We start from the raw sequence: 52,634 nt of genomic DNA on the forward strand, positions 1-52,634 counted from the left end.
AATCTAAGGTCCACAAACTACCTTGAATTAAAATATCACGAATTTGAGATAATTAGGCAAAAAAATCAATCTTATTTACCTTCATTAGAATTTAATATTTCTTGCGTATACGACCCCTCATATATTAAGCCGTGTTCCTTAACAAATGCTAATTTTTAAATTAGGGATTTTCTCTCCTTACCCCCCTTAATTTATATGTAGTAATTGTTTAGGAACCACCCTAACTATTCTCCTCCTCTCAATAAAAATTTTCTCGAATAATATATTTTTAACAAAAGAATCTTGAAATAAAATAATTCAACTTCGAGATTATTTTATTATAAATCATTTAAATGACTTGTCAACCATTTAATTAAAAAACTATTAATTTATTGGTTACTTTTTTTATACAAATTTTAATCCAAAATTAATCTCAATTCTTTATTTATTAGTGTATATAGGATATAATTATTTATATCGGAAAAAACATTGTTACTTTTAGTATCCCATCTTTATAAATAGGAGGTGTTTATCTTGAGTGAAAAGGAAACACAGGATAAGGTATGTTCAAAGGTCGAAGAATCGTACAATATTATCGGAAAAAAATGGATGGGTTTAATTATCCACACTCTGATGGAAGAACCAAAACGGTTTAGTGAAATCCATGCTTATATTCCGGATTTGAGTAAGAGAATGCTTAACGAACGAATAAAGGAACTTGAGGATTGTGGAATCGTCCTAAGAAATGTAATTACAGACCGCCCGGTTCGAACAGAGTATTCACTCACAAAAAAAGGGACGGAATTAGGAAGAGCCCTAAAGACAGTAGAGGATTGGGCTGATAAATGGCTATAAAGTAAAACTTCAATTAGTGTGAAAATTTCCTGATTTATAATATATTTATTATGACAACCTTTCCATTTTTATGGAAAGGTTGTTTCATGCTTAACCAGAAATGGGACAAATAAACATAAGCCTGCCAAGCCCCTTCTTAAACGAGGTGGCTTGGCAGGCTTATTAACTTAATGGTTGTACCTCTATATCCTATTCTACAGTTCTATCTAAATCGAAAATTTCTTTAATGCCAACACTGCATTATGTCCTCCAAAACCAAAACCATTAGAAATAGCATAGTTTATTTTCATGTTAACTGCATGGTTTGGAACATAATCTAAATCACACTCTTCATCTGGTACATCATAATTAATAGTTGGAGGAGCTATATCTTCCATGATACTTTTGAGGGTTATAACAGCCTCAATCCCACCTGCTGCTCCAAAAAGGTGCCCAGTCATTGATTTAGTGGAACTTACCTTTAAGTTATAAGCATGAGCACCGAAAACACTTTTAATTGCTTGGGTCTCTGATTTATCTCCTTCAGGGGTACTTGTACCATGTGCATTTATATAATCCACATCAGTCAATCAAATATTTCCCATTTCTAAAGCCAATTTCATGGCATTTGCGCCCCATTGTAATCAGGGGAAGTAATATGATATGCATCTGTTGTGGAACCATAACATACGATTTCTCCTAAAAAATGAAGGCACTGTCCTTTCCATCCATCGCGATAATTGCAAGGTTAATTGGGGCGGAGCTCGTATATGTTGAAGAAGGAAAAGCAGTTTTTGAATTACAATGAATACAGAAAAACATGCAAATCCTATGGGGACGATCCACGGTGGGATTCTATGTGATATTGCCAATATGGCGATGGGTGTAGCCTTTGCGAGTACATTAGAAACTAATGAAACCTTACAACCGTTGAACTTAAAATGAACTATTTAAAACCCGTCTGGAACGAAAAAATTATAGCAAAAGGAGAGGTTATGAAAAGAGGAAACACTATAGGGTTGATTAAGTGTGATGTTTTTGATGAAGGAGGTTCCTTAGTGGCCCATGCTTTAAGCACATGTATGATTCTTCGAGGAGATAAATCAACAGGAAGATAGGGCACCATTTTAGCTTATAAATTAATGGCGAAAAGTCTGCTTTAAAAAAAGCTACCGTCGACTGAAAATAGAACAGATTTGTACTAGCTGTTCCGATGTCTACACCCATCATATATTTTGAACTCACTATTTCTTCCTCCTGACTAAGGATTTTTTTCTGCTTCCTAATCAAGGAGAGAAGCTCAAAATAAGCTTCTCTCCTTCACGTAAAATATATATAGATGTGGCACTTAAACTTCCTATATTGTTTATAATAGAAGTATTGTTTTTAAACAAACAAATTTAGCAATAATACACCGCCAAAAGCAACAAATGAAAGTATTGTCTCCAACACTGTCCAAGTTTTAAAGGTTTCTTTCACTGATAATCCAAGATATTCTTTTACCATCCAGAATCCAGCATCGTTTACATGTGAAAACATCAATGATCCTGCACCTGTCGCGATAACAAGCAATTCCAGATTTACACCTGACATGTGTTGGACAACTGGTGAAACGATACCGGCTGCTGTTGTTAAGGCAACCGTCGCTGAACCTGTTGCAATACGAATTAATCCAGCAATCAAAAATGCCAAAACAAGTGGAGATAGTGATAAATGTTCGGACATTTGAGCAATGGTTGTACCTACACCACTGTCGATAAGAATTTGCTTAAATCCGCCGCCGGCCCCTATGATTGCTAGGATTGAACCAACTGGCAGCAGGCTTTCTTCTGTAAATTTTTTAATAGCTTTTTTATCCATGCCTTGACGAAATCCGAGAAAGAAAAATGCCGTAAAATTAGCAATCAAAAGCGCAATGACAGGACTCCCTATTAATGTTAAGAATTTCATCAGACCGCCAGGTAATGACATATACGGTGCTATTGCTGATAAGATCATTAATAATACTGGTAATAAAATAACAAAGAATGAAATTCCTGTTCCAGGTAATTTTTTCGCCGCTGTATTAATACGAATCAACTCTGGTTCTCCTTCAGGAATCACATGTTTATGAACCCACTTTGCAAATAATGGACCTGCGATGATGGCTGCAGGCAACGCAATGATTAGTGCGTAGAGTAGCACTTTTCCAAGATTAGCCTTATAGATCCCTATTGCCGCCATTGCCCCTGGGTGCGGCGGTACAAGACCATGTACGATAGATAGTCCAGTAATAGCTGGTAAAGCGATTAATAATATATTTTGTTTCGTTGTTTTATGAATGGAGATGACTAAAGGTAATAAAATTAAAATACCAACTTCAAAGAACACCGGGATTCCGATAATAAAACCAGAAAGTAGCATAGCCCATGGTAATTTCTTGACACCAAAGGAACGAACGAAGAAATTCGCTACTTGCATTCCGGCCCCTGATTCTGCCATCATCTTTCCTAAAATCGTACCTAACGCCAAAATTCCTACTAAGTGACCTAGAACATTCCCAACCCCGGTTTCATAGGCACTTACGATTTTATCCATTGATAAACCAGCCATAATTGCTAAGAACAAACTTGCAACGGTTAAACTTATAAACGCATGCCATTTCCACCAAGATACTCCTAAAACGACGATTACAATTGCCGCAAATGTAACCAGCAATAAATACGTATTCATTCTTAATTCCACCTTTTAAAATTACTTAGATTTTCTACTTCATAATGATATTGTGTTTGAGTAATTAAAAAGAAATACAGGATAAACTCTTATTTCTTTTCCACTGCATGTCCACCAAATTCATTGCGCAGTGCTGCCACGACTTTCCCTGTAAATGTATCGTTCTCTAGTGAACGATAGCGCATCAATAAGGACATTGCGATAACAGGAGTAGCGGCTTGAAGGTCCAAAGCTGTTTCAACTGTCCATTTGCCTTCACCGGAAGAATGCATAACCCCTTTTATCTCATCTAAATTCGCATCTTTAGAAAATGCTTTTTCTGTTAATTCCATGAGCCATGAACGAATAACGGAACCATGATTCCACACTCTTGCTACTTTTTCATAATCATAGTCAAACTCGCTTTTATCTAATATCTCAAACCCTTCACCGATGGCAGCCATCATTCCATACTCAATTCCGTTATGAACCATTTTCAAGAAGTGACCACTACCGGCTTTCCCTGCATGCAAATAGCCATTCTCCACAGCGGTGTCACGGAAAATTGGTTCGACAATTTCCCATGCTTCCTGGTCTCCTCCAACCATGTAACTAGCTCCATTTCGGGCACCCTCCATCCCGCCAGATGTTCCCGCATCCATAAAGTGCACTCCTATTTTTCTCAACTGGTTGTAACGAAGAACCGACTCTTTATAATGGGAGTTACCAGCTTCTATTACTATGTCACCTTTTGTTAAAAAGGGAGTAATCTCATTAATTACCGAATCAACTACGGAATGTGGAACCATAATCCAAATAACTCTTGGTGTTTCCAAGGATTGAACAAGTTCCGTTAAGTTTGATGTGCCTTTAGCTCCGTATTTACTCATTTCTACGACTGAGTCAGCATTTAAATCAAATGCTAAAACTTCGTAGTTATGATCCAATAGATTTTGTCCTAAATTTAACCCCATTTTCCCTAATCCGATTAATCCAACTTGCATACTAATTTCCTCCTCAAAATTATTTTCATAAAAAAGAATGATTCTTCCCTAACCATGTCCAAATCGACATCATTTTTTTAAACTATGTTGACCTTCTATAAACCGAACCGTGCCTGTTTTAGAACGCATGACCACCGAATGAGTTGTTGCGAAACCCCCATTATATTGAACCCCTTTAAGAAGCTCACCGTCGGTTACACCTGTTGCTACAAAAAAGGCATCCTCACCTTTCACAATGTCTTCCAACATTAAAACGCGGTTAACATCTCGAATGCCCATTTTTCCTAAACGAATCCATTCTTCTTCCGTTTGTGGTAATAGCTTTCCTTGAAAATCTCCACCCAAGCTTTTTAATGCAGTAGCAGCCAACACACCTTCAGGAGCTCCTCCCGAACCAAGTAATATATCGACTCCTGTTTTTTCAAATGCTGTATTAATGGCTGCTGCAACATCACCATCTTGAATCAGCTTCACTCTTGCTCCAGCATCACGAATCTCCTGAATCATTTTTTCATGTCTTTCTCGGTTCAAAATAGCGACTACAAGGTCTTCAATATTCTTGTGTTTTGCTTTTGCAACAGCTGATAGATTTTCAATTACAGGGGCATTGATGTCAATTTTCCCTGCTGCTTCCGGACCTACTGCAATCTTTTCCATATACATATCTGGTGCATGCAAAAGATTGCCACGCTCTGCTATTGCTATGGTAGCTAGTGCGTTCCATGTACCTGCAGCAACAATATTGGTTCCCTCTAATGGATCAACTGCTATATCTACTTCAGGGCCATCCCCTGTTCCTAATTGCTCGCCGATATACAACATCGGCGCCTCATCCATTTCGCCTTCTCCAATTACAACCGTTCCCTTCATATGGATGGTGTTAAACATATCCCGCATACCTTGAGTGGCTGCCTCATCTACTTCATCTTTCTTCCCTCTTCCCAACCATCTTGCAGCAGCTAATGCTGCTGCTTCTGTGACTCTGACAAGCTCAAGTGAAAAATTTCTGTCCATCACAGACACCTCCAGTTCTCCAGTTTTCAAAAAAACCTCGTATATTATTAAATGAATCAATTAGTGTGCAGAAAACGAATGGAATAGTAGAATTGTGCGTTTTTTATTTCGCCCATTGTTTTCTAACTTGTTCTTCAGCCAAACGTAAGATCTCTTGTTCTGAAACCTCTTTATAGGCAATAACATTTGTTAAATAATTTTTCCCTTGAAATCTGACTGTAACAGTTATTTCCATCATAATGATCACTCCTTTCTACCATGAAAATAAAGGGATGTTCCCCTAACCTAATATCGATTTCCGATTGTCAAATAACCATAAATGACAAATAGAATTTATCGAAAGGAATATTCCATTTTGTAAAAAAGTTATATCAGCAGTTTACCGATAATGGACTACAAGAATCATAGTTAGAGTCAGTTCTGCAAAATTTGTATTCCTTAAGTTTTGAAACAGACTCAGGAAGATACACTAACATTAAATGATCACCTGCTATTTTGGTGACTTTTTTAATATAAGGTTATCTTTAGTAACCATAATAACTCCAGAAATATATATTGTCAATTTAAATTTTTTAAAGTTGTTAAGCTCAATCAAAACCTTATAAAACCTATATTATTATAGTTACGATCAACTTTACATATTAATGTTTTATAAATTTTTTAAAGGATTTAAATTATCGTTACTAAAAATTTATTGGTTATTTTTAATGCATTTAATTATTAGTGAAAGCATTTTAATATTGTTCGGTGGTATGTGAACGATTTGAAGAATAAAGGATTCTCTCAGATTCAAAGATGAGTGTCCATGGTAATTAGGAGTGGCTCCTTATGCCTGTCTGGGCAAAAATATCATTGACTTTTGCATTAAAAAAATTCTAGAAAGGAAATATTTAAGCTATTAATATAATGAATAAACATTCTAAGTCGTCAATTGGCTCGGTATTGACTCAGTTCAATGTCATATGAATAGGCGATTAAAAGTTTGGGATCGTCTGGGTGATGATCTTAAACCAAGAACGTTAAATGAAGACGTAGCAAAGGAAATCTCATTAAAAGAACTTCCTGGAGTATTAAAGGATATTTTAAAAGGAAAAATACATGGAAGAACGATTGTTAAACTATAACATGCATAGTTTAAATCAAAATAGATATACATCAGTTATTATGATTTGAGCATTAATGTTTAAAACGCCTCAGAAATTTTTTCTGAGGCGTTTTAATATGATTCATAAAGACTTAATTAGTCTATACTGGTTTCTTAGATCTTTCATGCTTAGAAATAATTTAGTTCCAACCACTAAACAGATTTATTCAACAACCTGGAGAGTGACGTCAATATTCCCTCTAGTTGCTTTTGAGTATGGACAGAATTCGTGAGCCTTATGTACTAGTTGTTCTAATTTCTCCTTTTCCACACCAGTCCCTTTTACTTGCAACGTTACTGCAATTTTGAAGCCTTGATCGGCCTCATCCCTTAAGAAATCTACATTTGCCGTTACTTGTGATTCGAATTTGACATGTTCCTGCCTTGCGATGTGCTGTAAAGCCCCATCGAAACAAGCTGAGTAGCCACAAGCGAACAACTGTTCAGGGTTTGTAGCGTTTGGTAATTCTTTCGCTCTTGGGGAGCCTGGCATTGCTAAATCCACTTTTATTTTGCCATCAGATGATTCAACTCTGCCTTGTCTTCCTCCAGTAGCTGTTGCAGATGATGTGAATAATGGTTGTTTCGTCATTGATTTTTCTCCTTTTTAACAGATGTTAGCACCTTAAAATTCACAAAGAGGGAGTTAGGCCACTTTATTCAAAACCTATAATTATGGAAAAGCTAATCGGAAATTTCCGACTAGCTTTTCTTATTGATCAAAATGTTATTGATTCGATTTTTTTACCCACTCCGCAACTGTAACGGTACGTTTAGCTTGATGTTTAACAGCTGCCTGTACGTCTTCGATCATTTTCCCATCTTGTCCAACAGTAACACTTGTTCCATAAGGGTTACCACCTGCTCCGAAGGTGACTGGATCTGTATAACCAGGAGCCGCTACAATTGCACCCCAATGATACATGGTTGTATAAAGCGATAAAATCGTTGCCTCTTGACCGCCATGAGGATTTTGTGCAGAAGCCATGGCGCTAACTACTTTGTTTACAAGCTTTCCGTTAAACCATAAACCTCCGGTTGTATCCAAAAATTGCTTCATTTGTGCAGGCATGTTACCAAATCGCGTAGGTACACTGAAAATAATGGCATCTGCCCATTCTAAATCGTTTAATGTTACTTCAGGTACTGCCTTCGTTGCTTCAACATGAGCTTTCCAACCTGGATTTCCTTCAATAACTGATTGTGGTGCAAGCTCAGGGACTTTTAATACTTTTACTTCAGCACCCGCTTCTTTCGCTCCTTCTTCAGCCCATTTTGCTAATTGATAGTTTGTTCCACCCATGCTGTAATAAATTACGGCTAATTTTACATTTGTCATTGTTTCGTTCTCCTTTTCTGATGAATCTCCAAATAGTTTAGATAAAAAACCCATTTAATACACCACCTATTTTCTCAATCATTTTCAATTAATATTCAAATAAAGACGTTCTTTTTTTGTTTCTTTTCAAAAACAGTTGATTTACATTATTTAATTATAGTTTGCGATACCAATGAGCCGCGGCTTCTACCTCTTCGACGGTTAACTGATGGCCTCTATTCTCCCAATGAAGTTCAACCCTTGCGTTTGCATCCTCAAGTAACGATTGAAGTTCAGCCGATTCCAATGGTGAGCAGATTGGGTCATTTGTTCCAGCAGCAATAAATACTGACTTCCCTGACAAATCTGGAAGATCAATTCCTTTTCTCGGCACCATTGGATGATGAAGAATGGCACCTTTCAATGCATTTTGATAGTGGAATAATAAACTTGCAGCAATATTTGCACCATTAGAATACCCGATAGCCAAAATATTATTTCGGTCAAAATCATATTTTTGTGATGCTTCATCGAGAAACTCATTTAATTCTTTTGTTCGGAATATTAAATCTTCTTCATCAAATACTCCTTCAGCTAATCTTCGGAAAAATCGCGGCATTCCATTTTCCAATATATTTCCCCGAACACTTAATACTGAAGCCTCCTCATCAATTCTTCCCGCAAGTGGCAGCAGGTCTAATTCATTTCCACCTGTACCGTGTAGCAACAGTAAAGTTGGTTTTGATGGATCAGTCCCCTTATTAAATATATGTTTCATCATTTATCTCCTTCCTATACTCGAACCTTCGCAAAAGGTAGGTTTCTTCTAATTCTTCACGCTTTGACTCTAACCATGAAGGTAACATAAGTTTTTTTCCAAGTTCAGCGACAGGTTCATCAACCGAAAAGCCTGGCGGGTCGGTCGCTATTTCGAAGATGATTCCCCCTTCTTCATGAAAATAAAGAGCTTTAAAGTAGTTCCGATCAAGTATTTCTGTCGGATCGTCCAGAGGCTTATCATATCGAAACAATTATTCCTTTTCGTGAATTAATCTAATTCTCTTACTTCAATCGGAATCAATACTTGCTCAATTTCTCCTCTATGCGGTTCGTATTGTGATGGCAACATCAATTTTTCTCCCATCGTCGCCAATGATTCATCATGAGCGAATCCAGGTGGATCTGTTGCAATTTCAAATAGAATTTCTCCATGTTCTCTAAAGTAAATCGCATTAAAGTAGTTTCGATCCTGTACGGGTGTAACACCATACCCGTTCGTCTCAACATACCTCTTCCAATCCAATTGATCCTGGTCATCTTTAGCCCGCCATGCAATATGGTGTACTGTTCCTACACCCATTTGACCGCGTCCAATAGGAGTTAATTTTAGGTCGATAATATTTCCGATATCTGCAGAAGAACGATAACGAGCGAAATCTTCTTCTTTTCCGATTAATTCAAGTCCCATTACATTTTCTAACAATTCCCCGGTTTTGTTAGGTTGTGCAGATAAAAGAGTTGCGCCGCCAAACCCTTTGATAGCAACTTCAGGAGTTACCCCACCGAAAGTGAATGTATTGACTTCCCCTTCTTCTCTTTCCACAATTTCCAAGTGAAGTCCATGTGGATCATCGAATTCTAAATATTGCTCTCCAAAGCGTTCCATTTTAGTGAATGAAACGTTGAATTTTTCCAATCTATTTTCCCAAAATTCCATAGCGCCCTTCGGAACAACATAAGAAGTAACCCCTACTTGTCCATCACCAATAATTCCTTGACGTGCACCTGCCCATGGGAAAAAGGTAATAATCGTACCTGGTTTTCCGCCTTCATTACCGAAATAAAGATGATAAGTACCAGGATCATCAAAATTTACCGTTTGTTTTACTAATCGTAACCCTAGAACTCCAGCATAGAAATCCACATTTTCCTGCGGATGCCCTACAATTGCTGTTATATGGTGAATACCCATCGTTTTCTTAGTCATTTTTTTCACTCCATTTTCTAAAGTTTTAATTCATGAACTAGTGTCTGATACTGAAAAAATCCTATTATTAATTCTTTTAGATTATATTAATCTAATCCCTAATCTTATTTTGTACATTTAATGTGATTAGACTCTTATAATATCAATTAATTTTAATTCAAAAATCTCTATATCGAGATAATTTAACTGTAAAATCATTTTTTCACTCTATTATTAATTCTTTTCAAAAGATTGACTATTATTTGAGCCTCTTCACTATTTAAGGAGCCGAACATATCATTCACCAATTCTTGATGTTTTGGCATAATTTTCTCCATCAAAGCAATTCCAGCATTAGTTAATGCGACATGTATGACACGCCTGTCATCAGGACATGGAAGTCGATTTAATAAACCTTTTTGTTCTAATTTGTCAATTACATACGTCATCGAACCACTGGATATTAGGATGCTATTACCTATCTGCTGAATCGTTTGTTTTTCATTATGGTAAAGCACTTCTAAAACCAAAAATTCAGTAATACTTAGGTTATTTTTGGCCATCTCATCCCTTATTCGTTCCTGGATTACTTTTGAAGTATGCATCAATTCTAGAAATGGTTGGTTGGTGCATTCTCTTTTCATTTTAACCACCTCCTTTTATGAAATGTCTCGTTTCCAAATATCTTGAATTCGAGATTTCAATAAAAATAATATAATTTACGATGTTATTTTTGTCAATATTTCATTTTATTTGCATTAAACATCAGTTTTAATTTATCATTCGTTGAGCTTCACGAAGTTGAAAAATTCGACTTTTACGAGGCATAAATCTACGAATTTCTTCTCCGTTATATCCGACTTGTAACTTTTTTTCATCAATGATTAACGGTGTTCGTAATAATTCAGGGTTATCTTTAATGAACTTGTACAATTCTTGAAGTGATAAAGATTCAATGTTGCCATTCAATTTTTTAAAAGCTTTCGAATTTTTTGAAATGATTTGATCTGTACCATATTCTGTTAGATGAAGAATATTTTTAATCTCATCGATCGTAATCGGTTCAGACAAAATGTTTCTTTCTTTGTAGGTAATTTGGTGGTCCTCAAGCCAAGCTTTAGCTTTACGGCAATATACACAACTAGGTGTTAAATATAAAGTTACCATTTTAACAAGACCTTCCATTTAATACTATTATTGGATTTATCTCAAATCTAAATATCTCAAATTCAAGATAACTTAATTATAAATAATTTTATCAATTTGTCAACAATCTATCATTTATATTAACAAAATGGAAAAAATTATATATTATTACCAAACTCATAATATAGATCACTTTATCAATTTTATATAATGGGAAACTCACGGTGTATCATATCCATTGTTATTATAAATTTTAAGTTACAGCTCCATGATAAAGTATTCGAGGTAATTTATTAAAATTATAATGAATTACTTTTTCAAAACTATCCAAATATGCATGTAAAGATTGTGTAATCATAAGATTTAGCACTTTTTCTTTAGTATTAAAAATAATGATTGGCTTTTTAAGCGACCATGCATATCCAACTTCCCACATTGTTCCAGGATCCTGATCGTTATATACTGCAAAGATAATATCGCTATAATGAATGGCATTTACATCAGAAACAAAGTTTTGATTTTGCCATTGATAAGATCCAAAAGGAAACGTGCTTTTGTATTTTCGTGGTGAAAATACATTTAATCCTTTGTTAAATAAAATTATTTCTAAATTTTCTAACTGCGCAATTTGTTCCGAGTTAAAAAATGGTCCAGCCAAATATACATTCATTTATCTAACCTCCAAAGGGTTATAAAAAATGATTATTAAGAGGTATTTAAAAGTAGACATATTAAACATAAATTTTTATACCATTTCTTGGTCTACTTCTGAAAACCAGTCAATGCATTTTTTAAGAACCCTCTGGAACAAATGATTGAATTAAGATGTAACAATTAGTATTCCATCAAACCGCTTAGTGTACATTGAATTCCTCAAGTAACATTTTTTCTGTTTGAGGCATGGTTAGACCTAAGTGCCAGCACCCCATACCAGCTAGACCATATTGTCGAACTAGTCGAAACTTAACCAGTAAGCTGCGTGGGTCTTCAAACCAAACTTCGTGCAGATTTCCTTTATTGTCAACATAACGGAACCATGGTGAAGCAGCATTTTCATTATAGTGTACCGGACTTTGATATCCTGTGTATAAATCAATGGCATGTTGAGTGGAATAAGCAGAACCTGAACGTTTATTAGTTCCTATGATCCAATCATATGCGTACTGAGGAATTCCCAGCATTAACTTTGATTTATCTACAACAGAAACTGCATAATTAAGGGTAGCTTTTACTCTATCTATCGGAGCAATTGGCCCTGAAGGACCTCCTGGCCAATGCCAATCATACGTCATCAAAAACATTCTATCCAGATATTTCCCAAGCGTACGATAATCATAACCTGCTGAATAAGAGGGAATTTGATCGCCTTCTTTTGGCGGAACCGCCATCATAACTTCCATTCCAGCCGGATGAAGCTTTGAAGCTAATTCCTTAATAAACTGATTAAGGTTAGACCGATCTTTTGTTTTAACCTGTTCAAAGTCAATTACTACTCCTTTGTAATCGTGACTATCTAAAAGGGAATATATATTATTGACAAATTTTTGTCGTAACCATGGCGTACTTATTAACTGATGAGTAAGATTAGGATCAAACCCCTTTTCACTTAAATTTGTAAGTGTTGCAAAAGGTGGAAGATTTTCTTTCCAAGCAATCTTATGCGCCTCGTTTTCTGGTGTTTCAATGATATTTCCTTGTTCATCGGACCTATACTCAAACACGAAAATACTAGTAAGAGTCTTTTTATAGTTATTCAGCATCCAAGCATTTGAATTCTTATCTTTTGGAACAAAATAGGTTCCAGTCCAAATATTCATTTTTGGCGGCCTAGGGATACTTAATTTCTGACCAGGGACAAGTACTCGACTCTTTAAATGATTTTGTCTCATTAATGTTATTTCACTAATTGCGTGACGATTAGCGATCTCCCAAATACTTTCACCTTGCTGAACAATATAAGTCGAACCAGGAATCATCATAGCCTGTCCAAGGACTAGATGAGTATTCTTAGCTAAACCGTTCAGCTTAGCTAGGCCCTCTTCGTCTATTTTGTATTGTTTTGATATTTTGGTTAGGCTATCACCAGGTTTCACTTCATGGATGACTTGAGCAAAAGCGAAAATGGGAGTCATTAAAACCACACTAGCTGAAATTAACAAAAACAAAAGTTTCTTTATCATAGGAATCCTCCAATAATAAATTTTCTATCATAGTAATAGCTCAAATTGTTTTGAAACAGGCAATTCTTTAGTTTATGACCTTAAAAAACAATGGGCTGTTTAGTATTAATAGGATATAGTTTTCCGTCTAAGGCAAATGAAATTTTGCCCGTTTCTTCGGATACCACTAATGCTAGAGCGTCGCTTTTTTCTGATATCCCAAGAGCTGCTCTGTGGCGTGTCCCCAGTTTTTTACCCACAATATTCTTTGTTGTTAAAGGAAGGACATTAGCTGCAGAAACCACTTCGTTTCCCTTAATTAAAACAGCCCCATCATGCAACGGGTTCCCTGGGTAAAAGATGGATTCCAATAATTTAGCCGTTACTATTGCTCCTATTGTCGTTCCTTTTTGAATAATAGGCTCAACGGAATCAACACGTTGAACTACGATCAGGCCACCGTGCCTATGTTTCGAAAGATTCTGAACAGTAGTGGATATATCTTCATAAGTATCAGTAAAAGATGATAAATAACAATTTAAGTAAAAAGAGGCAGCCATTGTTTCAATTTCAATTAAATGTTGTTTAACATCCTCGAGACTTCCCAATACACAATAATTTTCTTTACCAAGTATGTCTAAATTAGATTGCAGTAGGAGAATTAGTTGTTGAATACCATCTTCTAAATGTTGTTTCATAGGTGAAAAGTCACAATTATTGCTGTCCATGCTTGGATACCTCCATATACATTTTTATCCTGTAGGACTATTGAAAATTAAATTCCTAAAGTAATATCTCCTCTATTTGTTGCATAGTGGCACCTAAATGCCAGCAGCCTAACTCTCCTAATCCATATTCTTTAAATAGCCTGTGTAGATTACGAGGGTCTTCAAACCACACTTCATGCAAAGTTCATCTAAACCAGGGATAATCTGCCATTTCACCATAATAAATTTGACTTTCATGATTTATAAACATCCATTATAGTATTAGTAAGATGTTCTGTTAATATAAAATGGTAAATCAATCCAATAAAGACATATAAAAAAGGATCCCATACTGAAAGGATCCTTAATGATATTGATTCTATTAATAATCTGGAAATGGTACCTTTAAAAGACAGTATGTAATAATAAAAAAATCTATAATCAATAAAAAATTAACGAACACTTGCAAGAGATTCTTTTAGGTCCAAACTGGTTATAATCGAGCTCACCTCACTTATTAGCTTCTGATTTTTGATTTTTTCTCCACTGAAGTAACTAGGTAATTAATTATTGAATAGCTTTTTTTACCCATTCAGCTATTGTAACTGTACGTTTTGCCTGATGCTTAACGGCAGCCTGAACGGCAGAATGCTCCTCAACCATTTTCCCATTCTGATCAACAGTAACACTTGTTCCATATGGGTTTCCTCCAGCTCCAAATATCACTTGATCAGTATATCCTGGAGTTGCAATAATCGCTCCCCAGTGATGCATCGAAGTATATATAGATAATATGGTTGCCTCTTGTCCACCATGTGGATTTTGTGCGGATGTCATCGCACTAACCACCTTATTTACAAGTTTCCCATTAAACCATAAACCACCTGTTGTGTCTAAAAACTGTTTCATCTGTGATGGCATATTACCAAAACGAGTTGGAACACTGAAAATTATTGCGTCTGCCCATTCTAAATCACTAAGTGATACTGTTGGAATACATACTGCAACTTCCTCATGGTAGTTCTTCCATGCAGGGTTAGCATCAATAACAGATTGAGGAGCAAGTTCTGGAACTTTTAAAATCTTAACCTCTGCACCAGCTTCCTTCGCCGCCTCAGCAGCCCATTGTGCTAACTGATAATTTGTACCTGTTGAACTATATAAGATGATTGCAAGATTTACATTAGACATATTGCCAATCTCCTTTTCATTTAGAAAATAATAAAATTTAAACTTGAATAGAAATTCAAATATATGTTGCCCATGCATTTATTTTCAATCCTAAGTTTTACACCTTTCCTCATATTTTTTACCACGGATAAAATGAAAAAAACTAATCGGAATGGGATCCGATTAGTTTTTTTCTTTGCGCCCCAATTTGAGCTTCTTTCGCTCCAATCAACAGGCAAGTTTAATACAGCCTTTATTTTATTTAAATACTTTAACACGGTCTTCTATTGGTTGGAATTGTTTCTCTCTAGGTGAAGCTATCGGCTTACCAAATGGCATTTGGGCTATCATTTTCCAACTACTTGGAATTCTCCATTTCTTTTTAACTTCATCGTCAATAAGTGGATTATAGTGTTGTAATGAAGCACCAAACCCTTCAATTTCCAGCGAGGTCCATATTACATATTGAAGCATCGCATTTGATTGTTGAGCCCAAACAGGGAAATTTTCGGCATACGACGAGAATTGTTTTTGAAAAGATTCAATTACTGCCATTTCTTCAAAAAATAATACGGTGCCATATCCACTGCCAAAGGCATTCATTTTTTCTTCAGTAGGAGCAAAGTTTTCAACTGGAACGATTTTCCTCAACGTTTCAGTTGTAATACTCCACAGGTTAGTGTGATGTTCTCCTAATAAAAGAACTACTCTTTGGGCTTGAGTATTAAATTCTGATGGGGTATGCTTTACAGCATGATTTATTACCTCTTGAATTCTTTCATCAGATACCACTGGTTCACTGCTAATTCCATAAAAAGTACGTCGTTCCTCTACTGCGGTATAAAAATCCTTCGAAGCTGTCATTTAATTATCTCCTGTTCATTCTATTAATGTTTAATATCAAAATTCAATTTTAATAATTCCTCTTTTTAAATTTCTTTATACCATTTTCACTGCAGCTACTACCTCTTTGGCTTTTATTTCGTTCCAAATCAAGCCCTCATGAAAATAATGCTTTAAAGTAGGTGCGGCCAAGAATTTTTGTTGGATGATATCCCTTATCTTGCAGAAGAATGGGATTTACAAGGACTATTTTGGTCTTTCTATTTCAAAAATCTCTCCAATTTTCGCATAATTATTACCAGCCAATCGGCTTACAGCGGCTAAGCCCCCAGGGTTTATTCTTCCCTTGTCATAAATTTCATTATCAATATGAAATTGAACCACTTTTCCGATAATTAAATCACTGCCAGGTGATTCCGAACCACCTAATTCTACGGAATGTTCTAAAACACATTCCATTCGGATTTTTGCTTCCCCTACTCCAGGAACAGAAATTTTTATGCTGTCAATAGGAGTTAAATTTGCTAACTCAATCTCACTCTGATCTGGAGGCAGGATTGCCGCTGTTTTATTTACTTTTTCAACATTTTGTTCATCCACAATATGGACAACAAATTCCTTGGCCTCGATGATGTTTCTCGCTGTATCCTTCTGTCTTCCTTCTGGCCGTTGAATCGCTAAAGATATCATTGGCGGATTAGCTGTAACAATATTAAAATAACTGAATGGTGCACCATTCAAAATACCATCTTTCGAAATCGTTGTGACGAAAGCAATCGGTCTTGGTATAATGCTTCCTATTAAAAATTTATAATTTTCTCTTTCGGTATTTGTGGCTGGGTCTATGGAAAGCATTGCAATCATTCCTTTTCGTGAATTAGTCTAATTCTCTCACTTCATACGGAAACAATGCGCGCTCAATTTGTCCTCTATGAGGTTCATATTGTGAAGGCAGCATCAATTTTTCTCCCATTGTTGCGTGTGTTTCATCATGAGCGAACCCTGGTGGATCTGTTGCAATTTCAAATAGAATTTCCCCATATTCTCTAAAGTAAATCGCATTAAAGTAGTTTCTGTCTCTAACCGGAGTTACTCCATATCCATTTCTCTCTACAAATACCTTCCAATCCAATTGATCCTGGTCATCTTTTGCCCGCCATGCAATGTGATGTACTGTTCCTACACCCATTTGACCGCGTCCAATAGGCGTTAATTTTAGATCAATGATATTTCCGATATCAGCTAAGGAACGATAACGAGCGAAATCTCCTTCTTTTCCGATAAATTCAAGTCCCATTACTTTTTCTAACAATTCCCCCGTTTTGTTAGGTTGTGCAGAAAATAGAGTTGCACCGCCAAAACCTTTAATAGCAACTTCAGGAGTTACCCCTCCAAAAGTCCAAGAATTGACTTCCCCTTCTTCTCTTTCCACAATTTCCAAGTGAAGTCCATGCGGATCATCAAATTCTAAATATTGCTCTCCAAAGCGTTCCATTTTTGTGTACGAAACATTGAATTTTTCAAGTCTATTTTCCCAGAATTCCATGGCGCCTTTTGGAACTACATAAGAAGTAACCCCCACTTGACCATCTCCAATGATTCCCGGGCGGGCCCCTACCCAAGGGAAAAAGGTGATAATCGTCCCCGGTTTTCCACCTTCATTACCGAAATAAAGATGATAAGTGCCAGGATCATCAAAATTTACAGTTTGTTTGACTAAACGCAAACCTAGAACCCCTGCGTAAAAATCTACATTCTCCTGTGGATGACCTACAATTGCAGTAATATGATGAATACCCATCGTTTTCTTAGTCATTTTTGTCACTCCATTATCGGAAGATTTTTTATTCTATAAATGAACAGTTGATTGATCCTTTTATTAATCTAATACCTAATGATTGTTTTGAACATTTGATACGATTTAACTCTGTTAAATTATTTATTTTTAATTCAATAATCTGCAATTCGAGATATTTTTGAAAAATAAAAGTCTAACGCATATTGCCCAGGACCCATAAAAGCAATAATAATGGAACTCACAATTATATCTCCAATTAAAATATCTCAAATTCAAGATAACTTTATTATAATAAATTTAAACACTTTGTCAACAATGTATTAAAAACTTCCATACCATTAAACCTGAATCTTACTCGGCGTATGATCGGAACGTAATTAACTCATCCCTTACTATTCAATCAAAAAAATAAGAGCCAACAATTTTGTTGACTCTTTAATAAATTTGTTATGCTATTAATTTGCCAATCAATTAAAAAGTATGAGCTAAATCTTTTGCTCTTGCAATGGCATTTTCTTTAATTTCCTGTGCTTTATCTGGCATTGCGTTATGTCCTTCTACAAATAAACCTTCAAAAGAAGGAACTCCGAAGAATTGCATCATCACATTTAGATAACGGTGTCCCATTTCCATTTGAGTAGCAGGACCTTTTGAATATATACCGCCACGAGCTTGAATATGTAGCGCTTTTTTATCCGTCAATAATCCTACAGGACCTTGTTCTGAGTACTTAAAGGTTTTACCTGCAACAGAAACAGAATCAAGATATGCCTTCATAACTGGTGGAAATGAAAAGTTCCATAAAGGTGTTACAAATACATATTTATCAGCCGAAACAAATTGTTCCGATAACTCTGAAAGCCGCCCAACTTTAGCTTGCTCTTCAGAAGAAAGTTCCTCGAATCCTTTACCAGATTGGAGTTTTCCCCAGCCGCTAAATACGTCAGCATCAATATGTGGAATATTTTCCTTGTAAAGGTCAATCGAAATAATTTCATCATTTGGATTCACTTCTTTATAAGTCTCCATAAATGCTTTTCCTGCTGCCATACTGAAAGATTGATTGTGATCATGGGGATGAGCAGTAATGTACAATACTTTTGTCATTTTTTTCTTTCCTTTCATTACGAACCGTTTTAGTTTTAAACTAAAATCATCTTTTTATTTCGAATTAAGATAATTTTAATTCGAAATAATAGTAATATAATTTAGAAGTTAATTCAACCATTTTGTTTATGTATAAAAAGAATTCTTTCATATCTCCCTATTGCTGGTTGGCAGGTTATGATAATTATGCCTCTAAAATTTATATATTGATTTTATTCCCCATTTTTACTACAATATAAATGTAACCAAGTTACTTTTTATATACATGTTATTTTTAGTTATTTGTTATGCTATATAATAAAGATAAAAAGTGAGGTAATTAAAGTGAACTTATTAGAATCCAAAGTTATTCAAACTAAGTCAGAAAAAGAAATTTATATTGATCAAAATACAAACATTGAAATAGGCGGTATCCAATATCCTGAAAAAGCCCATCCCTATTATGAATTTATGGTTGGCTTAGAATTAATACGGATAAGGACTAATGAATATTATGGAACTAAAAAAGCATACTTTGGTATACGAATTACAGAGAATTTACAATCATTGACCATATTTGAGCCAGATCAACAAAGTATTTTTGCCTCTAAAAGTGAAGAGGAAAAGGATGCTGCAATAGAATTAATAAATTATTTATTAATTGAATCGCTTAATTTTAAACAATTTGTAATGACAATGAACCGTAATCTCAAAACAGAAAATGGAATTTTTGAAAAAGAAATAAGTAAATTAAAAGCTAAAGAAGCATTATTGGAAAAATTATTAAAAGTCACTTATGAAGATGTTAAATTTACCATACAAAGGAAAATAATAGCTTGAGTTTAGCTTATGTTAAATCATGTATTATTATTTAATAAACATTAGTAGGGGAAAAGCTTATAATAATATTAAAATGTGCTTTTCCCCATTGATTTTTCCTCTTAACTTCTTTATAAATTTCCTCTAGATTTTCCTCATCTCTATACTAAAATTTTTGAATTTATGGAAACTTCCCTTTTTTACTTTAAACAAAAATTTGATTAATAAGCTTTTTACTATGCAAATTTGGTTACAATAAGTTCATAAGAAATAAAATGTGTGTATGAATGAAGGAGGGTAAGATATTTAGTGGAAGGACAGGAAAACCTTCAACCAGAGGTTGAAAAATCCTTTGAATTAATAGGAAAAAGATGGACAGGATTAATTATATATGTATTATTAAGCGGACCAAAGCGTTTTAGTGAAATTCACTCAATTATACCTGACTTAAGTAAACGAGTGTTGACAGAAAGAATGAAAGAATTAGAAGAGCATGGAATTGTATTACGTCATGTTATTCCTGCGCGCCCAGTAAGAACAGAGTATTTATTAACGAAAAAGGGACACGAGTTAGGGAAAATTCTTGGCCCTATTAGTCAGTGGGCAACGAACTGGATGAAAGAAAATTACTAATAAGATTTTAGAAGGGTATTTACTCACATAAGGATAACCGGTAAATTTAGGAAAGGCAGGATGAGATTTTTGGCAAATGTTCTTTATATAACAGCACATCCTCTTGACCCCGAACGGTCATATAGCTTAACAGTTGGAAAAGCATTTATCGATTCTTATAAGGAGTTTCATCCTCATGATAAAATTGTCCACCTTGATTTATATAAAGCAGACATCCCCTATCTCGACTCAGATGTATTTAATGGCTGGGAAAAACTTCAGACAGGTGCATCATTTGAGCAATTAACATCCGTGGAAAGGTCTAAGGTTGGACGTTTAGCCGAACTGGGTGGACAATTCATATTATCAGATAAATATGTATTTGTTACCCCAATGTGGAATTTTTCTGTCCCTGCCATCATGAAGACCTATCTTGATGCTGTAGCTGTATCAGGTAAAACTTTTAAATATTCCAAACAAGGATCTAAGGGCCTATTAATAGGAAAGAAGGCGATACATATTCAAGCTCGGGGAGATGTGTATTCGGAGGGACTAGAAGCGGAATTGGAAATGGGGCATCGATATCTTGAAGTAATGATGAATTTTTTTGGAGTACAAAACTTGGAAAAAATTATCATAGAAGGACATCTTCAATTTCCAGAAAGAGCCCAAGAAATCAAAGAAAAAGCCATTATTGCCGCAAAGGAAGCAGCACAAATTTTTTAATGACTTTTATGAAAAAACACCCTTATCTTGACTGATGGAACAGAAAGATAAGGGTGTTTTTTTGGATGAAATTATTTCGAAATCCGTTTTAACAATTGCTCTTTTTCTGCTTCATATCCGGGTTTGCCAAGCAGTGCAAACATATTCTTCTTATATGCTTCCACTCCTGGTTGATCAAATGGGTTTACCCCCATTAATAAACCACTAATTCCACATGCTTTTTCGAAGAAGTAAACCATTTCTCCAAAAGTAAATTCGTTTAATTCATCAAGCTCGACTGAAAGGTTTGGCACTCCCCCATCTACATGAGCCAATACGGTTCCTTGGGAAGCATTTTTGTTGACATAGTCCATTGTTTTTCCTGTTAGATAATTCAATCCATCGAGGTTAGATTCCTCTTCTTCAATGGTTATATCGATTTTTGGCTTATGAACCGACAGAACGGTTTCAATTAAATCGCGACGGCCTTCCTGCACATATTGCCCCATAGAATGAAGATCCGTTGTAAAATCGACGGAAGCAGGGTAGAGCCCTTTTTGATCCTTCCCTTCACTTTCTCCGAAGAGCTGCTTCCACCATTCAGACACAAAATGAAGGGATGGTTCAAAGTTTACTAGAAGTTCGATGGATTTTCCCTTCCGGTATAGTGCATTTCTCACAGCCGCGTATTGATAGCTTTGGTTTGTAGCCAAGTCCGGATTATTATACTTGTCTGCAGCAGCTGCCGCCCCTTCCATCATTTTGTCAATATTGAGACCGGACACAGCTATAGGTAGTAGACCCACTGCGGTTAATACTGAGTATCTTCCCCCTACATCATCAGGAATGACAAAAGATTCATATCCCTCTCCATCAGCAAGAGTTTTTAAAGCCCCTTTTGAGCGATCGGTTGTTGCATAAATCCGTTTTCGCGCCTCTTCTTTCCCATACTTTTTCTCCATATAGTCTCGGAAGATGCGAAAAGCAATCGCGGGCTCTGTTGTAGTTCCTGATTTGGAGATCACATTTATAGAAATATCTTTGTCTTTTATTACATCAAGCAAATGGGAAATATACGTAGCACTAATATTTTGACCGGCAAAATAAATTTGTGTCGTGTTGCCCATTTGGTTATGGAAGGTATGGGAAAGGGCTTCAATTGCTGCTCTTGCCCCAAGATAAGAACCACCAATTCCGATAACGATTAATGCATCTGAATTTCTCCGAATTCTCTCAGCTGCTGTTTTAATTCTTGCAAATTCTTCTTTATCATAGTCAGTCGGCAGATTGACCCAGCCTAGGAAATCAGAACCGGGGCCTTTCTTCTCGTGAAGCATATGATGGGCGGTTTTTGCAAATTCGCTAAGGTTGTCGACTTCACTCTGCTGCATAAATGAGAGTGCGTTGGTATAATCAAAAGAAATCGTCATTTTATTTTTCTCCCTTATCTTAAATGTCATTTTAAGAGCGTTAGAAAATTTATCATGTATTAAAATTTCTAACGCTCTCTGGGCTCACTAATTTTTATAGTGAATTTTTCCAGTCAGCTGCAAATTTTTCAATTCCTTGATCTGTTAATGGGTGTTTAGACAATTGCTCAATTACCTTGAATGGTATCGTTGAAATATGTGCTCCAGCCAATGCCACACGGGTTACATGGTCCGGGTGGCGGACAGAAGCGGCGATAATTTGTGAACTTAAATTTTGCACACGGAACAATTCTGCAATCCTTGCTACGAGTTGTACACCATCTTCACTAATATCATCCAACCGGCCCAAGAATGGTGAAACATAGGTTGCTCCTGCGCGTGCCGCCAAAAGTGCCTGGTTTACGGTGAATATAAGGGTAACATTCGTTTTTACACCTTTTTTTGTAAGATATCTGCATGCTTCCAATCCATCCAATGTCATGGGAAGTTTTATTGTAATATTTTTATCCCCGCCATTAATTTTAATGAGTTCATTTGCCTCTGCGATCATTTGTTCAGCTGTTAAAGCGTTGGGGGTCACTTCGGCAGATACGGATTCCACTTCAGGAACGGCATTTAAGATTTCTGCAATACGGTCTTCAAATTTTACGCCTTCTTTTGCCACTAATGATGGGTTAGTCGTAACACCGGAAAGAACTCCGATTTTGTACGCTTTTTTGATTTCGTCTAAATTTGCAGTATCAATAAAAAATTTCATGATGTTTTTCCTCCAATGTAAAAGAATAAAGCTTCCTTATTTATTTTTTTTCAACAGCATGTCCACCAAATTCATTTCTTAATGCAGCTACGACCTTTCCTGTAAAGGTATCATTCTCTTCTGACCGATATCGCATCAATAGAGACATAGCAATGACTGGAATGGCAGCTTGAAGATCCAGGGCAGCTTCGACAGTCCATTTTCCTTCACCGGAAGAATGCATGATTCCTTTAATTTCATCCAATTTTGGATCCTTAGAAAAGGCATTTTCTGTCAATTCCATCAGCCAAGAACGAATGACTGAGCCATTATTCCATACTTTTGCTACCTTTTCGTAATCGTAATCAAATTCACTTTTTTCAAGCACTTCAAATCCTTCACCAATGGCAGCCATCATTCCATATTCAATTCCATTATGAACCATCTTTAAGAAGTGACCGCTTCCTGCTTTGCCTGCATATAGGTTCCCATTTTCAACTGCAGTGTCCCGGAAGATCGGTTCAACGACCTCCCATGCTTCAGGATCGCCGCCAACCATATAACATGCCCCATTACGGGCGCCTTCCATCCCGCCTGAAGTGCCTGCATCCATAAAGCTCACGCCTAGTTCTTTCAATTCGTTGTGACGGCGAATGGATTCTTTATAATGGGAGTTACCGGCTTCAATGACAATATCCCCTTTTTCTAGGAACGGCCTGATTTCACCAATAACAGCATCAACCACGCCATGTGGAACCATTATCCAAAGAATTCTTGGTTTTTCTAATGATTGAATAAGTTCCTCATAACTTGATACACCTGCAGCTCCATCACTTTTTATTTCTTCTACGGCTTTAGAATTTACATCGAATGCAACGACATCGTGATGATGATCCATTAAATTTTTTCCTAAATTTAACCCCATTTTCCCTAACCCTATTAATCCGACCTTCATGTTGTTTTCCTCCAATAATGGTAACAATTTTATTGATTATTTTGCACTTGACATTGCTACTTTCGATTGATTTAGAACACTTTTCGTTATTTGAACCACATTTTCAGTAGTAAATCCAAACTGTTCCATAACTGCATTACCCTCTCCTGATGCACCGAAGGTTTCAATAGATAGGATTTTTCCTTCGAAGCCAACGAAGCGTTCCCATCCTAGGGAAATCCCCATTTCAATGGCGACGCGATTAGTAATAGAAGAAGGCAATACAAATTCTTTATATTCTGAGGATTGTTGGTTGAACAATTCCCAGCTTGGAATTGCAACAATTCGAACAGAAATATTTTCCTTTTCGAGTTCTGTTTTTGCGTTTACAGCCAATGAGACTTCGGAACCTGTAGCCATTAATATTACATTAGGTGTTGAAGTTGATTCAGTCAGTATATAAGCTCCTTTGGAAATATTATCCAGATTCGCTTTTGTTTCGTTATATACCGGCAGGTTTTGGCGGCTTAAGATCAATGCCACTGGGCCTTCTGTTTGCTGAAGTGCAAATGCCCAGGCGCTTGCCGTTTCATTTGCGTCAGACGGTCTTATGACAGTTAATCCAGGTATCGCGCGTAAGGCCGTCAATTGTTCAATTGGCTCATGCGTAGGACCATCTTCCCCTACGGCAATCGAATCATGTGTAAATACATAGATGACTGGAAGCTTTGATAATGCTGCCAAACGGATCGACGGACGAAGATAATCGTTGAATACAAAGAATGTACTTACAAAAGGCTTTAATCCTCCATGATAAGCCATCCCGTTTGCTGCAGCCCCCATCGCATGTTCACGTACACCAAAGTAAACATTGCGAGCACTATAAGACTCAATTGCGTAAATTTGTTCCCCTTTAATTTCGGTCATTGTAGAATGGGATAGGTCAGCACTGCCGCCAAAAATAGCTGGAACTTTATTGACAAAATGGTTGATTGCTTCCCCGCTGGCAACACGGGTTGAGACGGCCTTTCCTGTATCAAAGGTTAAGATATCTTTCGCATCGATCAGCACTTTTCCATCAATGGCATGGGATAATTGCTCTGCTAATTCTGGATATGCTTCCTTATAAGACTGGAATAAGTTATTCCAGCTTTGTTCAGTATCGATTCCCTTACCCTTTAATTGTTCAAAATGTGCTTTGACTTCTTCAGGTACATAGAAATCTTCTTCATACAGCCAGTTATAGGCCTTTTTTGTTACCTTTCCTTCTTCTGCTCCAAGTGGTGCACCGTGTGCTTTATTTGTTCCGGCAACCTTAGGGCTTCCATAACCGATAATCGTTCTTATTTCAATCAGACTAGGTTGACCGGTATTTTGTTTTGCCATTTCGATTGCCTTTGAAATGGCTTCAATGTCATTACCGTCTTCCACTCTTAAATAGTTCCAGTGTGCAGATTCCGCTCTTTTCTTGATATCTTCAGAAAAGGAAACATTCAATTCCCCATCAAGGGAGATATCATTTGAATCGTACAAGACAATCAACTTACTAAGTTTCATATGCCCGGCCATTGACATCGCCTCATAAGAAATACCTTCCATTAGGTCACCGTCGCCGACTAATGCATACGTATAGTGATCAATTACAGGGTGCCCTTCTTTATTAAACTTTGCCGCTAAATGAGCTTCCGCCATTGCCATCCCTACTGCGTTGGCAATACCTTGGCCTAAAGGACCTGTTGTCGCTTCAACACCTGATGTGTGGCCAAATTCAGGATGCCCTGGAGTTCTGCTGTTCAATTTTCTAAAATTCTTTAAATCATCCATTGTGACATTATAACCGGACAAATGAAGCAAGCTGTACAATAAACTAGAACCATGTCCGGCAGATAAAACGAATCGGTCACGGTTAAACCATTTTGGATTTTCAGGATTGTGATTCAAATGGTTCGCCCATAATGCATATGCCATTGGTGCTGCCCCCATTGGGAGACCTGGGTGCCCGGAATTTGCCGCATTGATGGCATCGATTGATAAAGTTCGAATGGCTGTAACTGCTAAGTTCTCAATATTTTGTGACATGGTCTATATCCTCCTGGACATTTGTGATTTCAAATGTGCTGGTTCTCTGTTTTGTTGAATTTTTTCATCCGGCCACCATTTGAAGCCATTTTCTGATAATAGGGTATCAGCGGCATCTGGCCCATATGAACCTGAACGATATTCATGAAGCGGTAACATATTTTCCTCAAAAGCATTCAGAATTGGCTGTACCCACTCCCAAGACAATTCAACTTCTTTCCAATGAGCAAAGAATGTGGAATCTCCGATTAAAGCATCGTAAATCAGCCTTTCATAGGCCTCTGGGACTCCTGAGCTAAAGTTTTCTACATCTTCACAAGAAAAATTAATTCTAACAGGCTCGATTTTCCCGTTATTCAATGGATTTTTGCTATTTAATTGCAGAGACACATTTTCTTGCGGGCTGATTTCAATTATTAATAAATTAGGCTCCACATGTTGCTGATTATGTTTATACAGTAGTTTTAAAGTATTTTTAAATTCGATGACGATCCGAGTCGATTTATCCTTCATTCGTTTTCCTGTCCGGATATAGAAAGGGACCCCGCTCCAAAACGGTGTATCAATCCATATACGAGCTGCCACAAATGTGTCAGTTTGAGAAGAAGGATCTACTCCTGGTTCCTCTTTATAACCTATCACGGGATTACCTTCTATCTCTCCGGAAATGTACTGTCCACGAACAATATGGGCTTGAACATCCTCTTTTCCTATAGGGCGTAGGGCTTCCATTACCTTCCGTTTCTCATTTCGGATTTCAGTCGCGTTTATCTTATAAGGCAAATCCATGGCGGTCATCATGAGCAATTGCAACATATGATTTTGCACCATATCGCGTATCGCACCTGCATGATCGTAATAACCGGCTCTTTTTTCAACGCCAACCGTCTCACTGGCGGTGATTTGGATATTCGCAATATGATCTTTGTTCCAAATGGATTGGAGAATCGGGTTCGCAAATTCCAGAGCCTCAAGGTTCTGAACCATTGGTTTACCCAAGTAATGGTCAATTCGATAAATTTCCTCTTCTTCAAATGCTTGGCTAAGTTTTGAATTAAGCTCGAGAGCGGATTGGAGGTCATGTCCAAATGGTTTTTCGATGATTAAACGTTTCCATCCGCTTGTTGCACCAAGTCCGCTATTTTTTATGTTTAATGCTATGAGGTCGAAAAATTCAGGTGCAACGGAAAGGTAAAACAGACGATTTTCCGCTATTTGCAGTTCCTCTTCTCTTTGCTTTACCAACTGCAGCAATTTTTGATAATCCTCTATTTTGTTTGCATCAAACCTGCTATAGCGAAAAGCCTCAACAAATTCCCCCATTTCCGTCACATCATGCTCGAGGCGGCGCGAAAAGGTTAAAATCGATTCTTTTACTTTTTCTTGAAAATCAACATGTGATTGTTCGCCTCTTCCAAGTCCAATTATCGATATTGGTCGAGGTAATTTATTATCTATATACAAATTGTAAAGGGCAGGGAATATTTTCCTCTTAGCTAAATCCCCAGTTGCTCCAAATAAGACAAAGGTCATTGATTCCATTGTTATATCTCCTTATAATTGTAAAATACTTCCTTAAAACTAAAGACTAATAAAAGAATGCCATAGAGACAACTCAATTTATTTTTCCTCATTCATCCCCAACTATTTTCGTAAATTAATGACAATTTCCTTACTTCTATTCAAGGTAATGACGATATCAGACATTCCAATAAACAGTCCATTTTCAACCACGCCGGGTATCATATTCAGGTCTCTTTCAAGATCTCCAGGATGAGTAATATCTGGGAAGCTGCAGTCAAAAATATAATTACCATTATCAGTTCGAAATGGGATTCCATCTTTTTGCCGTAACTGCGGACTGCATCCAAGCTGTAGGATATATTTCTTTGTCATTTCATGACCAAAAGGAACGACTTCTACTGGCAGTGGGAAACCTCCTAATTTATCCACTATTTTGTGTGGGTCCGCTACTACAATAAATGTATTAGCTGCTTTCGCAATTATTTTCTCTCTTAAAAGGGCGCCCCCGCCTCCTTTAATGAGAGCTAAGTCACGATTTACTTCATCGGCACCATCTATAGCGACATCAATTTGATTAATTTCTTTAAATGAAACAAGTGGGATTCCTACTTCTGTTGCCAATTTTTCCGTTTGTTTGGAAGTAGGGATTCCTTTAATAGAAAGTCCTTGTTGAACTAATTCTCCAAGCTTAGATATGGTAAACAATACAGTGGACCCCGTTCCCAGCCCAACTATCATTCCATCCTTCACATACTCTACAGCTCTTTCTCCAACTTCTTTTTTTTCATTCAAGGACTTTTGCTCCTTTCATTTAAGGACTAGAAGAAATCGAAATTCATTTGTTTTAATTTAACCATTGTTTCTCGATTTGTTCCTGTGCAATACTCAAAATTTGTTCTTCAGGTGTATCTTTTTTAACGATTACATTCGTCAGGTAATTTTTACCTCTCAATTGAAGTTTAACAGTCACTTCCACCATATATTTCAATCCCTTCAAATTTTAATGTGAATTATATAAATTAAAAGTAAATAACTTTTAGTTCTTAAGTTATTTTTGATGCATCAAGTTACTTTACGTAACCATATTACTTCCTGAAATTATTTTCGTCAAGCAAAAATATCTTAGAATCGAGATTTTTTATTTTACGCAATGTTCTTCACAATTCAGCACAAAAAAAGCCAACAGAGAATTACTGTTGACTCAACTTATCTGAATTGTAGATTTATCTATTACCCATTCCGCTTTCACCAAATTTGTCACTGTTACTATTAACTCTATTCGTTCATTTTTTTTGTATTTAATCTTTCTTCTACAAAGTAATGAGTTTTCCAATAATCCGAAATAATTACACGAAATATTCAGCTTTTATTTATTATTGTGAGTGGCTTCCCAAGTAATATTAGGTTCAGATGGATGAGGATCATTATTCATCAAGAAAATCTGCAAGCCAGCTAAATCATCGGTATTGATAAAATCAACACCCGCATTCAAAAGTTCTTTCCATACAGCCTCTCTCGCTGGAGATGAGGTGTCAGGGGTCGCCCAAAAACGGACTTTCTGGCCATTAGCATGTGCGGTTGAAACAATATTGTACAGTTTCTCCCTTTCATTTTTTGGCATCTCACCTACACCCATCCAAGTAAAATGTTTTGTCCAGTTATCACTAATAATTGGTATAAACTCATTGGAAGCACCGGATCCAAGGTCACTCATTCGTCCATCATAGGCTGCATAGCGAACGGGCTGGTTCTCCATTAGTTCTTTTGGACGATTCCCTGAAATATAGACAGTAATTGCCCCCGGTTTTACCCCTGACGGCAAAAATTTCGTTAGCATATTTTGATATTTATTAAGCTGTTCATGGATAACTTGATATGTAGCAACATCCTCAGATTTCACATCAATCCATAGGGTAAAGTCTTTATCATATCCTGGATAAACCGCTCCATTATTGTCTTTAATTCTTTCCTTTAATGGGTCAAGATATAAGGATTTCAATGTTCGATCTGGCCGTACATCCTCTTTATTATGGGCTACAAGAAGTTCTCCGTCTACAAGCCAAACATCAGCTTCAACACTCGTAAATCCATGCTCCAGGGCATCTGTTAATGGATGGGTATGCTCGTAATCATTATGTGCATGAGCTTTTGCAAGAGGGACCACTGTCTCTTGATTAGATAATAATGAATTACCAACACCTGCAGCAAATACTTCTGTAAATGATATCATGAATACAGAAGCTAAAAGGGTTAAAACAGCCAAGCATTTTTTCATGGTTTCTATACCTCCAGTAAAAAATAGATTACCTTACCCATATTAGAGAAAAACCCTTAAAGTTCAATGGAAATTCAGGATTCTTAACAAACCCTTTAATTACTTTACAAGATTTATGTAGTTGGCAAAATATTTTACAAAAACAATAAGAAAAATCAATAATGTAATAAAACAACTGAATATTTCCCTTCTGTTACTAAAATTGGTTTGTTCAGAGCATCATAAAAAGCTATAAGAGCACCCTCGAAACTCCAGGGAATAAGGTACAATTCATTGTTATCTTCTGGATTGTCCCCGGATGAAACAACCTCCAATCAATATTAAGGATATTATCATCAAAATATATCTTTTCAATGAATTAACTCTCATTCTAACAGCCTTTTAACGTTTATATCTTCACTCTATTCTATCGTTCTTCTTAACCTTACCTCGTTAGTGAAACGACGAAAAAAGCTGCTTTAAAGGCAGCCCTTATCAATTGTAAAAGGATTTATTTTATTTTAAGGAAATATCACTTTGTAGTTATGCATTCTCTAGTTAATAAAAGTATGATATAACAAAAATAAATTAAGAGTTATAATAAGTAGAGCAATTATCCACGCACAGATCGACGTTATTGAGTGATTTACAAGTTTTCCCATTAGTTTTTTGTTACTTGTAAACATTATTAAAGGTATTAAAGCAAAAGCAATTCCAAAAGAGAGGACAACTTGACTTATTACAAGAGCTTTAGAAGGATTAATTCCCATTAAAATTATTCCTAACGGCGGTACCATTGTAATAAATCGTCTCAAATAAATAGGTATGCGTCTTTTAATAAAGCCTTGCATAATGATGTCACCTGACATGGTACCAACTGAAGAACTTGATAATCCAGCAGATAACAATCCAATTCCAAAACATATAGCCACAAAGGGTCCAAGTATATTTCCAAATTCATTAAAGGCAACTTCTAAATCACTTACGTTAAGTCCGTTTTTATTAAATAAAGCCGCTGATACGATTAACATACTCGCGTTTATCCCACCTGCAATAATCATCGCAATAATGACATCTACAAACTCATAATTAAAAATCTTTTTCCGTTCTTCTTCGGTTTCTCCGACAATTCTATTTTGTGTTAAGGCAGAATGCAGATAAATGGCATGTGGCATTACTGTTGCTCCCAGCATACCAGCTCCTAATAAAACGCTATCTACATCCTGAAATTTGAGTGTGAAAAGACCAGAGAGAATTGCCGCTGCATCTGGTTCTGCATAGAAAACTTGAACCCCAAAGACAATTACTACAATAAAAATCATTGCTGTAATAACAGCTTCTAATGGACGCACTCCTCGCCTTTGAATCTCCAAAATGACGAATGAACCAATGGCTGCAATAATAGCAGCGACAACAAGTGGGATATTAAAAAGCAAATAGATTCCAAGCGATGCACCAATAAATTCTGCAAGGTCTGTTGCCATAACTACAAGTTCAGCTTGAATCCATAAAAGGATTGAAGTCTTCTTTGAAAATTTCTCTCGGCAAACTTCAGGTAGGTTTTTACCTGTTGCAATCCCTAACTTGGCAGACAACGTCTGAATCAAAACGGCCATTAAATTAGAAACCAAAATGACCCATAATAATGTGTATCCATACTTAGACCCTGCCGAAATGTTTGTTGCATAATTACCTGGGTCGATATATGCCACAGCAGCAATAAAGGCAGGACCTAAAAAAGGCAGCAATCTTTTAATTCCATTAGAATCACTTTTTATAGAAGAATTAGAATATTTATTCAAAGAGTTAGACAATTTTTCGGTCCAACCTCCTTCTTTTATCCGAATTTATAGTTTATTTCAGTAATTTGCAAAATTAAAGGAAAGAAAAGGGAATGAAAAATTTTATGTATATAGTCACCTTTGAGCGTATTTTACCCATAAATCCATATCTTTAGTTTAATAAGAAAAAGACTGTCGAAACAGCCTTACCTGCTTGAACTCAAGCACCCGTTTTAGTTTAGTTAAAGTTATCAGTTAATTATTATTTCTTCTGATCTGACATCTATACTTCTATAAATACTGAAATAACTAACAAAATGAAAGAAGCTATTTAAGCTTCTTTCTCATTTTGTACTTTAAATTAATGTATTAAGATGTTTCTTAGCATCATATTCTTCCAGCGCTTCACCATTTTTTATACGATGAATAAAATCAGGATTAGAAATCAATGGACGTCCGAAAGCAGCGACATCAATTATTCCTTCTTCAATCGCCTGATTCGCCATTTCAGGATTTAATGTTCCTACCCCAATAATGACACCATCCCAATATTTTCGGACTAATTGATGCATCGTTTTTCCATCTGCAAGCACTCGATCAAATTGCATAGTCGATGGGTGAATCATGGTTGCACCCGCTTCCTTAAATGCCTCAACAAATGTACGAATTGCCATTTCTGGATCATCCCACATGTAATTTGGTATATCTCCTTTAAATGCAGAGAATCGGATCATTGTTCTTTCTGTACCGATTGCGTCGATAACTGCTTTAGTAACTTCCTTCATGAACGTTAACCTTTGAGCAAGGTCACCACCATATTCGTCTGTACGATGATTGGATATATCTGAATTAAATTGGTCAATCAGGTATCCGTGGGCACCGTGAATTTCCACACCGTCAAAACCTGCTGCTATTGCATTTCTCGCAGCTTGTGCATATTGATCAATTACTTCATTAATATCTTCAATTGTCATTTCTTCCGGAACATCAAATGGCTTACGGAAACGAGAGACAAGGCCTTCTGCTGGAATCGCTGATGGTGCTTGAGGAGGCAGATTTCCTGCAAGCTCGTGATGAGATAAACGACCAACATGCCAAATTTGAGCAATCATTGTTCCTCCCTCTTTATGCACAGCATCCGTTACCTTTTTCCATCCCATAATTTGTTCGTCTGAATAAAGGCCTGGAACTCCAGGATTGCCTTTTCCACGAGGACTAATGACCGTTCCTTCTGAAATGATTAATCCAACTCCATCGGCAGCACGTTTTCGGTAATATTCAACAATATCCTCTCCTACTACGCCCGTTGGATCATCCGCAAAGGATCTTGTTAACGGTGCCATTGCGATACGAGAGCGTAAATTCCAAGCTCCGATTTTTATCGGTTCAAACAATTTACTTTCTAAACCATTATTTAAATTTCCCCAAGAATTTGTTTCTTTGATAATTTGAGCCATATTTTTTTCCTCCGTTCGTTTATTCGGTATTTCTGTAAATATTGAAATTGATTTTAAAATTTATCCGCTTTAACATTAAAGTAAAGCGGGAGCGTATTGTTCAAGGACTTCTCGCTGTAACCTGTAATATCTGAAGGTTCCCTCTCTGCGAACAGCTAATAATCCGCAATCGAGTAATGGTTTTAAATGATGTGTCAATGTTGAATTGGCAGGGACTTTTAATTGATTTGCCATTTCCAGGCAAGCTAACTCTGATTGCCCCGCAAGTAATTTTACGATTTGTAAACGAGTCGATTCACCTAGTGCCTTATAGACTTTTACTGCAATATCATCATTCACCGATAAAAACCTCCTTTCAGCAATCCTTATTTCAGTATTTCTAGAAAAATTATATTTAATCAAAGATGCCCCGTCAAGTGATTGCTTTTCGATTTTTTAATTCAAAGGCCCCGAATACCTCATTAGACATAAAATCTACTGTGACGGCTAAAATAGATTTATCTGAACTGAATCCGAAAGAGATCGAATATGCAATTCTAAACATCCAAGAAAATGCGTTAAAAGATTTACTACTTTCCAAGCGTGTTTAGAGTAAATCTTTTCTCGTTCTTTGCTGTTTTTCCTCTTTCATGCGTAGTTTCAATTTTAACTGCCCATACTTATATCAAAGGGTATTTCGTCTTACTTGTTCTCAAGAACAAGTGGTCGCACAAACAACATCTTTCTTTACATAAGAAGCAAAATCCTTTCGTTTGTAAGGTTTGATTGAGTTTGCACATCATTTTCGTTTCTTGTACCGAAAAAAGATAATTAGGAGGCGATTTTATGAAAACTGTTTTGATTACCCTGGCCATCCTTGTGATAGGAATTGGCGGATTTTTTATACTCAGCAATGTGCAAGACCAAAGAGAAGTGGCAAAAGAAACACCTGGTCAGAATGAGGCCAAAGAACCACCTGCTCAGAATGAAGGTCAAAAAGAAGGAGGCGCGGTATCCAAAGTGGACGGAGAATCCATTTATAAGACCACCTGTGCAGGCTGTCACGGAGATCAATACCAAGGCGGAGTCGGCCCTTCTTTAAAAGGTGTCGGTTCCCGTTTATCGGAAAAGGAAATTGAGAACATCGTACAACACGGCCGAGGCAATATGCCTTCTGGTTTAGTGTCCAAAGAGGATGCGCCAGGAATGGCTGCATGGCTGAAAACATTAAAATAATTCTCCGCTGAATAAAATAAAAAGTGGGAACTTGATGAAATTAAGTTCCCCCCTCGCCTATTATTAAGAATTAAGAAAGCCACCAATATCGGCTGCCTTGCTTTTAGCAACTCGTCTATTCAATGAATATAGTGAACGGAAGAATCAAAGAACAGCCAACCCTTGTGATCCAAGATAAGGAATATTAGTCCATGCAGCAACCTGCACTCTAACCAGACTACCATCATCTTGTATATTAAATACTGAGATTGAACCCTGATTTCCGTTAAGGGTGTAAAAATGCCGCCCATCTTTACTCACTCTCACATCCATCGGCAGACCAGGTGCTGTACCTGGCGGCGTACTGGTAATATGACTTACTACCGACAGCGCTCCATTAAGCTCGATTCGGTAGGTGGAGATGGTGCCGCTTAAAGTGTTGGTAATGTATGCAAAACGTTCATCCCTTGTTGGGACAACCCAGCATGCAGTCTTATATCCGTTTGGTACAGAGCCGCTGATCACATGAAGAATCCCGTCATCGCTCATTGAATAAGATGACAGTGCATTTGATTCTGCTTCTGTAACTAAGAGGATTCCAGAGGATAAAAAATAAGCACCCAATGGTCCTTGCCCATATGAATCATTAACGAATGGTCCTGTAATCATACCATTTTTATTAACATGGAATATACTGAGATGATTTGAAGTAAGTTCAGTAACAAGAATTTTACCCCCATCAGGAGTAAAGAGAACCTGCGCCGGTTGAGCATTGAATGTGCTGAGGGAGTGGGTGGATCCGGGAAAAGGAGTAAGGCGTCCGTTATCATCGATGCGAAAACCTGTTATATTGGATGTAAAATTGTTTGCGGGATTGCCTACATTGGCAACATAGACAAGATTACCAAACACATCTACACTATTGGGCTGAGCACCTCCCGATGGCTTTACATCCACAAGAACGGGAGCGCCGTTATCGGCAATGATGAAACTGCTGATACTATGGCTCCCTGCGTTCACTGCCAGAAGGAAACGTCCATCTCGGGACAAAGTTAGGGCTCCTTGTGACGTTAGGGGATCGACACCATCGTTTGCCGTTGCCGTGGACACTTCCTTTGTACCAGTACCTCTACCATAAGTTGGATAGAATCCTACAAAAGTGAGCATTCCATTCATATCCCTGTAAAAAGCAATGATTTGATTCATAACTTCATTATTAGTCATCATGTATACCATACTGGCAGTTCTACGAAAATATTTGTTCATAATCTGCATGTTATGACCCTCCTCCTTTCATAATTTTATATGGTACTTACGCCATTTAAATTCTCCAAATGGATTAAAAATTGGTTCAAAGAGAGGTTCAACTTATCCGTTACTTCAAGAAGAAAAAGCGTCTCTACTTAATGTAGAAACGCAACCATTTAACTTTAGTGACTATCTAACTTGTTTATTCGATTTGAAAATTGTTTTCTTCATAATGAATCGTCTATCAATACAGTAAGCTACCAACAAAGCTAGTAAACTAGTTAGAAGTATATTGCCGAGAGTTTCAAGAGGAAGTGGTTTGCCCTCAAGATGGATAGCATTCGCACGATATTCGAGTCGTTTCACATCATGCTTGGCAGTCATAAGATCTTCTTGTTTTGCGAAGTCTTCTAATGGTGCTTCAAAAACAAATCTGTTTGGTGAATCACTATGAATCAAAAGTGTTTCTTTGGCATTACCCTTTTCACTCCAACGTTTTACATCGGTTGCAGCAAGGGATTTTGCGTTGCCACCTGGTATGATCATTTTATCTAATTTTGGAGCATTCGATATTTGATGCCTAGCCACTATATTAAGGTGATGTTTTGTAACAATGGGTGCATCCAAACTCGAAACGGTCAAGACTTGAGTCGTTCCTGTGGCTGCATAAGTATCAAATATAGAAGATAATGCGATTTCATCCATGTCGTTATAAAGTAGTACTCCTGCCTTTGTCTTATTCCACTGGAAGGCAAGATTCAATAAAAAGGTTGCAAAATAGATGTCCTTATGAATAGGTTCTACTTTTGGGTTTTGAACGAAGTGGTAAGAAGGATAACTGATTTCTTTCGAAACTTTTGCAGCCATTGGTTCGCCCAGTTTTTGAGCTATCAAATATAACACAGCATCGATACCTGCGGTTTGACCCGCTGAAGTTAAGGTGTTCCCATCTTGGACATACCGCACATCCTCTTTCCAATGAGTGTCAGGATATTTCTTGCTTAGTAAAGATATCCCTTGCCAGTGTGTAGTGGCTGATTTTCCTTTTAATAAGCCTGCATCGGCAAGATTCTCTGATCCACTGCAAATGCTTAAGATAGTTGTTTTACTGCTGGAATGTTGTTTAATCCATTCCCGTGTTGGTTGATATTTCTTTTCATCATACATCGGCATGTAAGGAACCACGATAATGTCGGGACTTTTGCCTATTAATTTATCTAATTCTTTATAAGTGTAATGCGGGACTACATCCAGCCCGCCCGATAACGTCTTTACGTTTTTGTCTGGAGCAACAGCAAATACATTAAAAGCGTTAGTTCTCGAAAACAAATCATAGGGAATCATAAAATCAAATACCTCAGTGTCTACATTCGCTAATAGAACGGCTACGGTAGGTTTATTAGGATCATACTTTGGTGGTTTAACACCATGTAGAGAAGGAACTGGTTCATGGCGGACATTCTTGAAAAAATCATTCTCTGAACGAACAAATCCAAAGAAGCCCACCCCTCCCACAAACACGGCGAAAATCAATACATAAATAACTGATCGTATAACTAACCTTTTCATTTTATATTTCTCCTCCGGATATGAATGTTGTTATTCTTTAACGCGACAAAATCTCCTTCCACCTCCAAAATGTGGTTATTTGTTATTGAATACCCTTGTGTTACATCTTACTTAATTTGACCATGATAAAAACCGCACTCTTTTTGGGTATTACCGTAAAATTATGTGGTACCCACGCAAGGGATTTGTGTGTTATCTTGATTTCATATTACCCTTTTTCAAAGGCCTTCGTATTTGAGCTAGAGCTTGATTTTTATATCAGACTTCAGATTTAGATTGTTTCAGACCACAAAAAAGACAGAGACTGAATTAGTCTCTGCCAAAGATATTGCCTAGTACGGCTCTACTAAAAAAGCAGGAATATTCATGATTAGAAAAGAATAGGTATAGTTGGACAATGAACAGGGGTGAATGAAATGCTGACGAAAGAACAAATTTTAGAAATCAAAGCTCTTCAGGAGATTTGTGAGAAAGACGGAGGATTTCAGCTAAAGCTGAATTTTGATATGCTGGAGAACCGCACCGAAAACCGAAAGGAAGACTTCTTCCATTATGAAAACGGAAGGCTTGTCGGTTTCCTTGGAAGCTATGGATTTGGAAATAAAGTAGAGCTTTGCGGAATGGTCCATCCGGATTACCGCAGAAAAGGGATTTTTTCAAGGTTACTGGAAATGGGACTTGAAGAGGCTAAAAATCATAATGCCACTACTATTTTGCTAAATGCTCCATCAGGATCAGAATCTGGAAAAGAGTTTTTAAATACCATTCCTTGTACTTATTCTGTTTCAGAATATCAAATGAAATGGCAGAAAACCGAAATATCTGTAGATCCAAATGTTACATTAAGGCCCTCGGTATCAGAAAAGGATTGGGAAGCGGAAATACAACTGGAGGTCTCCTGCTTTGGATTTAGTGAAAAGGAAGCGCGGGAGTTTAATCAAATACTCCGCTCAAACAGCGGAGAAGAAAATCTAATTATTGAAGCGGATGGAAAAACGGCTGGGAAAATGCGAGTTTCCGAATCGGATGGCGAAGCGTGGATTTATGGATTTGCGGTATTTCCAGAACTTCAGGGTAAAGGGATTGGCAGAAAAGCCTTATCAAAAGTAGTATTACAGGAAACGGAGAAAGGGTCCTCTATTTTCCTAGAGGTGGAAGCCAGAAATGCCAATGCCCTTAGGCTTTATGAATCATGCGGATTTAGAAGCTACCATTCACAGGATTACTACAAATATTTAAGTTAGATACTATAAATGTAAAATGCTGCAAGCTATTTTTAGCTGCAGTATTTTTTTATGGTAGGATATTCCTCTATTTCGTACGATTTCCTAGATTATGACAGGAATATAGGCTTAATGTCATATTCCTATCTTTCCTGTAATGTTGTACATCAAACTATAAAGATTTGTAACCGTACCGTTCTGTAATACAGGTATATTTTCATGTTAGTGTTATATCAGACAAAAATTTGCGGGAGGTAGCACACATGAATAAAACTTATATAAAGACGATCATTGTAGCTTGTGTAGCTACATTTACCTTTTTAATACAGCAGAGTAGTACGGTTGAGGCGATCACCGAAAATCGAGTAATAAATGAAGAGAATCTTTATAAGCCTGGTCAACAGGCCGATTCAACCACTGTTGATCCCCAAGAAAATAATAAACCTAAAATAGAGATTATTAAGAAAGAATCAAACGCACAAATGGCTGAAAAGAAAGCTGAAACGGTTAAACAAGAACCTGAAAAGCCGGCTGTTTCCATTTCTAATGCAGAGAAAGATTTATTTGCACGATTAGTCGAAGCGGAAGCAAAAGGCGAATCCTATGAAGGAAAACTAGCCGTTGCAACAGTCGTCTTAAACCGCGTTGATTCTCCTCAATTTCCAAACACCGTAACGGGTGTCATTAAACAAGTAGTAGGCGATGTCTATGCCTTCTCACCAGTACAAAATGGTGCAATTAATAAGCCGGCATCAGATGAGTCGAAGCGGGCGGTTGAAGAAGCACTAACTAGAAAAGATCGTTTAAGTGATTCCCTATATTTTTATAATCCCAAAATTACATCTGATAAGTGGATTCGAACACGCACTGTTGTGAAAACCATTGGGCATCATGTATTTGCAAAATAATGAATGGTATTCAGCTTGTAAACTACTGTTTACAAGCTTTTTTATTTTTACACAAAGGTTATTTGATCCTTATTGCATAGATTACTACTAAGACTTTTTAATGTGTGTATTCGGGCTGTAAGGAGGAATAAATCATTGTTATTATTATGAACGAATTCATCAATAATATTTATTCCCTTTTGAAATTGATCGACTAAATAATGGGTGTACTTTTCATTCCAATCGAACTGATTGATTCGATGAAGTTCATCCGCGATGATTTGGAATTTAAAGTCCTCTATAATCAATTTAACCTGATACAATTTATCGGTATTAAATCGAAAGCTGTTTTTATTTTGATAACTATTATCTACAAATTTGATAAAGTCCTTAATATTTTCTGCCAGCATATTTGCTTTTTGCATCTCGAAGTTCATTTCTCCATCTCCTCAATAACAAAAATCTAAACCATTACATGAAGAGTGTATGCGAATGAATGGGCATTGTTCCCAATAAAAAAAGCATGTTTCAAGAGCTTAGATTGAAACATGCCTTTTAGTCGGTTGTTATTTTTTTGAAATGGAATATCTTCCTTCAATTGATAGTTTTTCGCTGGAAATCATGTTATTAATGGTACTAAACAAAGCTTTTACCGAGGAGGTCATAATATCAGCGTCAATTCCGCAGCCCCAATAAACGGTACCATTCTCGGCAGTAACACCAACATAAGATACAGCATTTGATTGTGAGCCAATTTCTAGTGCATGTTCCTTATAGACTAAATCCTTATAATCGATGCCCAGTTTGGTTTGAAGCACGTTGCTGATGGCATCCAGTTTTCCATTCCCCGTACCGATAAATTCATGAACTTCGTTGTCGATCCGGACGGAAACAATTGTTTCGTATTGTTCATTTTGTGTAGATCTGTATTTGATAAATTCAACTGGTGTTTGGATATTTACATACTGTTCCTTGAATATTTCAAGGATTTCATTAGGCATAAGCTCTTTGTGAAGGCGGTCCGATACATTTTTCACGCTATATCCAAAGCTTTCACGCATTTTAGCAGGAAGATCAAACCCATAATGCTGCTCCAGGATATACCCAATGCCGCCTTTACCGGATTGGCTGTTTATACGGATGATATCCCCTTCATACTCTCTGCCAATATCCATTGGATCAATCAATAGATATGGAACGGTCCAATACTGCCGCTCTTCATCTTCACGCCATTTCATTCCTTTGGCAATGGCATCCTGATGGGATCCTGAGAAGGCGGTAAAGACCAGTTCACCAGCATATGGGTGTCTTTCATGCACCCTCATTCTCGTCAGTTTCTCATATTTTGCCATGATTTCACGGATATTTTCAAAATGAAGCTTCGGGTCCACCCCGTGCGAAAACATGTTGATTGCAAGTGTGACGATGTCGACGTTGCCCGTTCTTTCCCCATTTCCAAACAGTGTCCCTTCGACTCTTTGTGCCCCTGCCAGCATTCCCAACTCTGCATCTGCCACTCCTGTTCCTCTGTCATTGTGTGGATGAAGCGACAGGATTACATTTTCCCGGTAGTGTAAATGATCGCTCATAAATTCAATTTGACTTGCGTACACGTGCGGCATGGACATGGAAACCGTTGCTGGAAGGTTGATAATCACCTTGTTGTCAGCTGAAGGCTGCCAAATATCTAGGACTCGGTTGCATATTTCAAGGGCGAACTCCATCTCAGTTCCTGTGAAGCTTTCCGGCGAATATTGGAATTGGAAGTTCCCTTCCGTTTCCGCCGCATATTTTTGCAGCAATTTCGCACCGGTTACTGCAATTTCGATGATTTCTTCTTGTGGTTTTTTAAATACCTGCTCACGCTGTGCTACAGATGTCGAATTGTAAAGGTGGACTACTGCCTTGTTTACTCCGCGAAGCGCTTCGAAGGTTTTTTCAATAATATGGTCTCTTGATTGGGTTAGCACTTGAACTGTTACATCCTCCGGAATCAAATCCTGTTCAATCAAAGTTCGTAAAAATGCATATTCTGTTTCGGATGCAGCAGGAAACCCAACTTCAATTTCCTTAAAGCCCACTTTAACAAGTAATTGAAAATATTCCAGCTTCTCCTCAAGGCTCATTGGAACGACTAGCGCCTGATTTCCATCTCTAAGATCCACACTGCACCAGGTTGGAGCTTCTGTTATGTATTCCTTTTGTGTCCATTTCATGCTTTTCACCGGGGGCATAAAATATCCTCTTGCATATTTTTCAACATTTTTCATCGTCACGGCCACCTTTTCATTTTTTTTAAAAATAAAAAAGCCCATCATCTCATAAGAGACGACAGGCTTTGCCTTCGTGGTACCACTCTTTTTGATTCGAATAAGAACTAAACGAATCCACTTTACGACTTGATGACGGCGGTCAACCGTTAAGACCTACATATCAGCCTTACCACTCCTGGGCGAGTTGGGGATTTTATTGACTGTCTTTCACCAGCCGACAGCTCTCTTAGCAATAAATATTCCTTAATATTCCCAATCATTGCGTTTAATTTTGAATTTTTTGATTTTTCTTATTCTATAATGGTTTTTGAGAATAATCAAGAGAAAATTATCAAAAAACTAATAAACAATTTTTTTTAAGGGAAAATTACTTTTCATAAATTAGAATTGTGGACTTGAGGATGACAAAAAACAGTTGCGGTGTATTCTAGAAGGGTTATAGTGGACTCGCTCTTGTCAAAATAGCGCGGCTGAGTATTCTAGAAGGGTTATAGTGGACTCGGTCCTTTTAAAATAGCGCGGCCGTGTCTTCTAGAAGGGCTATAGTGGACTCGGTCCTGGCATAATAGCGTACCCGTGGCCTCTAGAAGCACTATAGCGGACTTGAACCCGGCAAAATAGAGTGGCCGAGTCTTCTAGATGCTCTATAGTGGACTCGGTCCTGGCAAAATAGCCCCGCCGTGTCTTCTAGAAGGGTTATAGTGGACTCGGTCCTGGCATAATAGCGCGGCTGTATCTTCTAGAAGCACTATAGCAGACTCCATTTTGTCAAAATAGCCCCGCCGAGTCATCTATAAGGATTATAGCGGACCCCGCACTGGCATAACAGCGCGGCCCTATCCTTTAAGCGCTAATGCGGACTCGACCTTGACAAAAAACCTACTCAAATATAGCAACAGGACGCGCCCATCCTGCGCTGGCACCTTTTATTTTTATCGGAAATACGGCTACTTTAAAACCATATTTCTGTGGGAGTAATTCTAGGTTTGCTAATTTTTCGATTTGACAGTACTCGGCCTCTTTTCCAACAAAATGTGCAGCCCAAAGGACACCGTCGCGCGGATTATTTTTATAATCTTCTGCTTGTTTATAAAGCGGGATATCCCATCCCCAGCCATCTGTTCCCATTACCTTAATCCCTTTTTGAATTAGCCACCTTGTTGCCTCAGCCGAAACACCTGCATGGACAGCCGCATAATTTTCTTGATAATATTTTTTATCGGCATCCGTTCGGACAAGGACAATATCATATGGCTGTAATTTATAGTCCATTTCTCCCAGCTGTTTTTCAAAATCAGCAATCACGATCTCGTACCCTGGTGGTTTCTTGCTAAAATCAAAAAGAACACCATTGCCGTAAAACCATTCAAGAGGAAGCTCATCAATCGTTCGAGACGGATTACCTGCAGTTGTGGCAGAATAATGCCATGGTGCATCCACATGTGTACCAGTATGTGTCGTTAAGGTAACCGTTTCGACGGCCCAGGCTGCACTGTCAGGAAAATCACTAGGTTTCAAGCCCAAAAAATGAGCAGCCTGGTTTGCTCCCTGCTCATGTGATTCATAGATAATCTCCGGTGGAAATGGCTCTTTTGCTTTATTGTCTAACGGCACACTTAAATCGATAATACGTAGATTTGTACGATTCATTTTATAAAACCCCTTTTAAATTTTTGAAAAAAACTAGGTCCTCTCAATTAATTGGAAAAGAAGTGTTTATAAAATTTACTATGATTTGACTATTGTTATTCCGGAATTAGAGAACAAAAAAACGCTAAACTCTATCACGAGAGTTTAGCGTTTAGATCTTTTAATATTATGTAATAGCCCACACAATTTCACTCGTTATGGCTGCTGCGTTCCCGCCCTGACCAGTTTCCTAGTTTCCTTGTTGGACTAAGAAGTTCCGTTAAGAACTTACAAGAAAAATATATCATGGATTCAAATTGGAGGATAGCTGTAAATTTTGGTAGTTCAAAAGTCCTGATGGCTATTTCCCTTCAAACCAACATCGAGCATTATCAACCATCATGATGTTTATTTGGTCCTCTGTTACACCATTCCTTCTTAATTCCGGGATAACCTCTTCGAGAACAAAACTCATCGTCCATTTAGGGTTCATTTTCTCAGCGTTTCCTTCTGGATACCAATCAAGGGTACAACAATAATCTTGCGATAAGAACATGCGGTTTGCAAAGCCTTGTTTGGCTAGTTCAATAACGGTTGTGTTTCGATTTTCGGTTGTACACTCTCTATTTATCCCATACCGGTCCATACCAATAAATGGACCATGGTCGAGAACCTTCAGTATGTACTCCATGTTATCGGTATCTCCAGTATGACCAATTAGTACCCGTTTTGGATCCACGCCCTCTTCTAGAAAAATTTCAAGTTGCTTTAGGCCGGTCCCGCTTTTAGGGTGGGAATGAGTCATGATCGGTACACCTGTCCGTTTATGAGCACGTGCAGCTGCACGAATAACCTTTTCAACATCCGGAGTAATCCCTTGTGCATCCGTTGCACATTTTAAAAAGCCTGCCTTAATGGAAGTATTTTGGATTCCGACTTCAATATCGCGGACAAATAGATCCGCCATATAATCAATATTACGATTCTGAAAGTGCGGCGGGATATAGTGATAGGAGTAGATTCCGGTTGCAGCAATGATTTGAATACCTGTTTCGCGAGCCACCCTTTCAATAAAGCGGATGTCCCGGCCAAGTTCCATCACAGTGGGATCACAGATGGTTTTAACGCCAAGTTCTTTGACTTTGTTCACTTGCTCCACTGCTTTAGCAAACTCTTTGTCTTCATCATACAAATGTGGAAACTGGACATATACAGATTCAGAACGAACACGCATATGTTCGTGAACCAAGGTCACTCCTAATTCAGATGAATCAACTTGTCCAGTAACAGAATTTATCAATGTCATTTAAAACTCCCCCCTTCATTGATTGCAATATTAAGAATTATCTGATAAAAATAGTACCAATCTTAGGCTTATAAAGTCAATTTTTTTAATAGTTTCTTAAATTAGTTGTTAACGCCTATTTTTAAAAAATCATTTGAATTCCTTAATATAGAAAAAACTGTTACCATAGAATAATTAAATCTTAGCTAACTAGATTGAATTTGGAAGGAATGACTTACTTTATGGGGGATTTATTACAAAAGCTAGCGAATAATCAGGCAGTGCTTTCCCGTTCCCAACGGATATGGATGGCGATTGTACTGGGTTCACTTGCCGCGTTTGGCCCTTTATCCATTGATATGTATTTACCGGCACTGCCAAACATCGCAAAAGATTTCCATACAAACGCCTCGTCTGTTCAACTTAGCCTATCGTTTTTCGTAATCGGCTTAGCTTCAGGGCAGCTGTTGACTGGACCAATCAGTGATGTAACTGGACGCCGAAAACCACTTTTGGTTGGACTAATGATTTACTTTATCGTTTCCCTTTTATGCGTATTCAGCACCTCCATTTGGGGGTTAATTACATTACGGCTCATCCAGGGTTTTGCCGGATCAGCGGGAATAGTGATCTCCAGGGCGATTGTCAGAGATTTATATTCTGGAAGCGAATTAACTAAGTTTTTTTCACTGCTCGCATTGGTGAACGGGCTTGCCCCTATCCTCGCTCCGATTATAGGAGCGCAGCTGCTTAAAGCATTTCCTTGGCAAGGTGTATTTATTGTTTTAAGTATCATTGGACTCGTAATGTTTTTTGTCATTCTTTTTGGTATACCAGAAACGCTGCCTCAAGAAAAGCGATCGGCTGGAGGCATTAAGAACACCTTTTATCCTTTTTTAAAGCTGATAATGGATCGAAGCTTTATGGGATATGCTTTAGCACAAGGATTGGTCTTTGCCAGTATGTTTGCTTATATTTCGGGTTCTCCATTTGTCATTCAGGATATTTATGGTGCCTCCCCGCAAATGTTTAGCCTGATCTTTGCCATTAATGCAATCGGAATCATGATCAATAGCCAAACGGCTGGGAGATTGGCAGGGGGAATCCCTGAATCGAAACTGTTCAAATTTGGCTTGGGAATGTCCTCAATAGCTGGTATTATTCTGCTGCTTCTTTTATTTTTACAAGCAAATTTAATCTTCGTTTTGGTTCCATTATTTTTCGTTGTATCTAGTGTGGGTATGGTGAATACAGCAGGGTTTTCCCTTGCCATGCAATCACAAGGGAAAAATGCGGGAAGTGCTTCTGCATTACTGGGTGTTACTTCATTTGCCTTTGGAGGAATAGCAGCTCCATTAGTTGGGATCGGTGGAGGTCAGACAGCCATTCCGATGGGTATTGTTATCGTTTGTGCCGGATGTGGAGCAGTACTATCTTATATGATACTAGTTAAGAGAAATAGGGCGTGAAATGCAAAAGAGCCTAATCCAAATGGGCTCTTTTGCTTTTTTATAAAAGATATTAGGGAACCATCCACCCTAACAAACTACTATTTTGCAGGAATGTCATGATACAGACTATCACCACCAGCACGATACTATGCTTAACGGTGAATCGGAACAAGTCGGCTTCTTTCCCTGCGAGACCTACGGCTGCACAGGCTACTGCAATTGATTGCGGGGAAATCATTTTTCCGGTTACCCCGCCTGAAGAGTTCGCGGCGACAGCCAATACCGGGTCCATGCCAAGGTTCAGCGCGGTAACCTTTTGCATCGCACCGAACAAAAGGTTCGATGAAGTATCAGATCCAGTAATAAACACCCCTAACCATCCTAGGATTGGAGAGAAAAAGGCAAATAGTGATCCTGTTTTTGCCAGCGTCATTCCCAGTGTCGTACTCATCCCTGAGGCGTTTGTCACATAGGCAAACCCTACTACTGATGCAATTGTAATAATTGGAAACTTTAGTTCATTCAAAGTTTCCCCAAAAGTTGCCACCCATTCCTTCCATGAAATTTTAACAATAAACTTCGAGACAAAGGCAGCAATAAGCACCGAAGTACCGGCAGCACCCAGAATTTCAAGCTTATAAATGGCCGGGACAGGAGCACCAGCAGAATTAATGACTTTATTATTTAAAAAGGGAACTTCAGGAACAAAGGTTAACGCATGACCGATCAAATTAACCGCTTTCAAAATTACGTTCGTTCCTTCATAATGACCAGCCAAAGCCAGCTTGACTGTTGGAATCCCCCAAATCGTAATAAAGGCAGTTAAAACAAGGAACGGTGACCAGGCTTTAAAAATTTGGCCTCCTGAATATTTTGCTCGGCTTTTTTGTAATGTGTAGGCAGTAACAGCTGAAGCCATTTCCTGTTCGGCTTTAAAGCGGAAAATCGTTTTCGGTTTCCAGAATTTTAAGAAGATGGCTAACGCAAATAAGGAAACCAATGCAGATAAAATATCGGGAAGTTCCGGACCAAGGAAGTTGGAGCTCAAGTATTGAGTCACTGCAAAAGTAATCCCCGTGATTAAAATGGCCGGTAAAATTTCCATTGCTTTCCTAAAGCCAGCCATGATGACCACTAAATAAAACGGAACGAATAAGGATAAGAATGGCAATTGCCGACCCACCATTTTGGAAATTTCGATCGCAGATATTCCAGTAGGCCCTTCAACCGCAATGATTGGAGTACCGATTGCACCGAAGGCAACTGGTGCTGTATTAGCAATTAAACAAAGACCGGCAGCGTATAGAGGATTAAACCCAAGACCGACAAGAAGTGCGGCCGAAATGGCAACCGGAGCGCCAAAACCAGCGGCCCCTTCAAGGAATGCTCCGAATGAAAACGCTACCAAAAGAGCTTGAAGACGTCTGTCCTCCGTGAGTGAGACGACCGAATTACGGATAATATCGAATTGGCCTGTCTTAACGGTTAATTTATAGAGGAAAACTGACGTAATGATGATCCAGCCGATTGGCAATATTCCATAGAGTGCCCCCTGTGTGGCAGACATGACCGCCATACCGGCAGGCATCTTAAATGCAACGACTGCTAAGATTAAGGCAATTAGGAGTGTTGTTAATCCGGCAACATAGCCCTTCATACGTTTAATGGCTAAAGCCCAGAAAAAATATAAAATTGGTATTAGTGCTACCAAAGCGGACAGCGCGAGACTATCTCCTACCGCTGTAAAATTTTGTGTAAATGTCATAGTTTATCCCCCATCAAATAAAATAATTTGTTCCCTCATCAGAATCATTGTTCTGATGGAAAAGATGAATAGGATCTATGATGACTGAAACATATGTAAGTGATTGAGAAGCAGAAACTCTATCAATACATTTTTTAATATGAAACTTAACACCCCTCCTTGTTTCTTATTACGAAACGCCGTTTTTAAATTGTTGCATAGGAAGGAACATTGTTATATAGCCATAATAAAGTTTAGTAAATTACAACATTTAATCCTTCTTCATTATACTACTTCTCGTCTTAATTTCAATAATATTTAGAAAATTCTATTTATAAAAAAACAAAAAAACATTTGACCAATATACCGTTATATCAGCCAAATGTTAAATTCCTTATATCATTCTACTTTCAAAACCAAGCCGCGCAGAAATTTGTTTACCAATGTGAATCATCCTTGCTTGGAGCTGTTTCAGCCGTTCTTCTGTCATTCGCATTGTTGGCCCTGAGATACTGACTGCTGCAATGACTTTCCCTAAGTGGTCAAAGATAGGTGCCGCAATGCACGTGATGCCATATTCATTTTCTTCTAAATCCAGTGCATAGCCATTCCGCTTCACATCCGCCAATTCTCGGATAAACTCCTCTTTATTCGTAATGGTTTTATCAGTGTGCATTGGCATGCCTTTCCGCTCAAGGATATCCATAACAACATGAGAAGGAAGATAGGCAAGGATGGCCTTGCCAACTGAAGTACAATGCATTGGAGCTCTTTTTCCTACTTTTGAATGCATCCTTAGTGTTTCATTACCTTCTAATTTTTCGATATAAACTACTTCCCCTTGATCATAAACGACAAGATGGATCACTTCATTGGTTTCGCTTTCCAATTCCAGCAGAAAAGGCTTTGCCTCAGACCTTAAATCAATGGATTCTAGCAGCTTTGAACTTACTTCTAAGAATTTATAACCAAGTTTATAGCGTCCGGTATCTTCATCTTGCTCAACATAACCATACTGGACAAGTGTTGACAGGATCCGGTAAACGGAGCTTTTATTAATATCTATTTGGTTGGCAATCTCTGTAACACCGAGGCCGCCTTTTTTTAAGCTAACCAAAGTAATAATATCCAATGCCCGGCTTACAGATTTGACCATATTCTCTCTCTCCACAATTGCTCACCTCGAAATTGCTGTCCATAATAGCTAACATTATAGCACAGATTTTTTACCGGTCATTGGCTGGCAGGATTAAGATTTGGCGTGCTCTTTTGCCAATACAAAGGGATTGCGTAGTGTTCCGATTTCTTTAATTTCACATTCGATAATATCCCCTGCACCGACAAACTCCGCACCAACAGGACTTCCCGTCAGGATAACATCTCCCGGCTTAAGTGTCATCACTTTTGTCAAATACGATACCATTCTTCGTATTGGAATAATCATGAGCTCTGTTGCACTATTTTGCTTCTCCACACCATTCAGTTTTGTTTCGACCCTCACTGCAAATGGATCCAATTCCGTCTCAATAACTGGCCCCAGCGGTGTGAAAGTATCAAAGGACTTTCCGATAGTCCAATGCCCATCCTGATGGAAAAATTGTGGTGCTGTTACATCGTTTCCAATTGTGTATCCGAATACATAATCTAAAACTTCAGATTCAGAAACATTTTTAGCTTCTTTCCCAATAACGATCGCCAACTCGGATTCAAACTTTACTTGTTCGATTCCTGCCGGAATGACGATTTCTTCCGCAGGACCAATAACAGATGAGGTTGGTTTAAAGAAGAAAACCGGAATTTCCGGAAGCTCTGCTGGCAGATCTTCACGTCTTGAAACATAGTTTGCTCCAATACCAATGATTTGGTTAGGCTGTAGAGGTGCAAGCAGTGTCACATCAGCCAATGAGAATATGTTTCCTGTATACTCCCAATCTCCAAAAATATCTCCTTTAATTTCCTGGATGGTGTTTTCTGTCAGAACGCCGGAATACACGGTTGAACCTTGAGTAAATCTAGTAAACTTCATTGTCATGCTCCCCTCTTTTTTTAGTAACTCTGTGTGAAAATCCCAAGGCATTCTAAACAATAGAATGCCTTGGATTTCTTTATTATTGTTTCACTGCAAACTTTGCCTTTGCTTCAATGCGTCTGCGGTGAAGAATTGGCTCGGTGTAGCCATTCGGCTGGTCATAGCCTTCGAAAATCAACTCGCAGGCAGCCTGGAAAGCTACGGAATCATCAAAGTTCGGATCCATATTTCGATACAATGAATCTCCGGCATTTTGTTCATCTACCACTTTGGCCATGCGCTTCAATGTTTCAAGAACCTGCTCTCTGGTGCAAACGCCGTGGTGTAGCCAGTTTGCTAAATGCTGGCTGGAAATCCGTAATGTCGCGCGGTCTTCCATTAATCCTACGTTATTGATATCTAATACCTTAGAGCAGCCAACACCCTGGTCTACCCAGCGGACAACATAACCTAATAGAGTTTGGCAGTTGTTGTTGAGTTCTGACTGGATTTCCTCAGCTGTCCAGGAAGGGTTTTTCTCAACTGGGAATTGCAGGATATCTTCTCGGAAGTCAGCAGTCTGATTAAGCATTTGGTTTTGTACTTCTCTTACATTGACTTCATGGTAGTGTAACGCATGCAGGGTCGCAGCCGTTGGAGATGGCACCCAAGCTGTATTGGCTCCGGTTTTTACGTGGCCGATTTTTTGCTTTAGCATCTCCGCCATTAAATCCGGCATTGCCCACATGCCTTTGCCGATTTGCGCCACCCCTTTAAAACCAGTGGAAAGCCCGGCAATTACATTGGATTGTTCATAGCTCTGCAGCCATTTGGATGATTTCATATCATTTTTGCGAATCATTGGACCCGCTTCCATCGAAGAGTGAATTTCATCGCCTGTTCTGTCTAGGAATCCTGTATTAATAAATACAATCCGGTCTTTTACTTGCTTAATGCATGCCTTTAAGTTCAAACTTGTTCTGCGTTCTTCATCCATTACCCCGATTTTAAGGGTATTACGCTCTAGACCAAGAAGATCTTCCACGCGGTCAAATAGTTGATTCGCAAAAGCAACCTCTTCTGAACCATGCATTTTAGGTTTTACGATATAGACTGAACCCTTCTCAGTGTTTTGGAATGGGCCATTACCTAAAAGAGTATGTTTCGCGATAAGGCTTGTAAGCACAGCATCCAAAATTCCTTCTTGGATTTCCTCGCCGTTTTGATCAAGAATCGCGCTATTGGTCATCAAATGCCCTACGTTTCGGACAAATAACAAAGAACGGCCCTTTAATGTAATCTCTCCGCCATCAGGAGATTGGTAGCGGCGGTCCGGATTGAGAGTGCGCGTCATCGTTTTATTGCCCTTTTCAAAAGTAGCGGAGAGGGTTCCGTTCATAAGCCCTAACCAGTTCCGATAGACTAGCACTTTGTCTTCCGCATCTACTGCAGCGACAGAATCTTCGCAGTCCATAATGGTTGTAATCGCGGATTCAACGAACACATCCTTGACACCCGCCTCATCGTTTCTGCCAATCGGATGGTTCCGGTCGATTTGAATTTCAAAATGAAGTCCGTTATTTTTCAACAAGATCGTGGATGGGGCTTCCTGAGTCCCTTGATAGCCCACAAACTTTGCTTCGTCTAATAGGCCTGTTGTGGAACCATTACTTAGAGTCACTTCTAGGGTGCCATCTGCTACAGTGTAGGAAACGGCATCCTTATGAGACGCATCCTTCAATGATGCTGATTGATCAAGAAAATTTCTGGCAAACTCAATTACTTTTGCACCGCGGACAGGATTGTAACCGCCTGCACGAGTGGCGCCGTCCTCTTCACTGATGGCATCTGTTCCGTACAGGGCATCATACAGGCTTCCCCAGCGTGCGTTGGCTGCATTGATGGCATAGCGAGCGTTATTGACTGGAACAACCAATTGTGGGCCAGCTTGAACAGTGATTTCGTCATCGACATTTGTAGTAGCAATCTCGAAATCTTCCACTTCTGGTTCAAGATAACCAATTTCCGTTAAAAAGGATTGATAGGCCTCGAAGTCAAAATTCCTATTGTTTTCACGGTACCATGTATTCAGTTTGATTTGAATTTCATCACGAGTCGCAAGCAGCTCTTTATTTTTCGGTGTTAATTCGCTGATCAACGCTTCAAAACCGGACCAAAATTGGTCAACATCCACACCAGTTTCCGGAAGGGCTTCCAAATTGATAAATTCATAGAGTTCCTGAGCTACCTGAAGTTTTCCTTTGTTTACATAGTTTGTCATCGTACGTTCCTCCTTTGATTTCTTTTAAAACAGTAATCTCGTTAAAAATGTTTGGACTTGTTTTTTATTACGAAACGCTGTTTCATTATTTGTTAAAAAAATAATAGCATGATTATCCAATTTATTTCAATAATTTTAAGAAAATAAAGATATTTTTTTGTTGGTGGTGATGATCGAATATCGAATCTGAGCCTTCCATGAGGACAAGTTCCGCTGATTTCAGGAGAGGCTCCTAATGCTCATCAGCAAGTAAAATAGCTGCTCAAGGTAATTAGGAGGAGCTCCTAATGCTCATCAGCAAGTAAAATAGCTGCTCAAGGTAATTAGAAGGAGCTCCTAATGCCCATCAGCCAGTAAAATAGCTGCTCAAGGTAATTAGAAGGAGCCCCTAATGCCCATCAGCCAGTAAAATAGCTGCTCAAGGTAATTAGAAGGAGCCCCTAATGCCCATCAGCAAGTAAAATAGCTGCTCGAGGTAATCAGGAGAGTCTCCTAATGCCCATCACCAATAAAAAAGGTTGCTCGAGGTAATTAGGAGAGGCTCCTATTTCCCGTCAGCAAGGAAAAAGGCCGCTCGAGGTAATTAGGAGAGACTCCTATTTCCCATCAGCAAGTAAAAAGACGGCCCTCGGTATGATATTATCCCCTTTAA

51 protein-coding genes, 1 other RNA gene, 1 pseudogene and 1 other annotated feature are annotated in these 52,634 nt (G+C 37.9%); of the genes and pseudogenes, 10 read left to right on the top strand and 43 right to left on the bottom strand.

Going from position 1 to position 52,634, the window contains the following annotated elements:
- Positions 1–513 precede the first annotated feature (513 nt).
- Positions 514–834, top strand: coding sequence for a winged helix-turn-helix transcriptional regulator (locus ACIFOT_RS30080; protein WP_335453397.1), 321 nt, complete (start codon positions 514–516; stop codon positions 832–834).
- A 206-nt stretch (positions 835–1,040) separates the two neighbouring features.
- On the opposite strand, the pseudogene ACIFOT_RS30085 reads toward ACIFOT_RS30080, so the two are convergent.
- Positions 1,041–1,516, bottom strand: a pseudogene (locus ACIFOT_RS30085) (beta-ketoacyl-[acyl-carrier-protein] synthase II); the annotation flags it as partial.
- Positions 1,517–1,754: 238 nt separating this feature from the next.
- Between ACIFOT_RS30085 and ACIFOT_RS30090 the strand changes: the two are divergent.
- The gene (locus ACIFOT_RS30090; RefSeq protein WP_430072003.1) at positions 1,755–1,931 is read left to right on the top strand and encodes a PaaI family thioesterase; all 177 of its coding nucleotides are present in this window, start codon (positions 1,755–1,757) and stop codon (positions 1,929–1,931) included.
- Positions 1,932–2,199: 268 nt separating this feature from the next.
- On the opposite strand, the gene ACIFOT_RS30095 is transcribed toward ACIFOT_RS30090, so the two are convergent.
- The 4 genes from ACIFOT_RS30095 to ACIFOT_RS30110 form a co-directional block, all read right to left on the bottom strand.
- Positions 2,200–3,525, bottom strand: a complete 1,326-nt coding sequence (locus tag ACIFOT_RS30095; protein WP_430072006.1) for a GntP family permease — start codon at positions 3,523–3,525, stop codon at positions 2,200–2,202.
- Between the two features lie 89 nt (positions 3,526–3,614).
- The gene (gene gnd, locus ACIFOT_RS30100; RefSeq protein ID WP_430072009.1) at positions 3,615–4,508 is read right to left on the bottom strand and encodes a phosphogluconate dehydrogenase (NAD(+)-dependent, decarboxylating); all 894 of its coding nucleotides are present in this window, start codon (positions 4,506–4,508) and stop codon (positions 3,615–3,617) included.
- Positions 4,509–4,577: 69 nt separating this feature from the next.
- The gene (gene glpX / locus ACIFOT_RS30105; protein ID WP_430072012.1) at positions 4,578–5,522 is read right to left on the bottom strand and encodes a class II fructose-bisphosphatase; all 945 of its coding nucleotides are present in this window, start codon (positions 5,520–5,522) and stop codon (positions 4,578–4,580) included.
- 103 nt (positions 5,523–5,625) lie between these two features.
- Complete coding sequence (locus ACIFOT_RS30110) at positions 5,626–5,760, bottom strand: BA3454 family stress response protein (RefSeq protein ID WP_335453391.1); 135 nt, start codon at positions 5,758–5,760, stop codon at positions 5,626–5,628.
- Positions 5,761–6,484: 724 nt separating this feature from the next.
- On the opposite strand from ACIFOT_RS30110, the gene ACIFOT_RS30115 reads away from it, so the two are divergent.
- A complete protein-coding gene (locus ACIFOT_RS30115; protein WP_430072015.1) occupies positions 6,485–6,646 on the top strand; it encodes a hypothetical protein in 162 nt (53 codons plus the stop codon).
- A gap of 183 nt (positions 6,647–6,829) precedes the next feature.
- On the opposite strand, the gene ACIFOT_RS30120 is transcribed toward ACIFOT_RS30115, so the two are convergent.
- The 15 genes from ACIFOT_RS30120 to ACIFOT_RS30190 form a co-directional block, all read right to left on the bottom strand.
- On the bottom strand, positions 6,830–7,258 hold the full coding sequence (locus ACIFOT_RS30120) for an organic hydroperoxide resistance protein (protein WP_430072018.1): 429 nt from the start codon (positions 7,256–7,258) through the stop codon (positions 6,830–6,832).
- Positions 7,259–7,393: 135 nt separating this feature from the next.
- Positions 7,394–8,059, bottom strand: a complete 666-nt coding sequence (gene wrbA, locus ACIFOT_RS30125) for an NAD(P)H:quinone oxidoreductase (protein WP_430072021.1) — start codon at positions 8,057–8,059, stop codon at positions 7,394–7,396.
- Between the two features lie 100 nt (positions 8,060–8,159).
- The gene (locus tag ACIFOT_RS30130) at positions 8,160–8,762 is read right to left on the bottom strand and encodes an alpha/beta hydrolase (RefSeq protein WP_430072132.1); all 603 of its coding nucleotides are present in this window, start codon (positions 8,760–8,762) and stop codon (positions 8,160–8,162) included.
- Complete coding sequence (locus tag ACIFOT_RS30135) at positions 8,746–9,015, bottom strand: hypothetical protein (RefSeq protein ID WP_430072024.1); 270 nt, start codon at positions 9,013–9,015, stop codon at positions 8,746–8,748. Before ACIFOT_RS30135 ends, ACIFOT_RS30130 begins: the two co-directional genes overlap by 17 nt.
- 17 nt (positions 9,016–9,032) lie before the next feature.
- Positions 9,033–9,971, bottom strand: a complete 939-nt coding sequence (locus ACIFOT_RS30140; RefSeq protein ID WP_430072026.1) for a ring-cleaving dioxygenase — start codon at positions 9,969–9,971, stop codon at positions 9,033–9,035.
- Positions 9,972–10,165: 194 nt separating this feature from the next.
- Positions 10,166–10,594 carry a MarR family winged helix-turn-helix transcriptional regulator gene (locus ACIFOT_RS30145; protein WP_430072029.1) on the bottom strand — a complete coding sequence of 143 codons (429 nt, stop codon included), beginning with the start codon at positions 10,592–10,594 and terminating at the stop codon, positions 10,166–10,168.
- A gap of 127 nt (positions 10,595–10,721) precedes the next feature.
- Positions 10,722–11,117: a transcriptional regulator SpxA gene (gene spxA / locus ACIFOT_RS30150; protein WP_430072031.1), complete on the bottom strand. Its 396-nt coding sequence runs from the start codon at positions 11,115–11,117 to the stop codon at positions 10,722–10,724.
- 232 nt (positions 11,118–11,349) lie between these two features.
- On the bottom strand, positions 11,350–11,766 hold the full coding sequence (locus ACIFOT_RS30155) for a nucleoside 2-deoxyribosyltransferase (protein WP_430072034.1): 417 nt from the start codon (positions 11,764–11,766) through the stop codon (positions 11,350–11,352).
- A 184-nt stretch (positions 11,767–11,950) separates the two neighbouring features.
- Positions 11,951–13,276 (bottom strand): glycosyl hydrolase family 18 protein, encoded by a 1,326-nt coding sequence (locus ACIFOT_RS30160; RefSeq protein WP_430072036.1) that lies wholly within the window; start codon positions 13,274–13,276, stop codon positions 11,951–11,953.
- A gap of 80 nt (positions 13,277–13,356) precedes the next feature.
- Positions 13,357–13,983 carry a sporulation-specific diadenylate cyclase CdaS gene (gene cdaS / locus ACIFOT_RS30165; RefSeq protein ID WP_430072038.1) on the bottom strand — a complete coding sequence of 209 codons (627 nt, stop codon included), beginning with the start codon at positions 13,981–13,983 and terminating at the stop codon, positions 13,357–13,359.
- 546 nt (positions 13,984–14,529) lie between these two features.
- Positions 14,530–15,153: an NAD(P)H:quinone oxidoreductase gene (wrbA, locus tag ACIFOT_RS30170; protein WP_430072040.1), complete on the bottom strand. Its 624-nt coding sequence runs from the start codon at positions 15,151–15,153 to the stop codon at positions 14,530–14,532.
- Positions 15,154–15,390: 237 nt separating this feature from the next.
- Positions 15,391–15,996: a nitroreductase family protein gene (locus tag ACIFOT_RS30175; protein ID WP_430072042.1), complete on the bottom strand. Its 606-nt coding sequence runs from the start codon at positions 15,994–15,996 to the stop codon at positions 15,391–15,393.
- 225 nt (positions 15,997–16,221) lie between these two features.
- On the bottom strand, positions 16,222–16,830 hold the full coding sequence (locus tag ACIFOT_RS30180; protein WP_430072045.1) for a flavin reductase family protein: 609 nt from the start codon (positions 16,828–16,830) through the stop codon (positions 16,222–16,224).
- Between the two features lie 22 nt (positions 16,831–16,852).
- Positions 16,853–17,791: a ring-cleaving dioxygenase gene (locus ACIFOT_RS30185; protein WP_430072048.1), complete on the bottom strand. Its 939-nt coding sequence runs from the start codon at positions 17,789–17,791 to the stop codon at positions 16,853–16,855.
- Positions 17,792–18,244: 453 nt separating this feature from the next.
- A complete protein-coding gene (locus tag ACIFOT_RS30190) occupies positions 18,245–18,880 on the bottom strand; it encodes an FMN-dependent NADH-azoreductase (protein ID WP_430072050.1) in 636 nt (211 codons plus the stop codon).
- A gap of 324 nt (positions 18,881–19,204) precedes the next feature.
- On the opposite strand from ACIFOT_RS30190, the gene ACIFOT_RS30195 reads away from it, so the two are divergent.
- From ACIFOT_RS30195 to ACIFOT_RS30205, 3 genes are all read left to right on the top strand, one after another.
- Positions 19,205–19,699, top strand: coding sequence for a hypothetical protein (locus ACIFOT_RS30195; RefSeq protein WP_430072053.1), 495 nt, complete (start codon positions 19,205–19,207; stop codon positions 19,697–19,699).
- 288 nt (positions 19,700–19,987) lie between these two features.
- Positions 19,988–20,311, top strand: a complete 324-nt coding sequence (locus ACIFOT_RS30200) for a winged helix-turn-helix transcriptional regulator (RefSeq protein WP_335714948.1) — start codon at positions 19,988–19,990, stop codon at positions 20,309–20,311.
- A gap of 69 nt (positions 20,312–20,380) precedes the next feature.
- The gene (locus tag ACIFOT_RS30205) at positions 20,381–21,016 is read left to right on the top strand and encodes an FMN-dependent NADH-azoreductase (protein WP_430072056.1); all 636 of its coding nucleotides are present in this window, start codon (positions 20,381–20,383) and stop codon (positions 21,014–21,016) included.
- 71 nt (positions 21,017–21,087) lie between these two features.
- On the opposite strand, the gene ACIFOT_RS30210 is transcribed toward ACIFOT_RS30205, so the two are convergent.
- The 12 genes from ACIFOT_RS30210 to ACIFOT_RS30265 form a co-directional block, all read right to left on the bottom strand.
- A complete protein-coding gene (locus ACIFOT_RS30210; RefSeq protein ID WP_430072059.1) occupies positions 21,088–22,425 on the bottom strand; it encodes a glucose-6-phosphate isomerase in 1,338 nt (445 codons plus the stop codon).
- A 94-nt stretch (positions 22,426–22,519) separates the two neighbouring features.
- Positions 22,520–23,182 (bottom strand): fructose-6-phosphate aldolase, encoded by a 663-nt coding sequence (gene fsa, locus ACIFOT_RS30215; protein WP_430072061.1) that lies wholly within the window; start codon positions 23,180–23,182, stop codon positions 22,520–22,522.
- Positions 23,183–23,222: 40 nt separating this feature from the next.
- A complete protein-coding gene (gnd, locus tag ACIFOT_RS30220; protein ID WP_430072064.1) occupies positions 23,223–24,116 on the bottom strand; it encodes a phosphogluconate dehydrogenase (NAD(+)-dependent, decarboxylating) in 894 nt (297 codons plus the stop codon).
- A 36-nt stretch (positions 24,117–24,152) separates the two neighbouring features.
- Positions 24,153–26,174: a transketolase gene (tkt, locus tag ACIFOT_RS30225; RefSeq protein ID WP_430072067.1), complete on the bottom strand. Its 2,022-nt coding sequence runs from the start codon at positions 26,172–26,174 to the stop codon at positions 24,153–24,155.
- A gap of 3 nt (positions 26,175–26,177) precedes the next feature.
- The gene (gene zwf / locus ACIFOT_RS30230) at positions 26,178–27,716 is read right to left on the bottom strand and encodes a glucose-6-phosphate dehydrogenase (protein ID WP_430072069.1); all 1,539 of its coding nucleotides are present in this window, start codon (positions 27,714–27,716) and stop codon (positions 26,178–26,180) included.
- 102 nt (positions 27,717–27,818) lie between these two features.
- Positions 27,819–28,490: a ribose-5-phosphate isomerase RpiA gene (rpiA, locus tag ACIFOT_RS30235; protein ID WP_430072072.1), complete on the bottom strand. Its 672-nt coding sequence runs from the start codon at positions 28,488–28,490 to the stop codon at positions 27,819–27,821.
- A gap of 52 nt (positions 28,491–28,542) precedes the next feature.
- Positions 28,543–28,677, bottom strand: a complete 135-nt coding sequence (locus tag ACIFOT_RS30240; protein ID WP_430072075.1) for a BA3454 family stress response protein — start codon at positions 28,675–28,677, stop codon at positions 28,543–28,545.
- A gap of 387 nt (positions 28,678–29,064) precedes the next feature.
- Complete coding sequence (locus ACIFOT_RS30245) at positions 29,065–29,973, bottom strand: phosphatidylinositol-specific phospholipase C/glycerophosphodiester phosphodiesterase family protein (RefSeq protein ID WP_430072078.1); 909 nt, start codon at positions 29,971–29,973, stop codon at positions 29,065–29,067.
- 155 nt (positions 29,974–30,128) lie between these two features.
- Positions 30,129–30,287 carry a DUF6843 domain-containing protein gene (locus ACIFOT_RS30250; protein WP_430072081.1) on the bottom strand — a complete coding sequence of 53 codons (159 nt, stop codon included), beginning with the start codon at positions 30,285–30,287 and terminating at the stop codon, positions 30,129–30,131.
- A 219-nt stretch (positions 30,288–30,506) separates the two neighbouring features.
- Positions 30,507–31,766, bottom strand: coding sequence for an Nramp family divalent metal transporter (locus ACIFOT_RS30255; RefSeq protein WP_430072084.1), 1,260 nt, complete (start codon positions 31,764–31,766; stop codon positions 30,507–30,509).
- Between the two features lie 323 nt (positions 31,767–32,089).
- The gene (locus tag ACIFOT_RS30260) at positions 32,090–33,190 is read right to left on the bottom strand and encodes an alkene reductase (RefSeq protein WP_430072087.1); all 1,101 of its coding nucleotides are present in this window, start codon (positions 33,188–33,190) and stop codon (positions 32,090–32,092) included.
- Positions 33,191–33,265: 75 nt separating this feature from the next.
- On the bottom strand, positions 33,266–33,529 hold the full coding sequence (locus ACIFOT_RS30265; protein WP_430072090.1) for an ArsR/SmtB family transcription factor: 264 nt from the start codon (positions 33,527–33,529) through the stop codon (positions 33,266–33,268).
- A 486-nt stretch (positions 33,530–34,015) separates the two neighbouring features.
- On the opposite strand from ACIFOT_RS30265, the gene ACIFOT_RS30270 reads away from it, so the two are divergent.
- Complete coding sequence (locus tag ACIFOT_RS30270; protein WP_430072093.1) at positions 34,016–34,405, top strand: c-type cytochrome; 390 nt, start codon at positions 34,016–34,018, stop codon at positions 34,403–34,405.
- Positions 34,406–34,549: 144 nt separating this feature from the next.
- On the opposite strand, the gene ACIFOT_RS30275 is transcribed toward ACIFOT_RS30270, so the two are convergent.
- Both ACIFOT_RS30275 and ACIFOT_RS30280 read right to left on the bottom strand, forming a co-directional pair.
- Positions 34,550–35,659: a lactonase family protein gene (locus tag ACIFOT_RS30275; RefSeq protein ID WP_430072096.1), complete on the bottom strand. Its 1,110-nt coding sequence runs from the start codon at positions 35,657–35,659 to the stop codon at positions 34,550–34,552.
- A gap of 162 nt (positions 35,660–35,821) precedes the next feature.
- Positions 35,822–37,201, bottom strand: a complete 1,380-nt coding sequence (locus tag ACIFOT_RS30280) for a DJ-1/PfpI family protein (protein ID WP_430072099.1) — start codon at positions 37,199–37,201, stop codon at positions 35,822–35,824.
- 416 nt (positions 37,202–37,617) lie between these two features.
- On the opposite strand from ACIFOT_RS30280, the gene ACIFOT_RS30285 reads away from it, so the two are divergent.
- Positions 37,618–38,445, top strand: coding sequence for a GNAT family N-acetyltransferase (locus tag ACIFOT_RS30285; protein ID WP_430072102.1), 828 nt, complete (start codon positions 37,618–37,620; stop codon positions 38,443–38,445).
- A gap of 242 nt (positions 38,446–38,687) precedes the next feature.
- The gene (locus ACIFOT_RS30290; RefSeq protein ID WP_430072105.1) at positions 38,688–39,332 is read left to right on the top strand and encodes a cell wall hydrolase; all 645 of its coding nucleotides are present in this window, start codon (positions 38,688–38,690) and stop codon (positions 39,330–39,332) included.
- A gap of 47 nt (positions 39,333–39,379) precedes the next feature.
- On the opposite strand, the gene ACIFOT_RS30295 is transcribed toward ACIFOT_RS30290, so the two are convergent.
- The 5 genes from ACIFOT_RS30295 to ACIFOT_RS30315 all read right to left on the bottom strand — a co-directional run bounded on the left by ACIFOT_RS30295 (position 39,380) and on the right by ACIFOT_RS30315 (position 44,519).
- Positions 39,380–39,748 carry a hypothetical protein gene (locus tag ACIFOT_RS30295; RefSeq protein ID WP_430072108.1) on the bottom strand — a complete coding sequence of 123 codons (369 nt, stop codon included), beginning with the start codon at positions 39,746–39,748 and terminating at the stop codon, positions 39,380–39,382.
- Positions 39,749–39,877: 129 nt separating this feature from the next.
- Positions 39,878–41,581: a 2-isopropylmalate synthase gene (locus ACIFOT_RS30300; protein ID WP_430072111.1), complete on the bottom strand. Its 1,704-nt coding sequence runs from the start codon at positions 41,579–41,581 to the stop codon at positions 39,878–39,880.
- A gap of 51 nt (positions 41,582–41,632) precedes the next feature.
- Positions 41,633–41,853 (bottom strand) — a binding site (T-box leader).
- A gap of 610 nt (positions 41,854–42,463) precedes the next feature.
- Entirely contained in the window at positions 42,464–43,234 is a 771-nt protein-coding gene (locus ACIFOT_RS30305) for a cyclase family protein (RefSeq protein ID WP_430072114.1), read from the bottom strand.
- Between the two features lie 168 nt (positions 43,235–43,402).
- Positions 43,403–43,486, bottom strand: an RNA gene (gene ffs, locus ACIFOT_RS30310) — signal recognition particle sRNA small type.
- Positions 43,487–43,574: 88 nt separating this feature from the next.
- The gene (locus ACIFOT_RS30315; protein WP_430072116.1) at positions 43,575–44,519 is read right to left on the bottom strand and encodes a phosphotriesterase family protein; all 945 of its coding nucleotides are present in this window, start codon (positions 44,517–44,519) and stop codon (positions 43,575–43,577) included.
- A 221-nt stretch (positions 44,520–44,740) separates the two neighbouring features.
- On the opposite strand from ACIFOT_RS30315, the gene ACIFOT_RS30320 reads away from it, so the two are divergent.
- Positions 44,741–45,967, top strand: a complete 1,227-nt coding sequence (locus tag ACIFOT_RS30320) for a multidrug effflux MFS transporter (RefSeq protein WP_430072118.1) — start codon at positions 44,741–44,743, stop codon at positions 45,965–45,967.
- 52 nt (positions 45,968–46,019) lie between these two features.
- On the opposite strand, the gene ACIFOT_RS30325 is transcribed toward ACIFOT_RS30320, so the two are convergent.
- From ACIFOT_RS30325 to ACIFOT_RS30340, 4 genes are all read right to left on the bottom strand, one after another.
- On the bottom strand, positions 46,020–47,714 hold the full coding sequence (locus ACIFOT_RS30325) for an L-lactate permease (protein WP_430072121.1): 1,695 nt from the start codon (positions 47,712–47,714) through the stop codon (positions 46,020–46,022).
- 373 nt (positions 47,715–48,087) lie between these two features.
- On the bottom strand, positions 48,088–48,864 hold the full coding sequence (locus tag ACIFOT_RS30330) for an IclR family transcriptional regulator (RefSeq protein ID WP_430072123.1): 777 nt from the start codon (positions 48,862–48,864) through the stop codon (positions 48,088–48,090).
- A gap of 78 nt (positions 48,865–48,942) precedes the next feature.
- Positions 48,943–49,719: a fumarylacetoacetate hydrolase family protein gene (locus ACIFOT_RS30335; protein ID WP_430072126.1), complete on the bottom strand. Its 777-nt coding sequence runs from the start codon at positions 49,717–49,719 to the stop codon at positions 48,943–48,945.
- Positions 49,720–49,801: 82 nt separating this feature from the next.
- The gene (locus tag ACIFOT_RS30340; RefSeq protein ID WP_430072129.1) at positions 49,802–51,982 is read right to left on the bottom strand and encodes a malate synthase G; all 2,181 of its coding nucleotides are present in this window, start codon (positions 51,980–51,982) and stop codon (positions 49,802–49,804) included.
- Positions 51,983–52,634 lie beyond the last annotated feature (652 nt).

The sequence above is a fragment of the Neobacillus sp. NRS-1170 genome (genome assembly GCF_050468025.1).

Excerpts from the sequence above, each read along its gene's own strand:
- ACIFOT_RS30110 (WP_335453391.1), bottom strand. The coding sequence starts at position 5,760 with ATGATGGAAATAACTGTTACAGTCAGATTTCAAGGGAAAAATTATTTA.
- ACIFOT_RS30180 (WP_430072045.1), bottom strand. The coding sequence starts at position 16,830 with ATGCTTTCCATAGACCCAGCCACAAATACCGAAAGAGAAAATTATAAA.
- ACIFOT_RS30325 (WP_430072121.1), bottom strand. The coding sequence starts at position 47,714 with ATGACATTTACACAAAATTTTACAGCGGTAGGAGATAGTCTCGCGCTG.
- ACIFOT_RS30120 (WP_430072018.1), bottom strand. The coding sequence starts at position 7,258 with ATGACGAAACAACCATTATTCACATCATCTGCAACAGCTACTGGAGGA.
- tkt (WP_430072067.1), bottom strand. The coding sequence starts at position 26,174 with ATGTCACAAAATATTGAGAACTTAGCAGTTACAGCCATTCGAACTTTA.
- zwf (WP_430072069.1), bottom strand. The coding sequence starts at position 27,716 with ATGGAATCAATGACCTTTGTCTTATTTGGAGCAACTGGGGATTTAGCT.
- ACIFOT_RS30335 (WP_430072126.1), bottom strand. The coding sequence starts at position 49,719 with ATGAAGTTTACTAGATTTACTCAAGGTTCAACCGTGTATTCCGGCGTT.
- ACIFOT_RS30160 (WP_430072036.1), bottom strand. The coding sequence starts at position 13,276 with ATGATAAAGAAACTTTTGTTTTTGTTAATTTCAGCTAGTGTGGTTTTA.
- spxA (WP_430072031.1), bottom strand. The coding sequence starts at position 11,117 with ATGGTAACTTTATATTTAACACCTAGTTGTGTATATTGCCGTAAAGCT.
- ACIFOT_RS30130 (WP_430072132.1), bottom strand. The coding sequence starts at position 8,762 with ATGAAACATATATTTAATAAGGGGACTGATCCATCAAAACCAACTTTA.
- ACIFOT_RS30145 (WP_430072029.1), bottom strand. The coding sequence starts at position 10,594 with ATGAAAAGAGAATGCACCAACCAACCATTTCTAGAATTGATGCATACT.
- ACIFOT_RS30295 (WP_430072108.1), bottom strand. The coding sequence starts at position 39,748 with ATGAACTTCGAGATGCAAAAAGCAAATATGCTGGCAGAAAATATTAAG.
- gnd (WP_430072064.1), bottom strand. The coding sequence starts at position 24,116 with ATGAAGGTCGGATTAATAGGGTTAGGGAAAATGGGGTTAAATTTAGGA.
- ACIFOT_RS30210 (WP_430072059.1), bottom strand. The coding sequence starts at position 22,425 with ATGACGATTTCTTTTGATTATACCAACGCACTCTCATTTATGCAGCAG.
- ACIFOT_RS30320 (WP_430072118.1), top strand. The coding sequence starts at position 44,741 with ATGGGGGATTTATTACAAAAGCTAGCGAATAATCAGGCAGTGCTTTCC.
- ACIFOT_RS30275 (WP_430072096.1), bottom strand. The coding sequence starts at position 35,659 with ATGCAGATTATGAACAAATATTTTCGTAGAACTGCCAGTATGGTATAC.
- ACIFOT_RS30245 (WP_430072078.1), bottom strand. The coding sequence starts at position 29,973 with ATGAAAAAATGCTTGGCTGTTTTAACCCTTTTAGCTTCTGTATTCATG.
- ACIFOT_RS30290 (WP_430072105.1), top strand. The coding sequence starts at position 38,688 with ATGAATAAAACTTATATAAAGACGATCATTGTAGCTTGTGTAGCTACA.
- ACIFOT_RS30155 (WP_430072034.1), bottom strand. The coding sequence starts at position 11,766 with ATGAATGTATATTTGGCTGGACCATTTTTTAACTCGGAACAAATTGCG.
- wrbA (WP_430072021.1), bottom strand. The coding sequence starts at position 8,059 with ATGGGTTTTTTATCTAAACTATTTGGAGATTCATCAGAAAAGGAGAAC.
- fsa (WP_430072061.1), bottom strand. The coding sequence starts at position 23,182 with ATGAAATTTTTTATTGATACTGCAAATTTAGACGAAATCAAAAAAGCG.
- ACIFOT_RS30300 (WP_430072111.1), bottom strand. The coding sequence starts at position 41,581 with ATGAAAAATGTTGAAAAATATGCAAGAGGATATTTTATGCCCCCGGTG.
- ACIFOT_RS30185 (WP_430072048.1), bottom strand. The coding sequence starts at position 17,791 with ATGACTAAGAAAACGATGGGTATTCATCATATTACTGCAATTGTAGGT.
- ACIFOT_RS30305 (WP_430072114.1), bottom strand. The coding sequence starts at position 43,234 with ATGAATCGTACAAATCTACGTATTATCGATTTAAGTGTGCCGTTAGAC.
- gnd (WP_430072009.1), bottom strand. The coding sequence starts at position 4,508 with ATGCAAGTTGGATTAATCGGATTAGGGAAAATGGGGTTAAATTTAGGA.
- ACIFOT_RS30090 (WP_430072003.1), top strand. The coding sequence starts at position 1,755 with ATGAACTATTTAAAACCCGTCTGGAACGAAAAAATTATAGCAAAAGGA.
- glpX (WP_430072012.1), bottom strand. The coding sequence starts at position 5,522 with ATGGACAGAAATTTTTCACTTGAGCTTGTCAGAGTCACAGAAGCAGCA.
- ACIFOT_RS30175 (WP_430072042.1), bottom strand. The coding sequence starts at position 15,996 with ATGACAGCTTCGAAGGATTTTTATACCGCAGTAGAGGAACGACGTACT.
- ACIFOT_RS30315 (WP_430072116.1), bottom strand. The coding sequence starts at position 44,519 with ATGACATTGATAAATTCTGTTACTGGACAAGTTGATTCATCTGAATTA.
- wrbA (WP_430072040.1), bottom strand. The coding sequence starts at position 15,153 with ATGTCTAATGTAAATCTTGCAATCATCTTATATAGTTCAACAGGTACA.
- ACIFOT_RS30340 (WP_430072129.1), bottom strand. The coding sequence starts at position 51,982 with ATGACAAACTATGTAAACAAAGGAAAACTTCAGGTAGCTCAGGAACTC.
- ACIFOT_RS30140 (WP_430072026.1), bottom strand. The coding sequence starts at position 9,971 with ATGACTAAGAAAACGATGGGTATTCACCATATAACAGCAATTGTAGGG.
- ACIFOT_RS30260 (WP_430072087.1), bottom strand. The coding sequence starts at position 33,190 with ATGGCTCAAATTATCAAAGAAACAAATTCTTGGGGAAATTTAAATAAT.
- ACIFOT_RS30095 (WP_430072006.1), bottom strand. The coding sequence starts at position 3,525 with ATGAATACGTATTTATTGCTGGTTACATTTGCGGCAATTGTAATCGTC.
- cdaS (WP_430072038.1), bottom strand. The coding sequence starts at position 13,983 with ATGGACAGCAATAATTGTGACTTTTCACCTATGAAACAACATTTAGAA.
- ACIFOT_RS30190 (WP_430072050.1), bottom strand. The coding sequence starts at position 18,880 with ATGACAAAAGTATTGTACATTACTGCTCATCCCCATGATCACAATCAA.
- ACIFOT_RS30285 (WP_430072102.1), top strand. The coding sequence starts at position 37,618 with ATGCTGACGAAAGAACAAATTTTAGAAATCAAAGCTCTTCAGGAGATT.
- ACIFOT_RS30270 (WP_430072093.1), top strand. The coding sequence starts at position 34,016 with ATGAAAACTGTTTTGATTACCCTGGCCATCCTTGTGATAGGAATTGGC.
- ACIFOT_RS30115 (WP_430072015.1), top strand. The coding sequence starts at position 6,485 with ATGAATAGGCGATTAAAAGTTTGGGATCGTCTGGGTGATGATCTTAAA.
- ACIFOT_RS30280 (WP_430072099.1), bottom strand. The coding sequence starts at position 37,201 with ATGAAAAGGTTAGTTATACGATCAGTTATTTATGTATTGATTTTCGCC.
- ACIFOT_RS30240 (WP_430072075.1), bottom strand. The coding sequence starts at position 28,677 with ATGGTGGAAGTGACTGTTAAACTTCAATTGAGAGGTAAAAATTACCTG.